The organism is Streptomyces sp. NBC_00354, assembly GCF_036106915.1.
In the GTDB taxonomy this organism is placed as follows: Bacteria; Actinomycetota; Actinomycetes; order Streptomycetales; family Streptomycetaceae; genus Streptomyces.
In genome coordinates this window covers 7,157,627-7,213,788 of sequence record NZ_CP107983.1, presented here as the reverse complement: position 1 = coordinate 7,213,788, position 56,162 = coordinate 7,157,627, and the positions used below count along the sequence as shown (strand labels likewise).

Annotated in this window: 52 protein-coding genes and 3 pseudogenes (2 of these 55 running past the window's edge); 23 read left to right on the top strand and 32 right to left on the bottom strand. The window is 72.8% G+C overall.

Annotated elements, in window-relative coordinates:
• Positions 1-348, top strand: the 3' portion of a protein-coding gene (locus tag OHT74_RS33120; protein ID WP_266669633.1) for a TetR/AcrR family transcriptional regulator. The gene continues 282 nt to the left of window position 1, outside the view; only the last 348 of its 630 coding nucleotides appear in the window; its start codon lies beyond the left edge, outside the window; the stop codon is at positions 346-348.
• 12 nt (positions 349-360) lie between these two features.
• Here OHT74_RS33120 and OHT74_RS33115 read toward each other — a convergent pair whose 3' ends face one another.
• A complete protein-coding gene (locus OHT74_RS33115) occupies positions 361-1,866 on the bottom strand; it encodes an LVIVD repeat-containing protein (RefSeq protein WP_266669632.1) in 1,506 nt (501 codons plus the stop codon).
• Between the two features lie 78 nt (positions 1,867-1,944).
• Here OHT74_RS33115 and OHT74_RS33110 point away from each other — a divergent pair, with 78 nt between their 5' ends.
• Together OHT74_RS33110 and OHT74_RS33105 are read left to right on the top strand one after the other, a co-directional pair.
• Positions 1,945-2,598, top strand: coding sequence for a DUF305 domain-containing protein (locus tag OHT74_RS33110; RefSeq protein ID WP_328622216.1), 654 nt, complete (start codon positions 1,945-1,947; stop codon positions 2,596-2,598).
• A gap of 52 nt (positions 2,599-2,650) precedes the next feature.
• Positions 2,651-4,012, top strand: coding sequence for an FAD-dependent oxidoreductase (locus tag OHT74_RS33105; RefSeq protein WP_328622215.1), 1,362 nt, complete (start codon positions 2,651-2,653; stop codon positions 4,010-4,012).
• A gap of 20 nt (positions 4,013-4,032) precedes the next feature.
• Here the strand turns inward: OHT74_RS33105 and OHT74_RS33100 are convergent, their stop codons facing one another.
• The 6 genes and pseudogenes from OHT74_RS33100 to OHT74_RS33075 all read right to left on the bottom strand — a co-directional run bounded on the left by OHT74_RS33100 (position 4,033) and on the right by OHT74_RS33075 (position 8,119).
• Complete coding sequence (locus tag OHT74_RS33100; protein WP_328622214.1) at positions 4,033-4,386, bottom strand: ArsR/SmtB family transcription factor; 354 nt, start codon at positions 4,384-4,386, stop codon at positions 4,033-4,035.
• An 88-nt stretch (positions 4,387-4,474) separates the two neighbouring features.
• Positions 4,475-5,248, bottom strand: a pseudogene (locus OHT74_RS33095) (oxidoreductase); the annotation flags it as partial.
• A 170-nt stretch (positions 5,249-5,418) separates the two neighbouring features.
• Positions 5,419-5,706, bottom strand: a complete 288-nt coding sequence (locus OHT74_RS33090) for a hypothetical protein (protein WP_328622213.1) — start codon at positions 5,704-5,706, stop codon at positions 5,419-5,421.
• Positions 5,707-5,811: 105 nt separating this feature from the next.
• Entirely contained in the window at positions 5,812-6,114 is a 303-nt protein-coding gene (locus OHT74_RS33085; protein ID WP_328622212.1) for a hypothetical protein, read from the bottom strand.
• 182 nt (positions 6,115-6,296) lie between these two features.
• Positions 6,297-6,674 (bottom strand): annotated as a pseudogene (locus OHT74_RS33080) (oxidoreductase); the annotation flags it as partial.
• A gap of 80 nt (positions 6,675-6,754) precedes the next feature.
• Positions 6,755-8,119: a wax ester/triacylglycerol synthase family O-acyltransferase gene (locus OHT74_RS33075; protein ID WP_328622211.1), complete on the bottom strand. Its 1,365-nt coding sequence runs from the start codon at positions 8,117-8,119 to the stop codon at positions 6,755-6,757.
• A gap of 214 nt (positions 8,120-8,333) precedes the next feature.
• Here OHT74_RS33075 and OHT74_RS33070 point away from each other — a divergent pair, with 214 nt between their 5' ends.
• From OHT74_RS33070 to OHT74_RS33060, 3 genes are all read left to right on the top strand, one after another.
• Complete coding sequence (locus tag OHT74_RS33070) at positions 8,334-9,425, top strand: WD40/YVTN/BNR-like repeat-containing protein (protein ID WP_328622210.1); 1,092 nt, start codon at positions 8,334-8,336, stop codon at positions 9,423-9,425.
• Between the two features lie 23 nt (positions 9,426-9,448).
• Entirely contained in the window at positions 9,449-10,135 is a 687-nt protein-coding gene (locus OHT74_RS33065; RefSeq protein WP_266669618.1) for a uracil-DNA glycosylase, read from the top strand.
• A 109-nt stretch (positions 10,136-10,244) separates the two neighbouring features.
• Positions 10,245-11,165, top strand: coding sequence for a hypothetical protein (locus OHT74_RS33060; RefSeq protein WP_266669616.1), 921 nt, complete (start codon positions 10,245-10,247; stop codon positions 11,163-11,165).
• Positions 11,166-11,255: 90 nt separating this feature from the next.
• Here OHT74_RS33060 and OHT74_RS33055 read toward each other — a convergent pair whose 3' ends face one another.
• The 6 genes from OHT74_RS33055 to OHT74_RS33030 form a co-directional block, all read right to left on the bottom strand.
• On the bottom strand, positions 11,256-12,341 hold the full coding sequence (locus OHT74_RS33055; RefSeq protein WP_328622209.1) for a lactonase family protein: 1,086 nt from the start codon (positions 12,339-12,341) through the stop codon (positions 11,256-11,258).
• Positions 12,342-12,400: 59 nt separating this feature from the next.
• Positions 12,401-13,537: a nitric oxide synthase oxygenase gene (locus OHT74_RS33050; protein WP_328622208.1), complete on the bottom strand. Its 1,137-nt coding sequence runs from the start codon at positions 13,535-13,537 to the stop codon at positions 12,401-12,403.
• A gap of 256 nt (positions 13,538-13,793) precedes the next feature.
• A complete protein-coding gene (locus OHT74_RS33045) occupies positions 13,794-15,287 on the bottom strand; it encodes an FUSC family protein (RefSeq protein WP_266673247.1) in 1,494 nt (497 codons plus the stop codon).
• A 274-nt stretch (positions 15,288-15,561) separates the two neighbouring features.
• Positions 15,562-16,218, bottom strand: coding sequence for a class I SAM-dependent methyltransferase (locus OHT74_RS33040; RefSeq protein ID WP_328622207.1), 657 nt, complete (start codon positions 16,216-16,218; stop codon positions 15,562-15,564).
• Between the two features lie 109 nt (positions 16,219-16,327).
• The gene (locus tag OHT74_RS33035) at positions 16,328-18,496 is read right to left on the bottom strand and encodes an FUSC family protein (RefSeq protein WP_328622206.1); all 2,169 of its coding nucleotides are present in this window, start codon (positions 18,494-18,496) and stop codon (positions 16,328-16,330) included.
• A gap of 63 nt (positions 18,497-18,559) precedes the next feature.
• The gene (locus OHT74_RS33030) at positions 18,560-19,153 is read right to left on the bottom strand and encodes a histidine phosphatase family protein (protein ID WP_328622205.1); all 594 of its coding nucleotides are present in this window, start codon (positions 19,151-19,153) and stop codon (positions 18,560-18,562) included.
• A gap of 132 nt (positions 19,154-19,285) precedes the next feature.
• Between OHT74_RS33030 and OHT74_RS33025 the strand changes: the two genes are divergently transcribed.
• On the top strand, positions 19,286-19,876 hold the full coding sequence (locus OHT74_RS33025) for an RNA polymerase sigma factor (RefSeq protein WP_328622204.1): 591 nt from the start codon (positions 19,286-19,288) through the stop codon (positions 19,874-19,876).
• Here the strand turns inward: OHT74_RS33025 and OHT74_RS33020 are convergent.
• Genes OHT74_RS33020 through OHT74_RS33010 form a run of 3 tightly spaced genes read right to left on the bottom strand, consistent with a single transcriptional unit; the run spans position 19,803 to position 23,945 of the window.
• Complete coding sequence (locus OHT74_RS33020; protein ID WP_328622203.1) at positions 19,803-20,831, bottom strand: MerR family transcriptional regulator; 1,029 nt, start codon at positions 20,829-20,831, stop codon at positions 19,803-19,805. The genes OHT74_RS33025 and OHT74_RS33020 overlap by 74 nt on opposite strands.
• Positions 20,832-20,868: 37 nt before the next feature.
• Positions 20,869-22,245 carry a cryptochrome/photolyase family protein gene (locus OHT74_RS33015; protein ID WP_328622202.1) on the bottom strand — a complete coding sequence of 459 codons (1,377 nt, stop codon included), beginning with the start codon at positions 22,243-22,245 and terminating at the stop codon, positions 20,869-20,871.
• Positions 22,242-23,945 (bottom strand): SDR family oxidoreductase, encoded by a 1,704-nt coding sequence (locus OHT74_RS33010; RefSeq protein ID WP_328622201.1) that lies wholly within the window; start codon positions 23,943-23,945, stop codon positions 22,242-22,244. Before OHT74_RS33010 ends, OHT74_RS33015 begins: the two co-directional genes overlap by 4 nt.
• A 121-nt stretch (positions 23,946-24,066) precedes the next feature.
• Between OHT74_RS33010 and OHT74_RS33005 the strand changes: the two genes are divergently transcribed.
• Positions 24,067-24,546 (top strand): Lrp/AsnC family transcriptional regulator, encoded by a 480-nt coding sequence (locus tag OHT74_RS33005; protein WP_266669596.1) that lies wholly within the window; start codon positions 24,067-24,069, stop codon positions 24,544-24,546.
• 46 nt (positions 24,547-24,592) lie between these two features.
• Positions 24,593-25,270, top strand: coding sequence for an HAD family hydrolase (locus tag OHT74_RS33000; protein ID WP_328622200.1), 678 nt, complete (start codon positions 24,593-24,595; stop codon positions 25,268-25,270).
• Between the two features lie 48 nt (positions 25,271-25,318).
• Here OHT74_RS33000 and OHT74_RS32995 read toward each other — a convergent pair whose 3' ends face one another.
• From OHT74_RS32995 to OHT74_RS42195, 5 genes are all read right to left on the bottom strand, one after another.
• The gene (locus OHT74_RS32995) at positions 25,319-25,621 is read right to left on the bottom strand and encodes a hypothetical protein (RefSeq protein WP_328622199.1); all 303 of its coding nucleotides are present in this window, start codon (positions 25,619-25,621) and stop codon (positions 25,319-25,321) included.
• A 23-nt stretch (positions 25,622-25,644) separates the two neighbouring features.
• Positions 25,645-26,361 carry a hypothetical protein gene (locus OHT74_RS32990; RefSeq protein WP_328622198.1) on the bottom strand — a complete coding sequence of 239 codons (717 nt, stop codon included), beginning with the start codon at positions 26,359-26,361 and terminating at the stop codon, positions 25,645-25,647.
• A 103-nt stretch (positions 26,362-26,464) separates the two neighbouring features.
• The gene (locus tag OHT74_RS32985) at positions 26,465-27,391 is read right to left on the bottom strand and encodes an ABC transporter ATP-binding protein (protein WP_328622197.1); all 927 of its coding nucleotides are present in this window, start codon (positions 27,389-27,391) and stop codon (positions 26,465-26,467) included.
• A 40-nt stretch (positions 27,392-27,431) separates the two neighbouring features.
• The gene (locus OHT74_RS32980; protein WP_328622196.1) at positions 27,432-28,391 is read right to left on the bottom strand and encodes a sporulation-delaying protein SdpB family protein; all 960 of its coding nucleotides are present in this window, start codon (positions 28,389-28,391) and stop codon (positions 27,432-27,434) included.
• A complete protein-coding gene (locus OHT74_RS42195) occupies positions 28,382-28,864 on the bottom strand; it encodes an SdpA family antimicrobial peptide system protein (RefSeq protein WP_443047605.1) in 483 nt (160 codons plus the stop codon). The genes OHT74_RS32980 and OHT74_RS42195 overlap by 10 nt, the downstream gene beginning before the upstream one ends.
• A gap of 327 nt (positions 28,865-29,191) precedes the next feature.
• On the opposite strand from OHT74_RS42195, the gene OHT74_RS32975 reads away from it, so the two are divergent.
• The 3 genes from OHT74_RS32975 to OHT74_RS32965 all read left to right on the top strand — a co-directional run bounded on the left by OHT74_RS32975 (position 29,192) and on the right by OHT74_RS32965 (position 31,209).
• Entirely contained in the window at positions 29,192-29,656 is a 465-nt protein-coding gene (locus OHT74_RS32975; RefSeq protein WP_328622195.1) for a cytochrome P450, read from the top strand.
• A gap of 239 nt (positions 29,657-29,895) precedes the next feature.
• The gene (locus OHT74_RS32970; protein WP_266669578.1) at positions 29,896-30,057 is read left to right on the top strand and encodes a hypothetical protein; all 162 of its coding nucleotides are present in this window, start codon (positions 29,896-29,898) and stop codon (positions 30,055-30,057) included.
• 42 nt (positions 30,058-30,099) lie between these two features.
• Positions 30,100-31,209 (top strand): FAD-dependent oxidoreductase, encoded by a 1,110-nt coding sequence (locus OHT74_RS32965; protein ID WP_328622194.1) that lies wholly within the window; start codon positions 30,100-30,102, stop codon positions 31,207-31,209.
• Here OHT74_RS32965 and mltG read toward each other — a convergent pair.
• A pseudogene (gene mltG / locus OHT74_RS32960) lies at positions 31,206-32,026 on the bottom strand (endolytic transglycosylase MltG). The gene OHT74_RS32965 and the pseudogene mltG overlap by 4 nt on opposite strands.
• 138 nt (positions 32,027-32,164) lie before the next feature.
• Entirely contained in the window at positions 32,165-34,099 is a 1,935-nt protein-coding gene (locus OHT74_RS32955) for an ABC transporter ATP-binding protein (RefSeq protein ID WP_328622193.1), read from the bottom strand.
• 86 nt (positions 34,100-34,185) lie between these two features.
• Here OHT74_RS32955 and OHT74_RS32950 point away from each other — a divergent pair, with 86 nt between their 5' ends.
• From OHT74_RS32950 to OHT74_RS32935, 4 genes are all read left to right on the top strand, one after another.
• A complete protein-coding gene (locus OHT74_RS32950) occupies positions 34,186-34,647 on the top strand; it encodes a MarR family winged helix-turn-helix transcriptional regulator (protein WP_328622192.1) in 462 nt (153 codons plus the stop codon).
• A gap of 68 nt (positions 34,648-34,715) precedes the next feature.
• Positions 34,716-37,652, top strand: a complete 2,937-nt coding sequence (locus OHT74_RS32945; RefSeq protein ID WP_328622191.1) for an FAD-binding and (Fe-S)-binding domain-containing protein — start codon at positions 34,716-34,718, stop codon at positions 37,650-37,652.
• 145 nt (positions 37,653-37,797) lie between these two features.
• Complete coding sequence (locus OHT74_RS32940; protein ID WP_328622190.1) at positions 37,798-39,651, top strand: ABC transporter ATP-binding protein; 1,854 nt, start codon at positions 37,798-37,800, stop codon at positions 39,649-39,651.
• On the top strand, positions 39,648-41,429 hold the full coding sequence (locus OHT74_RS32935) for an ABC transporter ATP-binding protein (RefSeq protein ID WP_266669570.1): 1,782 nt from the start codon (positions 39,648-39,650) through the stop codon (positions 41,427-41,429). The genes OHT74_RS32940 and OHT74_RS32935 overlap by 4 nt, the downstream gene beginning before the upstream one ends.
• Positions 41,430-41,510: 81 nt before the next feature.
• Here the strand turns inward: OHT74_RS32935 and OHT74_RS32930 are convergent, their stop codons facing one another.
• Entirely contained in the window at positions 41,511-42,302 is a 792-nt protein-coding gene (locus OHT74_RS32930) for a metal-dependent hydrolase (RefSeq protein ID WP_133898761.1), read from the bottom strand.
• A 145-nt stretch (positions 42,303-42,447) separates the two neighbouring features.
• Between OHT74_RS32930 and OHT74_RS32925 the strand changes: the two genes are divergently transcribed.
• The 3 genes from OHT74_RS32925 (at position 42,448) to OHT74_RS32915 (ending at position 46,412) form a co-directional block, all read left to right on the top strand.
• Positions 42,448-44,970: a DEAD/DEAH box helicase gene (locus OHT74_RS32925; RefSeq protein ID WP_266669567.1), complete on the top strand. Its 2,523-nt coding sequence runs from the start codon at positions 42,448-42,450 to the stop codon at positions 44,968-44,970.
• Positions 44,971-45,076: 106 nt separating this feature from the next.
• Positions 45,077-45,979 carry an acyl-CoA thioesterase gene (locus tag OHT74_RS32920; RefSeq protein ID WP_267001070.1) on the top strand — a complete coding sequence of 301 codons (903 nt, stop codon included), beginning with the start codon at positions 45,077-45,079 and terminating at the stop codon, positions 45,977-45,979.
• Between the two features lie 31 nt (positions 45,980-46,010).
• Positions 46,011-46,412: a YchJ family protein gene (locus OHT74_RS32915; protein ID WP_328622189.1), complete on the top strand. Its 402-nt coding sequence runs from the start codon at positions 46,011-46,013 to the stop codon at positions 46,410-46,412.
• Here the strand turns inward: OHT74_RS32915 and OHT74_RS32910 are convergent.
• Both OHT74_RS32910 and OHT74_RS32905 read right to left on the bottom strand, forming a co-directional pair.
• Entirely contained in the window at positions 46,376-47,251 is an 876-nt protein-coding gene (locus tag OHT74_RS32910) for a DUF6397 family protein (RefSeq protein ID WP_266669563.1), read from the bottom strand. The genes OHT74_RS32915 and OHT74_RS32910 overlap by 37 nt on opposite strands.
• A 101-nt stretch (positions 47,252-47,352) precedes the next feature.
• On the bottom strand, positions 47,353-47,751 hold the full coding sequence (locus OHT74_RS32905) for a roadblock/LC7 domain-containing protein (RefSeq protein WP_030296771.1): 399 nt from the start codon (positions 47,749-47,751) through the stop codon (positions 47,353-47,355).
• Positions 47,752-47,859: 108 nt separating this feature from the next.
• On the opposite strand from OHT74_RS32905, the gene OHT74_RS32900 reads away from it, so the two are divergent.
• Positions 47,860-48,288: a PPOX class F420-dependent oxidoreductase gene (locus OHT74_RS32900; RefSeq protein ID WP_328622188.1), complete on the top strand. Its 429-nt coding sequence runs from the start codon at positions 47,860-47,862 to the stop codon at positions 48,286-48,288.
• Positions 48,289-48,320: 32 nt separating this feature from the next.
• Here the strand turns inward: OHT74_RS32900 and OHT74_RS32895 are convergent, their stop codons facing one another.
• From OHT74_RS32895 to OHT74_RS32875, 5 genes are all read right to left on the bottom strand, one after another.
• On the bottom strand, positions 48,321-48,986 hold the full coding sequence (locus tag OHT74_RS32895) for a GTP-binding protein (RefSeq protein ID WP_328622187.1): 666 nt from the start codon (positions 48,984-48,986) through the stop codon (positions 48,321-48,323).
• Positions 48,986-49,375, bottom strand: a complete 390-nt coding sequence (locus tag OHT74_RS32890; RefSeq protein ID WP_053790779.1) for a DUF742 domain-containing protein — start codon at positions 49,373-49,375, stop codon at positions 48,986-48,988. The genes OHT74_RS32895 and OHT74_RS32890 overlap by 1 nt, the downstream gene beginning before the upstream one ends.
• 12 nt (positions 49,376-49,387) lie before the next feature.
• The gene (locus OHT74_RS32885) at positions 49,388-49,831 is read right to left on the bottom strand and encodes a roadblock/LC7 domain-containing protein (protein ID WP_266631662.1); all 444 of its coding nucleotides are present in this window, start codon (positions 49,829-49,831) and stop codon (positions 49,388-49,390) included.
• Positions 49,831-52,497, bottom strand: coding sequence for a sensor histidine kinase (locus tag OHT74_RS32880; RefSeq protein ID WP_328622186.1), 2,667 nt, complete (start codon positions 52,495-52,497; stop codon positions 49,831-49,833). The genes OHT74_RS32885 and OHT74_RS32880 overlap by 1 nt, the downstream gene beginning before the upstream one ends.
• Before the next feature lie 91 nt (positions 52,498-52,588).
• A complete protein-coding gene (locus OHT74_RS32875; protein ID WP_328622185.1) occupies positions 52,589-53,401 on the bottom strand; it encodes an MHYT domain-containing protein in 813 nt (270 codons plus the stop codon).
• A gap of 214 nt (positions 53,402-53,615) precedes the next feature.
• Here OHT74_RS32875 and OHT74_RS32870 point away from each other — a divergent pair, with 214 nt between their 5' ends.
• Positions 53,616-54,215: a class I SAM-dependent methyltransferase gene (locus tag OHT74_RS32870; RefSeq protein WP_267001054.1), complete on the top strand. Its 600-nt coding sequence runs from the start codon at positions 53,616-53,618 to the stop codon at positions 54,213-54,215.
• 66 nt (positions 54,216-54,281) lie between these two features.
• Here OHT74_RS32870 and OHT74_RS32865 read toward each other — a convergent pair whose 3' ends face one another.
• On the bottom strand, positions 54,282-55,196 hold the full coding sequence (locus OHT74_RS32865) for an oxygenase MpaB family protein (protein WP_328622184.1): 915 nt from the start codon (positions 55,194-55,196) through the stop codon (positions 54,282-54,284).
• Positions 55,197-55,330: 134 nt separating this feature from the next.
• Here OHT74_RS32865 and OHT74_RS32860 point away from each other — a divergent pair, with 134 nt between their 5' ends.
• Together OHT74_RS32860 and OHT74_RS32855 are read left to right on the top strand one after the other, a co-directional pair.
• Positions 55,331-56,125, top strand: coding sequence for a hypothetical protein (locus OHT74_RS32860; protein ID WP_328622183.1), 795 nt, complete (start codon positions 55,331-55,333; stop codon positions 56,123-56,125).
• 22 nt (positions 56,126-56,147) lie between these two features.
• Positions 56,148-56,162: the start of an SAM-dependent methyltransferase gene (locus OHT74_RS32855; RefSeq protein WP_328623440.1), read on the top strand. Its footprint extends 441 nt past the window's final position; the window shows 15 of its 456 coding nt (coding positions 1-15); its start codon is at positions 56,148-56,150; its stop codon lies beyond the right edge, outside the window.

Below are 56,162 nucleotides of genomic sequence, written 5' to 3'. Positions count from 1 at the left end.
GCCGTCGACGCGATCCTCGGGCTCGCCCGGGACCAGCCGCTGCTGATGCGGACCCACATGGCGGGCATCCTCCAGGCCGAGGGGTTCGTGCAGTGCCCGGAGCAGCAGCGGCTGGCGGAGCTGCTCCGGGACACGGTCACGCGCTACGGCTCGGCGGACGTGGACACCGACTACCCGCTGCTGCGGGCGCTGCTGATGGGCGCGGTGGTCGCGGTCCTGCTGCCGGGGGCGCCGATGCCGCTGGCGCGGCTGCGGGCGGAGCTGTTCCAGCGGTACGGGCTGGACTGGGAGCTCGGCGTCCCGCCGGACGGCGGACCGCCCGGCGGAACGTTTCCCTCAAAAGGCTGACACCGCCGGCCGTCAGTGGTAGACGGGCTGGCTCTGCACGTTGAGGCGGTCCATCCGCACCCACTTCGCGCCCTCGGTGCGCCAGTCGTCGATCCGCAGCACGTCGAGGCCCTTGGCGATGTCGTTCGAGTAGATGTGGCCGTTGTAGTAGTACGCCGACCAGGACCCGCCGAGGCCGAGCTGGTCGGTGGTGAGCGGGCCGCGCTCGAAGTAGCCGATCTCCTTGGGCCGGGCGGAGTCGGTGAAGTCCCAGACCGAGACGCCGCCCTGGTACCAGGCCTGGACCATGATGTCGCGGCCGCCGCCGACCGGGATCAGCGAGCCGTTGTGGGCCACGCAGTTCTCGGTGTCGGCCTGCAGGCGCGGGATCTTGAAGTAGCTGCGGAAGACGAGCTTGCGCTGGTCGCCGCGGCCGGTGATGTCGTAGATGCCGTCGGCGCCGCGGTTCGGGCCGGTGGCCTCGTTGCAGGTGGGGCCGCCACCGCCGCCCAGCTCATCGGTGAACACCACCTTGTCGGCTTTTTCGTTGAAGGTCGCCGAGTGCCAGAAAGCGAAGTTCACGTTGTCCTGCACCCGGTCGATGACCCGCGGCTGCTCGGGCTTGCTGATGTCGAAGAGGATGCCGTCGCCCATGCAGGCGCCGGCGGCCAGCTTCTTCGACGGCAGCACGGTGATGTCGTGGCAGCCGGTGGTCTTGGTGACACCGGGGTTGGCGGGCCCGCCCGGGTTGCCGCCGTCCGGGAAGAGGACGGGGAAGGCGACGACGGCGGCCTGCGTCGGGTTCTTCTTCGGGACCTTGATCACGGAGATGCCGTCGTGCGGAGGCTGGCAGTCCGGGAACGCTTCGTTCGGGGAGTAGGAGGCCACGTAGAGGTAGATGTCGCGCTCGCCCGGCACCAGCGTGTGGGTGTGGGAGCCGCAGTTGGTCTCGACGGACTTGATGTACTTCGGGTTCTTCTTGTCCTTGATGTCGAAGATCTTGATGCCCTCCCACGAGGACTTCTCCGTCGCGGGCTGCGAGACGCTGTTGCAGGAGTCGTCGCTGCGCGAGGAGTCGGTGGAGAGGAAGAGCAGGTCCCCCTGGACGGAGACGTCGTTCTGGCCGCCGGGGCACAGCACCTGGCTGACGGCCTTCGGGGCCTTGGGGTTGGCGATGTCGTAGATCGTGAAGCCGTTGTAGTTGCCGGCGTAGGCGTACTTGCCCTGGAATGCCAGGTCGGTGTTGATGACGCCCGGGTAGGTGCTCGGGATGTTGGCCAGGTGCCTGACGTTCGCGCTGTGCACGATCTCGTCCTGGCCGGGGATCTCGCCGGGGGCGAGTTCGCGGCCCGCGGCCGGGTCCGCACCCTGCGCGGACGAGGCGCTGCCTGCACTGCCTGCGCCGCCGGGCGATAAGTCCCCCGGATCGGGGGTGGCGGCCGCGGGACCGGCCGCGAACAGCGTGGCGAGCAGCCCGGCCGCGGCCACGGCCGCCCCCAGACTCCTGTGCCGCACTCTGGTGGTGTGCTTCGAGGTCACTGTGCCCTCCCATGGGAGTCCGATCGATTCCGCTCGTGGTGGGAACGGAACCAGGACCCCGGCAGTATGTTCCTTACCATGGACATGGCAAAGGGCTTACTCGGTCGAACCACCGGGGCGGTCGTGGCCGCGGGCCTCCTGCTCGCCCTGGCCGGCTGCCGGAGCGGCGACGGCCACGACGCGGCGGAGCACGACGGAGCGCAGGTCATCGCCCCCGGCAGACCGGGCGAGAAGGCCCACACCCTCTCCCCCGGGGAAGCTGCCAAGCGGCAGCCCGACGACAAACCCAACGCGGCGGACCGGGCCTACGTGCAGCACATGGTCGAACACCACCGCCAGGCGCTCACCATGAGCGCGCTGGCCCCGGAGCGAGCCTCGGCGGACGGGGTCAAGCGGCTGGCCGAGCGCATCTCGGCCGCCCAGCAGCCCGAGATCCGCGCCATGGAGAGCTGGTCGGCCCGCTACCCGGCCCCCTCCGGAGCTCCGGCCGGCCACGACCACGGCGCGATGCCGGGCATGGCGACCGAGCAGCAGCTGAAACAGCTCACCGAGGCGAAGGGCGCCGACTTCGACCGGCTCTTCCTCACCCTGATGACCGCCCACCACGAGGGCGCGGTGAAGATGGCGGGCGAGTCGCTGGCGGCCGGAAACAACGGGGCGGTGGAGGAAATGGCCAACGAGGTGGTGGCCACGCAGACCGCCGAGATCCACCGGATGCGCGCGATGGGCTGACGGCCGCCGGGCCCGGTGGCATGCTGGGAGCACCTGCGGGAGGAGCTCCGCCGTGCTTCGTGTCGCCGTCGTCGGTTCGGGCCCCAGCGGGGTCTACGCCGCTCAGACACTCGTACAGCAACGTGAGGTGCCGGGCATCCGCGTCGACGTACTGGACCGGCTGCCCGCGCCGTACGGGCTGGTGCGCTACGGGGTGGCCCCCGACCACGAGAAGATCAAATCGCTGCAGGGCAGCCTGCGCACCGTGCTGGAGGGCGAGCGGATCCGCTTCCTCGGCAACGTCGAGGTCGGCGGGCCGCAGCTGACCACCGAACGGCTGCTGGAGCTGTACCACGCGGTGGTGTACTGCGTGGGCGCCGCCCGCGACCGGATGCTCGGGATCCCCGGCGAGGAGCTGGCCGGGGTGCATTCCGCGACGGCCTTCGTCGCCTGGTACAGCGGGCACCCGGACGCCGAGGGCGAGGCCTTCGACCTGCCCGGGGTGGGCTCGGCGGTGGTCGTCGGGGCGGGCAACGTCGCGGTGGACGTGACGCGGATGCTGGCCCGGGGCGAGCCGGAGCTGGCCCCGACCGACATGCCGCAGCCGGCCCTCGGCGCACTCGCGGACAGCGGGGTGAAGTCGGTGTCGATGGTGGCCCGACGCGGGCCCTCGCAGGGCAAGTTCACCACCAAGGAGCTCCGGGAGCTGGGCACACTGCCCGGCGTGGCCGCGGTGGTGGACCCCGCCGAGCTCGCGCTCGACCCTGCGTACACGGACCAGGGCACGGCCGCCGCGCTGCCCGCGGTGGCCCGGCGCAACCTCGAGGCGCTGCGCGGCTGGGCCGAGCAGGACCCGGGCGACGCCCGGCGCCGGATCGCCCTGCGGTTCTACCTGCGCCCGGTGGAGGTGCTGGGCGGCCCCGACGGCCGGGTCGCCGGGATGCGTTTCGAGCGGACCGCCCCGGACGGGCGCGGCGGGGTCGCCGGGACGGGCGTGTACGAGGACATCGAGGCGCAGTTGGTGCTGCGCTCGGTGGGGTACCAGGGCGTTCCGCTGCCCGGCCTGCCGTTCGACCCCGCGAAGGCCACGGTCCCGCACGCCGCGGGCCGGGTGATGCGCGCGGGCCGGGCCTCGGTCGGCGAGTACGTGGCGGGCTGGATCAAGCGCGGCCCGACCGGGGTGATCGGCACCAACCGGCCCTGCGCCAAGGAGACGGCCTCCTCGCTGCTCCAGGACGCGGGGGCGCTGGCCCGGCGGGAGCTGCCGGGCGACCCGCTGGACGCGCTGCGGGCGGCGGGACTGCACCCGGTGCAGTGGCCGGGCTGGCTCGCGATCGAGGCGGCGGAGGCCGACCTCGGGCGCTCGCTGGGCCGCCACTCGGTGAAGATCCCGGACTGGACGGGCCTGCTGGGCGCGGCGGCCGCGGGCGCCTGAGCCGGGGCCGGGGCAGATGCCTAGGGGGTGTCCGCCCGGCGTGCCTCCTCCGCGGCGGCCGCGGTGAGCACGCTGTCGAGCAGCCCCGGGAACAGGCCCTCCAGCTCCGCACGGCGCAGGCCGTTCATCTTCGCCGTCCCGCGGTAGGCCTGGCGGATCACACCCGCCTCCCGCAGGACGCGGAAGTGGTGCGTGGTCGTCGACTTGGTGACCGGGAGGACGAAGTACGAGCACGCCAGCTCGTCCGGGGTGACCGCGAGGTCCCGCACGATCGACAGCCGCATCGGGTCCGACAGCGCGTGCAGCACCGCCTCGAGCCGGATCTCCGCAGGCTCGGGATGGGCGAGCGTACGGGTGGTGGCCGTATCCGTCACGTCTGCTGCTCCGTTCGCCCCCGCTCCGGTGTGTTGTACGAGAAACACCGTAGTACACCGACCGACCGCACCGCCCGGCCGAGTTGCCCTACCAGGCGCGGTGGTACGGCGTGGGCACCCGGACACCGGCGCCGAATTCGGCGGCCGCGCGGCGGGCCCCGTACGGGTCGCGCAGCAGCTCGCGGCCCAGCAGGACCGCGTCCGCCTGCCCGTCGGCCAGGATCTTCCCGGCCTGCTCCGGCTCGGTGATCAGCCCGACGGCGGCCACCGGGAGGCCGGTCCGGGCCCTGACCTCCGCCGCGAACGGCACCTGGTAGCCCGGGCCCACGGGGATGCTCGCCTTCGGGGCCATCCCGCCGGTGGACACGTCCAGCAGGTCCACCCCGTGCACCCGGAGCAGCCCGGCCAGCCGGACCGTGTCCTCGGGGGTCCAGCCGGACTCTTCCAGCCAGTCGGTGGCGGAGACCCGGAAGAACAGCGGCAGCTCCTCGGGCCACACCGCCCGTACGGCGTCGACGACTTCGAGGGCGAAGCGGGCCCGGTTCTCGAAGGAGCCGCCGTACGCGTCGGTGCGCCGGTTGCTCTCGCCGGAGAGGAACTGGCCGATGAGGTAGCCGTGGGCGCCGTGGATCTCGACGACCTCGTAGCCGGCGGCCAGCGCACGGCGCGCGGCGGCCGCGAACTGGCCGGTGATCTCGCGGATCTCGGCGGTCGTCAGCTCGTGCGGCACCGGGTCGCCCTCGGCGAACGGCGCCGGGCTCGGGGCGCTCGGCAGCCAGCCGTCGGCCTCGGGTCCGACGTAGCCGCCGCCCTCCCAGGGGCGGCCGGTCGAAGCCTTGCGTCCGGCATGCGCAAGATGAACCGAGTGTCAGGTGACACATTGGCTGCCTGACCAGGCCCGGAGCGCACGAATGCCCTCACCAGGGGTGGTGAGGGCATCACTCACGCTCGGCGGGACGGGCACGGACGGGAACGTGCAACCGCTCTGTCGCCCGTGCCACCGACTCAAGACGCGCGAGGATTTTGGGGCCGCTAGTGCTCCGGTCGAGTCCTGAAATCGTTGATCGCCTTGTTGACGATCTTGGCGATCCTGCCCTTGAAGTTGTTCACGGTGGACTTGATCAAGGGCTTAGCGATCACCTTGTACTGATCCGGGATCGGGAGTTCGGGCTTCCAGTTGACAGAGCCAATGGGGTCATCTTTCACGTCCGTGACGAACCCACTGCGTTCGGGCTGGTCGGCCGCATGCACTGTTCCGGTCATCGTCAGCGCGGCCCCCGCGAGGGCAACAGCGGCAAGTACACGCTTGGCGTTGTTCACACGCTGCCAACGATCTTGAGCCGTCCGGGTTACGCCCAGCTCACAAACACCGCCCCGGTACAGGCTCTGACACGTCCGTACCGGGGCGTGCGTGGCGTTGCGCAACTAGGGACGCGGCACAGCATCAAACACGACGGTCATGTCTGCGGTGTAGAGACCGTTCTGGGTGTCCAAAACGCGCGACGTCATAACCGGGAGCGGACCTGCCGTGTATGTCGCTACAGGAGTGCCGGACGGGTCCACGATCGTAAGTGCAGCTGGGGCGAACCTGCCGCCGCTGATGACGAGCTGGGGTACGCCGTCCACGTATCGCAGGCTCAGCGTGCCCACGTCTTCAGGCTTGACCTCCGAGGCCGGGACCGGGGTCACATCGATGATCTGGAGCGCTGGGGGTTGCTCGTCAGACATGGTGCTGCCTCCTCCTGGTCGGCCCATTGCCGACCGACCCCGATCCTTCCATGACGAGCCGTCACAACGTCATCACTATCGGTAGATCGGAGGTGCCCCCGTGCCTAGACCTTGCTCGGTAACCGGATGCCCCGAGCCGGCGGACGCTGCGTGAAGCTCTGCCCGTCAACGGGCTACGGAGGCGCCTGGGCGATCTGGATGCCGGGGACTGCGCCCTGGGCCTTGATGAACGAGGTGATCGGGCGCAGCGCCTCGACCTGGGTGTCGTTCCAGATGCCGAGGTCGTACGGGGAGATCCGGCCCTCCGGGGAGACGGCCGTGGCCTCCTGGAGGATCAGGCCTGCGCCGCCCACCGCGCGGGCGGCGTAGTGCGCGAAGTGCCATGCGTGGGCCACGCCCGCTTCCGGGCCGGAGGCCTCGGCGACGTGCTGGCACATCGGCGCCATCCACACCCGGTTCGGGACGGTGACCGAGCGCAGGGTGAGGGGTGCGAAGAGGGCGGCGAAGGCGGCGGGAACGCCGGCGGCAGGGGTCGCGGGGGCGAGCGGGGCAGCACTCATGAAGGACTCTCCGGATGTGGCCGGGCGCGCCGAAGACAGGCGGCTTGTACGAGAGTCACCGTACTACGAAACTTCTCGTACTACGAGATCTCTCGTACAAGCTCGTCGAGCTCGGCGTGCAGCGCCTCGGCGAGGGCGGCCAGGTCCGGCACCGCCGCCGCATCGGCGACCAGGCCGTAGTGGACCGTGCCCTTGTACGTGGAGACCGCGACCGCCAGTGAGTGGCCGCGGGCGAGCGGGGCGAGCGGATAGACCTCCCGGACCCGGCTGCCGCCGAGGGAGAAGGTGAAACTGGGCAGCGGGACGCTGGTGACCAGGATGTCGAAGAGCAGCCGGGCCGCCTGCGCGACCAGCGGGCCGCCGAGCCGGTGGCCGAGCGGGTGGACGTGGTCGGCCAGCAGCGCGACGGCCCCGGCGCCGCGGGCGGGTCCGGCCTCCTTGTTGCGGTCCATGCCGATCCGCACCCGGTGCAGGCGCAGCAGCGGGTCCGGCTCGGCGAGGGGCAGCCGGAGCAGGTAGCCGGAGAGCCGGTTGCCGTACTGCGCGCCGCCCGGCCGGCGACGGGAGACCGGTATCAGGGCGCGCGGCCCGGGACCCTCCGGCTCGGGGTCGCCGCGACCCACCAGCCAGCGCCGCAGCGCACCCGCGACCATGGCGATGAGGACGTCGTTGACGGTGCCTCCGGCGACCTTCCGGATGCGATTGACGTCGTCGAGGTCGAGCGCGAGGCCCGCGACCGCGCGGGTGCCGGTCCGCGCCGGGACGGCGGTCAGGGCGGCCGGGACGCCGAGGGGCAGTCCGGCGCGGGCGACGGACGCGCCGATCTCCAGGGCCTGGCCGACGTCCTGGACCCGGGCGGCCAGGATCCCGGGAAGGCTGCGCAGGGCGGAGCCGCCGGGCTGCGGTACGGGGGCCGGCCGCGCGGGACCCCGTACGGGCGGGCCCTCGTCGAAGAGCATGGCCGCCAGCGCGAGGGCGCCGAGCCCGTCGGCGAGGGCGTGGTGGAACTTGAAGAGCACCGCGAAGGAGCCCGGGTCGGGACCGGCCAGGACGTGCGCCTCCCAGGGCGGCCGGCTCCGGTCCAGCGGCCGCGCCATGAGGGGCCCGGCGGCGGCCTGCGGGTCGCCGGTGCGGACGAGGAACACGTGCCGGGCCGGATCGAAGTCCGCGTCGGGCGACCAGGCGGCCGCGCCGATCGGCAGCAGCACGTCGTGGATGCGGCGGCGCAGCCCGGGGACGGCGGCGCAGCGGTCGGTGAGCAGTGCGGCGGCGCGGACCGCGGCGTCGGGGCCGGCTTTGCCGGGGCCGGGGCCGTGGCCGGAACCAGGGCCGGGGTCCTGCGGGGCGGCTTCGAAGACCGCGAGGGCGCCGAGGTGCATGGGGTGGGCGGCGGATTCGATCCGCCAGAAGGCGAGGTCGAGCGGTGAAAGGTGCTCGGTGACCACGTAGTGCCTCTCGTGCGATGGCAGAGGTGGAAGTCAACCCCTTTCGGCCTCCTACGATCAAGTAGCCACCCTTTGGATACGCCTGTTGATCGATGGCGACCGGCTGGTCAGCGCAGCGGAGCGGCTGCCCGGCCACTGTCGGCGGGCGGGTGCAGACTGGCCGGAAAGAAGTTCAGCACGACGACCGTGACGGTGAAGTCCGGAGGTGTCGACCATGTCCGAGGTGCTCCTGCTCGCGGGAACCCGCAAGGGCCTCTTCATCGGCCGCAGGCGCGGCGGCGGCCCCTGGGAGCTCGACGGGCCCCATTTCAACGCCCAGGCCGTCTACGCCGTCGCGGTCGACCGGCGAGGGCCGGTACCCCGGCTGCTCGTCGGCGGGGACAGCTCGCACTGGGGGCCGTCCGTGTTCAGCTCCGACGACCTGGGGGCGAGCTGGCAGGAGCCCGCGGAGCCCGCCGTGAGGTTCCCGAAGGACACCGGCGCCTCGCTGGAGCGGGTCTGGCAGCTGCATCCGGCCGGCCCCGAGGCGCCGGACGTGGTCTACGCGGGGACGGAGCCGGCCGCCCTGTTCCGCTCGACGGACCGTGGGAGGTCCTTCGAGCTGGTCCGCCCGCTGTGGGAGCACCCGAGCCGCAGGAGCTGGGTGCCGGGCGGCGGCGGAGAGGGCCTGCACACGGTGCTGACGGACCCGGCCGACCCCGACGCGGTGACGGTGGCGGTCTCCACCGCCGGTGTGTTCCGCACCCTGGACGGCGGCGCCGCATGGGCCCCCTCGAACGAAGGGGTCTCGGCGGTGTTCCTGCCGGATCCGCATCCGGAGTTCGGCCAGTGCGTGCACAAGATCGCCCAGGACGCCGGGAACCGGAAGCGGCTGTACCTGCAGAACCACTGGGGCGTCTACCGCAGCGACGACGCCGGGGCCCGGTGGACCGACATCGGCGGCGGCCTGCCCTCCGACTTCGGCTTCGCGGTGGCCGCGCACCCGCACCGGCCGGACACCGCGTACGTCTTCCCGCTCAACGCCGACTCCGACCGGGTCCCGGCGGAGCACCGGTGCCGGGTCTTCCGTACCCAGGACGCGGGCGCCGGATGGGAGCCGCTCACGCACGGGCTGCCGGCCGGGGACCACTACGGGACGGTGCTGCGGGACGCCCTGTGCACGGACGACGCGGATCCGGCGGGAGTCTACTTCGGCAACCGCAACGGCGAGCTCTACGCCAGCCACGACGACGGGGACAGCTGGCAGCTGTTGGCCGGGCACCTGCCCGATGTCCTGTGCGTACGGGCGGCGGTGCTGGCTCACTGAATCGGCCAGTAGAGTGACTCACTGTGGCAGCACGACCGTTGAACGAGATCGTCGAGCCGGGCTGGGCCCGGGCTCTGGAGCCGGTGGCGGCGCAGATCGCCGTGATGGGCGACTTCCTGCGCGCCGAGATCGCGGCGGGGAGGACGTACCTGCCGGCCGGGGCGAACGTGCTGCGCGCCTTCCAGCAGCCCTTCGACGAGGTGAAGGTGCTGATCGTCGGCCAGGACCCGTACCCCACCCCGGGGCACGCGATGGGCCTGTCGTTCTCGGTCGCGCCCGACGTGAGCCCGTGGCCGCCCAGCCTGGACAACATCTTCCGCGAGCTGTACGCGGACCTCGGGGTGCCCCGGCCGGCGAACGGGGACCTGACCCCGTGGACCCGGCAGGGGGTACTGCTGCTGAACCGTGCGCTGACCACCGCCCCGCGCAAGACCGGGGGCCATCGCGGCAAGGGCTGGGAGGCCGTCACCGAGCAGGCCATCCGGGCGCTGGCCGCGCGCGGGAAGCCCCTCGTGTCGGTGCTGTGGGGCCGGGACGCCCGCAATCTGCGGCCGCTGCTGGGCGAGTTGCCGGCCGTGGAGTCCGTCCACCCCTCCCCCATGTCCGCGGCGAACGGGTTCTTCGGCTCCAGGCCGTTCAGCCGGACCAACGACCTGCTGGTCCGTCAGGGAGCGCAGCCGGTGGACTGGCGACTCCCCTCAGCCAGTTGATCATTCGGTTGAACGGTATACGACATTCAACGGATAAATACGGACAGAAGCCGCCCGATAAGGCCCTGCCCGAACACTACGTTCCGATAAGCCAGTAGCATGCGGCGCCATGAGCTCCCCCACTGGGCCCGCAAATGGCCTGCCCGTACGAATGCCGCGACCCCGCCCTGCCGGACGGCACCGCCGACCCGAGCCCGCGGTGGCGCCCGAGGGCGCGCCCGCGCTGGTGCTCGCCGTGCCCGGTGCCCCTTCGGCCGCCTCGCGGGGGCTGGCGGAAGAGATCATCAGCATCGGCCGCTCAGAGCTGCCGGGCCTGGACGCCCGCATCGGCTTCCTCGAGGGCGATGACGCCGAGGGCTCCGAGTTCCCGGCCCTCGCCGCCGTGCTGACCGCTGTCGCGGCCGAGCGCGTCGCGCGCGCGGAGTTCGCCCGCGCCGCCGGCCACGAGGTACCCGCGCCGACCGGCCCGGACGCCGTGGTCGTGCCGCTGCTGGCCGGCCCCGACGCCGACCTGCTGCGCCGGATGCGCCAGGCCGTCATGGACTCCTCGGCCGCCGCCGAGCTGGCCGAGGTGCTCGGCCCGCACCCGCTGCTCGCCGAGGGCCTGCACGTACGGCTCTCCGAGGCGGGCCTGGCCCGCGCCGACCGCGCCCGGCTGTTCACCGTCACCACCGCCGCCGACGGCATCATCGTGGCCACCACCGGCGGCGCGGAGGCCGTCCAGGTCGCCGGGGTCACCGGCATGCTGCTGGCCGCCCGCCTCGCGGTGCCCGTCAAGGCCGCCGCGCTCGACCAGGAGGGCTCGGTGGCCGCGGTCGCCGAGCAGCTGCGCAGCGAGGGCTCCACGCAGCTCGCGCTGGCCCCGTACCTGATCGGCCCGGAGGCTGCCGAGGGGCTGCTGGACACGGCCTGCAAGGAGGCCGACTGCGCGGCCGCCGAGGTGCTCGGCGCCTACTCGGCGCTCGGCAAGCTCGTCGTCACCCAGTACTCCGCGGCGCTCGGCCTCTCCCAGGGTGCCGCCGCCCACTGATCCTTCCCAGGACCGCTCGCACGAGGGCCCGCGCCCCGGGATTCTTCCCCGGGGCGCGGGCCCTCGGCCGTGCGCACACGCGTGGCCGTGTCAGCCGAAGACCACGCAGGTGGCGGCAGGCACCGCCACCGAACCGGCCCGGCGCGGCTGCCCGGTCAGCGGGTCGACGTCGAACCAGGTGACGTCCCCGGAGCGCTCGTTGGCCGCGTACAGCCGGCGCCCCGAGGGATCGGCGGCGATGTCCCGCGGCCAGCTGCCGCCGCAGTCCACGCTGCCCGTGAGCCGCGGTTTCCCGGCCCCGCCGGCGAGCGAGAGCGTGGCGATGGCGTCGGCGCCGCGGACGGCGGCCCATACGAACCGGCCGCCGGGTGACGCCACCACGGCCGAGGGATAGGCCCGTACGCCCCCTGGAGCGCCCGCAGAGGCGACCGGAACCTCGTCGACCGGTTCCAGTTGCCCGGAGCCCGGATTCCAGCGGCAGACGGTCAGCTGCGGCTCCAGCTCGTGCAGGACGTAGACCACCTCGCCGTCCGGGTGGAAGACGAGGTGGCGCGGGCCCGTCCCGGCGCGCAGCGCGGTCTCGCCGTGCAGGCGCAGCGCCCCGGTGGCCGGGTCCGGCGCGCAGACCCGGACCGAATCGGTGCCGAGGTCCACGCTGAGCACCCAGCGGCCGCTCGGATCGGGCAGCACCTGGTGGGCGTGCGGCCGCTCCTGGCGGCTCGCGTCGGGGCCGGAACCCTGGTGGGCGAGGACCGAGGCGGGTCCGGACAGGGCGCCGTCCGTGGTGAGCGGGAGGCTGCTGACACTGCCGGAGGTGTAGTTGGCGGTCAGCAGCCGGCGCCCGGCCACGCTGAGGTGGGTCGGTCCGGAGCCGCCGACGCGGACGGCGGGGCCGTGGGCGGCGAGGCCCTCGGGGGTCGGCCGGAAGGCGGCGGCCGCACCCTGCTCGGTCTCGCTCACGGCGTAGAGCACGCCGGTGGCCCGGTCGACGGCGAGGTACGACGGGTCCGCGACGGCATCGGTGGCGGAGAGCAGGGTCAGTGCACCGGTCGCCGGGTCCACGGCCGCGGTGGTGATCCCGCGGCCGCCTCCCGAGGTGAACGAGCCGATGTGGACCCGGTGTCCGCCGCTCCGGGCGCTTTCGTACGTGCCCTCCGTACCGTCCGCGTCGCCCACGGGATGCCCCTCTCCACCGTTCCGGATCGATCCGTGCGGAGCCGACGGTAACAGAAGGTCTAGACCAGATCGCGCCCTTGGGCGCGTTCCTGTGCGCCGGGGTGGTGGACGTACGCCGTCGAGCTCGGCCGGTCGTCGTACGTGCGGTGGAAGACCGGGGTCGCCGAGCCCGAGATCGGCGGCACGATCCAGGACCAGTCGGCGCCCACCTCGCGCCCCTTGTGCTCCTCCCGCTCTATGTGGCTGAGGAAGCGCCGCGACTCGGTGTGGTGGTCCGCGATGGTGACCCCGGCCCGGTCGAAGGAGTGCAGCACGGCCCGGTTCAGCTCGACGAGCGCACGGTCCTTCCAGAGCGAACGGTCGCTGGAGGTGTCCAGGCCCAGGCGCCGGGCGACGGCGGGGAGGAGGTTGTACCGGTCGGTGTCCGCGAGGTTGCGGGCGCCGATCTCGGTTCCCATGTACCAGCCGTTGAAGGGCGCGGCCGGGTAGTGGATGCCGCCGATCTCCAGGCACATGTTGGAGATGGCGGGTACGGCGTGCCAGCGCAGCCCCCAGTCGGCCCAGCCCGCGTCGTCGGGGTGCCCGATCGGGACCTCCAGCACGGCGTCCGCGGGGGTGTCGAACCAGCGGGGCTTGTCGTCGACGCCCTGGACCACCAGCGGCAGCAGGTCGAAGGGGGTGCCCGCGCCCCCGGCCCAGCCGAGGCCGAGCAGCGCACTGGTGAGGGGCGCGTTGCGGGCATCGCCCACGGTGACGGAGTGGTGGTCGCCGTAGCCGGCGTACCGGACGAGCTGCTCGCTCCAGATCAGCGGGCCGGGGCGGGCAGGGGTGTCCGGGGCGAAGACGGTGATGGTGGGTCTGACCCGGCCCCCGTTGGTCGCGTTGCGCAGGTGCTCGAAGCACTCGGCGGCGATGTCGTCGGCGGCGGTGAGCTCGCGGCGGTCGCGCACGCGCAGCGAGTTCCAGTACAGCCTGCCTATGCAGCGGTTACTGTTGCGCCAGGCGACACGGGCCCCGTGGACGAGCTCCTGCGGGGTGTGCCGGTAGCTGCCGGTGTCCGCGAGCTCGGCCCGCACGGCTGCGAGCCGGGCCCGCGGATCACCCGCCTGCGGGTTCTCCCGGTGGAAGAGTCGGATGAACTCCTCGGCTGCTTCCCACACTTGGGCCGTGGTCGAGCGCTGTTGAAGTATTTCCATCCCGGGCGGTTACCCCCTGTCCGACCAGATCCACCCTGTACGTGCCGGATGAATGTGCAATCAACAATCACCCGTTGTACATGCCGCAGGTCAGCGGCATACGGCACGCGTGTCCGGAACACTCCACCGAGTGATCTTCGGGCCATTGCCCTGCGGGGCAGGGCCGACAGGGCGTAGGATCCGCCGTCATCAGGTCTCTGACCTGGGGAATCATGCGGGCCCGGCCCTACGGCGGCCGGGCCGTCCTGCGGCCGGATCAGGCGCTGATGACGAGGGGCGAGCGCGGGTCGGTGCGCAGCGGGGCGTGGAGGGCCACGAGGGCGTGCTCCAGGCCGTGCAGGTGCGCGAGGGCCGGTTCCGCGGCGGCGGGCCGGGGTTGGCTGGGAACGGCGGGTTCCGCCGTGGTCCGCGGGGTGGTCAGCGCCTCCACGGCCGCCTCCACCCGCCAGCAGGCCGCGGCCAGTCGGGCGTCGTGCGAGGCCTGCGGATCGGCGGCGACGGCCACCAGCCCGCGCACCTCCCGGGCGCAGTCGTCGAGCAGCCCGAGGACCTGCCGGGCCCGGGCCTTGCGGGCGCGCAGCGGGCTGAGCGGGTGGACGAGGGGCGCGAGGGCCATCCGTACGCGGCCCAGCAGCAGTTCGAGTTCGGCCGCGTACGGGGCGGGATCGGCGTCGGGGTTCCCGGCGAGGCGGTCGAGGGAGGCCGCGGTGGAGGCCCGCACGCAGTGCAGGGCGCGCTGGATCCAGGCGTCGTTGGCGCCGTGGGTGGTCACCGGGAGGACGAGCACCACGGCGAGGGCGGCGCCCAGCGCGCCGATCGCGGTCTCCTGGAAGCGCAGGACCAGCAGTCCGGGGTGCAGGACGCCGAGGAGTCCGTAGAGCAGCCCGGCCATGACGGTGACGAAGAACATCATCCAGGAGTACGAGGGGGCCGCCGTGTAGAAGATCCCGAAGACGCATACGGCGACCAGTGCGGCGGTGGGTGCGGGCGCGCCGTGCAGCGGTACGGCGATCAGCAGCCCGGCGGCGATGCCGACGACCGTGCCGAGGACCCGGCGGAATCCGCGGACGAGGGTCTCGCCCCGGGAGGCGGTGTTGACGAAGATCCACCAGGCGGTGCCGACGGCCCAGTACCAGCGGTCGTCGGAGAGCGCCTGGCCGATGCCGAGCGCGAAGGCGCAGGCCGCGGTGGCCTGGAAGGCCTGCCGCGTGGTCGGCCGGGCCAGGCCGGTGCCGGGCAGGCCGGGCGGGGCGGCGGGCGGCGGGGTGCGCCGCTCGATGGGCCACAGCAGGAACCGCACCGCGCCGGCGGAGAGCAGCGCCAGCCCGACGGCGGCGTACAGCTCGGGCAGCTGGCCGGGGACGGCGTGCAGGAACTGGGTGACGAAGAACATCATGAAGCCGAAGATCCCGAGGGCGTGCCCGCGCGGCCCCCAGCGGCGGGCGTAGACCCCGGCGAACACGACGGCGAGGAAGGCGGCATCGCGGGCGAGCGGCACCCCGTGCAGGGTGGTGGCAAGCGCGAGGACGGGGAAACCGGCGACGGGGAGCAGGGCGCTGGTCACGCGCTGGGCCCGCACGGTCGGGTCGAGCACGGTGAACAGGGTGAGCAGGGCCGCGAGTCCCCCGGTGATGGAGGCGGTGAGGGAGAGGCCGCACAGCTCGGCCACCGCGACGGCGAGCCCGACGCCGAGCACGGCCCGCAGCGAGTTCCTCAGTCTCAGGCGCCCCGGATCCGGAGCCACGAACATTCTCTTCACGGCGGTGTGCCGCCCCCCTCGAGATGGTGCGCGCCGAGCCGGCAGCCGCCCGGGGGTGGTGGGCGGCAGGCGGGCACGACGAAGGCACCGCGCTCCGGACCGGCCTCGTTGCCGCCCGGCGCTGCGCGGCGCCGTAAGTACATGGATACAGCACAGATAAGCATCCGAGGGCCCACTGGCTCAACACGGCACCGGATCACTGGGCCATTGGCCCAGTGCCGAGGCCTTCGGTCCGGCCACCCTCGGCCAACGGACCAGCACACGCTCAGGCGGGGCGGCGGGCGTAGCAGAAGAGGTGCTCCTCGGGCTCGACCGCCTCGGCGGCTCCGGCGGCCCCTGCGTGCCCGGCCTCGGGCCGGAACAGCGCGGTGTGGTGCTCCAGCACCTCCAGCCCGGCCGCGCCCAGCAGCCGCAGGTGCTCCGCCGTGGACAGGCTGCTGACGGTGACCTCGTGCCCCATCCACACGATGTCGAGACCGCTGATGTCGCCCGGCACGGTGGCCATCACGAAGTACCCGCCGGGCGCCACCCACGAAGCCATCCGCTCCAGCGCCGCCGCCACATCCTGCTGGGACATCACCAGCAGCGGGAAGAAGGAGCACACCGCGTCGAAGCCGCCGGCCGCGGCCGCGTACGTCCGGACGTCGGCCTGCTCGAACCGGGCCTGCGGCACCCGGGAACGCGCGAGGTCGACCATGTGCCCCGAGACGTCGATGCCGGTCACCGCGCAGCCCGCCCGCGTGAGCGCCTCGGCGGTCGGGCGGCCCGTACCGCTGCCCACGTCCAGTACGCGGGCGCCGGGGGCGAGCCGGCCGGTGAGCCAGTCCAGCGCGGCGAGCTGCCCGGGAACCCGCCCGAACACCTCCTCATACCGTGCGCCGACCTCGTCGAACACCTCCGCCGCGGACTTGCCACCACTCATCGGCGCCCCTCGCCCTCGTCCTCGGTTCGTGCTTCCCGCCGCCCGTTCGGTCCCGGACGCCGTGGGGTTTCTGCCCGGGCGCACGGCCGGGAAACGGCGGACCCGGGGATCACACCGGGCCGGCGGGTGCCGCCGCGGCGCGGCCCGACTCGATGGTCCGGAGGTCCGCCGTCAGCGAGTCGAGCCAGGCCGTCGTGGCGAAGTAGACGGGCCCCGCGTCGGGCGGCGCCGCCTCGGCGGACCCGGGCATGGCCGGCACACCGGACCCCGCGGCCCCCGGACCGCCCGGCGTGCCGGTCCCGCCCGAACGGGTCCTGTCACGCGTCTTGTGCGGGACGTCGGCCACCACCGCCGCCCGGCGCAGTCCGGCCGCCACGCGGGCGGCGTAGTCCCCGAGCTGCGCCGCCTCGCTGCGCGCGAGCGGCGTCCCGTCCGCGCTGCCAAGGACGCGTCCGGCGCCCCAGAGCACGTGGTGCCCGGTCATCACCGTGGCCTGCCAGTCCGGGCCCGGCCCGGCCGGGCGCTGCGTCTCGCTCTGGTACTGGGCGTACGCCGACTCGGCCATGACCAGGGTGATCCGGACCCGGTGCTCCGAGTTGTCCGGGGCCTGCGCGAGCCCCCGCGGCGCCGTGGCGATGGCTGTGGTCGACTCGACGTCGTCGGCGCAGGCGCGCAGCAGCCCGGCCACCGCCCGGCCGAGTTCGTCGTGGGCCCCGCGCGGCCAGGCCAGGATCCCGCACACGATCCCGATCGCGCTGCCGATGGTCACATCGAGGAAGCGGACCTCGGCCAGCTGCCAGGTGACCGCGGACAGCTGGGCGAAGACGACGGCGACGACCAGCGTGAAAAGCGCCTGCGCCCAGCCCACGCCCCGCACGGGCCCGATGGTGAACGTGAACAGCATCAGCGGCGCGAGCACGATCGCGTAGATGGTGGTGTCCTCGCCGGCCAGGGCGAGCACCGTACCGGCGGCGAGCGCGCCCAGGGAGGTGCCGATCAGCGCGGTGCGCACGGTTCCGCGGGTCTGCACGGCGGTGGTCCGGGTGAGGCTGATGACCGCGAGCATCGCCCAGAAACCGTGCGGGAGGGAGTCGAGTCCGGCCACGGTACGGGCCACCGCGAGGGCCAGCGCGATCCGTACGGCGTTCTGGAAGTGCACGGACCGCGGCCCAGTGTGTGCGGCGATCCGGTGCCACCACAGCTGCACGGTGTTCTGCCGGACGTACCAGAACCGGTCCGCCGCGTCCCCTTCCGGGTGCGTGCCGCGCCCCTCCACGGCGATCTCCGCCGCCGTGCGCAGCGCCACCGCGGCGTCCGCGACCTCCAGCAGAGCGGCTTGCCGGCGGCGGGACTCGGGCAGCTCGGCGGGGGTGCGCGAGTTCCGGGCGCGCAGGCGGAGCAGTTCCGTCGAGTCCGCGACGGGCCGCCGTCCGTCGCGCAGCAGTGTGGAACTTGCGGTCGCCGATGCGCGGACCGCGCCCAGCAGGTCGAGTCCGGCCTGTCTCGGCTCCCGTCCGGCCGGCGGTGGAGGCAGGTTGCGGAGCCGGGAGAGCAGGGTGCGTGCGGTCAGCCCGGTGTGGGCCAGCGCCCGCTCGCGCAGGCCCGGCCCGGCGGGGCGTTCCGCCTCCGGGACCCGGGAGGACCGCAGCGCCTCGGCGGCCGCCCGGGCCCGTTCGGAAGCGGAATCGGTCAGGACGTAGGGCGGCCGCTCCAGGGCGGCGGCGCAGCGGGCCGCCTCGGCCGTGGAACCCGCGGCCCGCTCGGCGTACGTCGCCACCCGCGGGTCGGGCAGCACCCACGCCTCGGCCAGGATCAGCAGCAGGAGGCCGGCGAGGGCGCCGCCGAGCCGCTCGTCGAGGGTGTCCGGGGCGTACGGCGGGAAGCTCGGCAGGATGTACAGCAGTTGCAGTCCGGCCGCGGCGCCCGCCGGCCGGGGTCCGGCCGCCGCCGAGAAGGCCACGCAGAAGCCGATGACGGCCATGCCGAGGACGGCGCTCCAGGTCCGGACGGCGAGGAAGGTACCCAGGGTCACCAGGACACAGGCCACCGGAAGCAGCCTGACCATCACCGCGGCCCGCTGCCGTCCCGTGCCCGGGATTCGGGAGAGGCCGGCCAGGGAGACGGCGCCGAAGAGGGCGTAGGTGGCGCTGACGGGCTGGCCGAGTCCGTACAGGAACACGTAGAAGCCGGTGCAGGCGGCGAGCGTGGTCCGGACGGCCCGGCGTGCGGCCGCCGGCAGGGCGCCGGTGCCCGTACGGAGTTCCCCAAGGACTCGCACGGTTTCAGAATCCCACGGGATGCGGCGGGGCGATCGGCGGGGACGTCCGCGGGCCCCCGGACCTCAGGGGTGGGTGTTCCAGCCCGCGATCACCGGGAGGCCGTGTTCGGTGGACAGGACGCTGACCGTGCCGGTGCGCAGCAGGAAGAGCCGGCCGTCCTGCGGGGGCAGGCCCAGGTAGCGGGCGGTCAGAACGCGCAGGAAGTGGCCGTGGGCGACGATCACGGCATCGCCGCCGTCCTCGGCGAGGACCGCGGCGGCCCGGGCCAGGGCGCGGTCCGCGCGGGCGCCGACCTGGGCGGCGTCCTCGCCGGGGTGCGCGGCGTCGCCGGGAGGGACGCCGTCGGTCCACAGGGACCAGTGCGGCCGGGTCCGCTGGATCTCGGCCGTGGTGATGCCCTCGTAGCCGCCGTAGTCCCATTCGTACAGGTCGGGGTCGGTGACACCGCCGCTCAGTCCGGCGAGCTCGGCCGTGGCGACGGCGCGGCGCAGCGGGCTGGTCAGCACCAGGGCGAAGTGCCGGTCGCGGAAGTAGGGGGCCAGCGAGATGGCCTCCTCGACGCCGACGGCGGTCAGGGGTACATCGGTCCGCCCGGTGTGCCGCCCCGTGGCGCTCCATTCCGTCTCGCCGTGCCTCACCAGCAGCAGGTCGCTCATTCTTCGGACCATAAGCCCTGCGGCTTGTCGGCGCCGGGGGATCCGGGCGGAATGTCACCCGCCATCTCGACCGAATCGATGCGCAAACGCTGCGAGTGGCTCGCCCGGGTGCGGGGTGGCGAGGCTCGGGCCATGGACGAAACGGCGGATCGGGCGGCGGGTCTCGCGGCGGGTTTTGCGGCGGGTTTTGCAGCCGGCGACGAGCGCTGCATGGAGGCGGTCTACCGGCGCTGGCGGCCACTGGTCCACTCTCTCGCCCACCGGCGCCTCGCCGACGAGCGGGAGGCCGAGGACGTCACGCAGCAGGTGTTCCTCGCCGCCTGGCACGGCCGGCGCCGTTACCGGCCCGGGCCCGGCGGGTTCGGGGCCTGGATCACCGGCATCACCCGCCACAAGGTGGCCGACGCCTTGGAGGCACGGACCCGGCGGGCCCGGGCGATCGCGGCGGCCGCCCGCGTCGCCCCCGGTGCGGCCGGTGGTTCCGGCAGCCTGCCGCGGCAGGAGTCGGAGCAGGTCCTGGACCGGCTGCTGGTCCTCGGGGAGCTGGCCAGGCTGCCGTCCGAGCAGCAGCGGGTGCTGCGCCTCGCCTTCTACGCGGACCTGACGCAGACGCAGATCGCGGACCGCACCGGGCTGCCGCTGGGCACCGTCAAGAGCCATATGCGAAGGGCTCTGCACCGGCTGCGCCGGTCACTGCCCGCGGCGGCGCGAGCGACTCGATGACCGCGAGGCCCGAGCGCAGCCCGTACAGCCGCTCGGTGCGCGGGGCTTGCGCGTCCGGGCTCCAGCCGGGTCCGGCGAGCAGCAGCGCCGGGCGGCTGCGGGCACCCCGCAGGCCCCACTCGATGCCGGCCACCGACCGGGCCAGGGCCGGGTCGGCGGTCGTACGGGACTGCGCCCACAGGACGACGGCCCGCGGGCCGGTGCGCCGCACGGCGTCGTGCAGGGCCTCGGCGGGCAGGGCGGCTCCGAACATCCGGGCGGGCAGGCCCCGTTGGCCGAGGACCGCGGTCAGGGCCTCGATGGGCAGGCTGTGCTGCTCGCCGGGGACGCAGGCGAGGAGTACGGGCGGGGTCCGGGGCGGCTCGGGCGCGGGCCGGATCCGGTGCAGCGCCGAGGAGATCTGCCAGGACAGGAGGTGTTCGACCTCCACGTAACGCTCCCCGGCGGCGGCCCATTTGCGGCCCACGGCGTGCAGGGTCGGCGCGATGACCTCCTCCCAGGCGGTGACCAGGCCGTGCTCGGCCAGGGCCGCCTCCAGCAGCGCCGCCACGGTCGGCGCGTCCAGGCGTACGGCGGCCCGCGAGAGCCCCCGGCACTCCGGGCGGACCGCCCCGAGCGGGAGGGCGCCCGTCCCGCCGGGGGTCGGCGCCGGCGCCGGCGCCGCTGCCCCGGCACGGCGCTCGCCGGCGGCAATGCCGAGGGCTGCCCGGGCCGCTTCGGCCGGCGGTACCCCGTCGGCGGTGAGCCGGCACATCAGCTCCAGCCGGGCGATGTCCGCCGGGGTCCAGCGGCGGTGCCGGCCGGCCTCGCGGCGGGCCGGGCCGATCGCGTACCGGCGCTCCCAGGAGCGCAGCGTGGTCGGCGAGACCCCGAGGCGGCGGGCGACCGCGCCGGTGCTCAGCGCGGCGGCGGGCCGGGGCCGGGGCTGCGGTGGTGTCTGGGGCACGCGGTCCACCCGCTCACGATAGGGCTCGGGTGCCGGGGCCGGGCGCTCACGCGGCTCCGCGTCCGCGCCGGAACCGGTCGAGCCCGTCGGCGAGTTCCACGATCCGGTCCGGGTAGGCGTAGCGGGCCCGCTCCGGCGCGGGCAGCCGCCAGGGCTCGTGCACCTGCGGGGCGTCCAGCCCGGCGAGCTCCGGCACCCAGCGGTGCACGTAGCGGCCCGCCGGGTCGTAACGCAGGCCCTGGCGGACCGGGTTGAGGACCCGGTTGGGCCGGGTGTCGGTGCCCGTCCCGGCCGCCCACTGCCAGTTGAGCTGGTTGTTGGCGAGGTCCCCGTCCACGAGGAGGTCCAGGAAGTACCGGGCCCCGATCCGCCAGTCCACGTACAGGGTCTTGGTGAGGAAGCTGGCGGTGAGCAGCCGGCCCCGGTTGTGCATCCAGCCCTCGTGGCGCAGTTGGCGCATGGCCGCGTCGACCACCGGGTAGCCGGTGCGGCCCTCCTTCCAGGCCTCGGTCTCCTCCTCGGCGGCGGCCCCGGTGCGCCAGTGGTCCCGGCGGTCGCGGTAGTCCCGTACGGCGGTCTCGGGGCGGGCGGCGAGCACCTGGTGGTGGAAGTCGCGCCAGCAGATCTGCCGGACGAAGGCCTCTGCGCCGGGGCCGACGGCGGCGGCGCGGGCACGGTGGACGGCCTCGGCGGGCGAGAGGGTGCCGAAGTGGAGGTGCGGGGAGAGCCGGGAGGTGGCGTCGCCGGCCAGGTCGTCGTGGGCGTCCTCGTAGCGGGAGAGGCCCGCGCGCAGCCAGCGCCTGAGGAGGTCGCGGGCCGCGCGCTCGCCGCCGCGGGCGAGGCCCGGGGAGACGCCGGTGACGGCCGCGCGCCGGGGCAGCGGGTCGGAGCCGATGCCGTCGGGCAAGCGGACGGAGCGCGGGGCGGGGGCGACGGCGCGGGGCGGCAGTTCGGTCCAGCGGCGGAAGTACGGGGTGAAGACGGCGAAGTGGTCGGAGCCGGCGGGGAGCACGGCCCCGGGGGCGACGGCCGTGATCACCGCCTCGTGCACGTAGAGCCGGACGCCCTCGGCTTCGAGGGCGGCGCGGAGCCGTTCCTCGCGGGCGTGGGCGTAGCCGCTGACCCCGGCCGCCATGTGGACCTCGTCGGCGTCGCACTCGTGGACGAGGGCGCAGACCTCGGCGACGGCGTCGCCGGAGCGCAGCACGAGTCGGCCGCCGCGCTCGCGCAGTCCGGCGTCCAGGTCGGCCAGGCAGTCGGCGAGGAAGGCGAGCCGGTTGGGAGCGGCGAAGCCGGCCGCGTCGACGGCCCGGTCGCGGACGAAGAGCGGCACCACCCGGTCGCAGGAGGAGAGGGCCGCGCGCAGCGGCGGATGGTCGTGCAGGCGCAGGTCGGAGGTGTACAGGACCACCGCGACGTTCATGGGTTCTCTCGCTCCGCGTCGGGGCCGGGGGGACGGCTGTCGTCCGGTGCTTCGGCGGACAGGGGCCGGTCGGATGCGGATGCGGTGTCCCGGGATGCCGTGTCCGTGGATGCCGTGTCCGTGGATGCGGTGTCCCGGGATGCGGTGTCCGCGCGTCCGCGGTCCCGGGTCGCGGCGGCCTCTTCGTCCAGGCGGCGCGCGGCGCGGGCGATGTTGCGGGCCATGCCGCCGAAGACGACGGCATGGAAGGGCGACACGCTCCACCAGTAGAGGTGACCGAGCAGCCCGTGCGGATGGAACAGGGCCCGCTGCCGGTAGCGGGCGCCCCGGACCGCACCGCCCTGGTCCCGGTCCGGCGGTGAGGCGGTCGCGTCCGCGTACATCTCCAGCCAGGCCAGCCCCGGCAGCCGCATCTCCGCGCGCAGCCTCAGCAGCCGTCCCGGTTCGATCTCCTCCACCCGCCAGAAGTCCAGGGAGTCCCCCACTCGCAGCCGGGCCGCGTCGCGCCGGCCGCGCCGGATGCCGACCCCGCCGACGAGCCGGTCCAGCCAGCCCCGTACGGCCCAGGCCAGCGGGAACGAGTACCAGCCGTTCTCGCCGCCGATGCCCTCCACCACCCGCCACAATGCAGCGGGCGAGGCGTCGACCGCGCGTTCGCGCCGGTCGGTGTAGAGGCTGCCGCCCGCCCAGTCGGGGTCGGTGGGAAGCGGGTCGCTGGGCGCACCGGGCAGGGAGGCGGAGGACCAGCGGGTGGTCACGTTCGCCTCGCGCACCCGCTGCAGGGCCAGGGACACGGCCCGGTCGAAGCCGATCGGGGCGCCGGGCGGGTCGGGGACGTACCGCGCGATGTCGTGTTCCGCGCACACGACCTCGTGGCGCAGGGATTCGGCGAGCGGCCGGGCCAGCGCCCGGGGCACGGGCGTGACCAGGCCGATCCAGTGGCTGGACAGCCGCGGGGTCAGCATCGGGACGCGCAGGATGAGCCGGTGGGGCAGGGCGGCGACGGCGGCATAGCGGCGCATCATCTCCTCGTACGTGAGCACGTCGGGGCCGCCGATGTCGAAGGCACGGCTCACCTCGGGCGGCATGGCGGCACTGCCGACGAGGTAGCGCAGGACGTCGCGGACGGCGACGGGCTGGACGCGGGTGCCGACCCAGCTGGGGGTGACCATGACGGGGAGCCGTTCGGTCAGGTAGCGCAGCATTTCGAAGGAGGCCGAGCCGGAGCCGATGATGACGGCGGCGCGCAGGACAGTGCCCGGCACCCCGGAGCGGAGGAGGATCTCACCGACCTCGGCGCGGGAGCGCAGGTGCGGGGACAGGTCGCCGACCGGGATCCCCGCCGGGGTGAGCCCGCCGAGGTAGACGATGCGCCGGACGCCGGCCGCACGGGCCTGTTCGGCGAAGATGCGGGCAGCGGTGCGGTCGCGGTCCTCGAATCCGGATCCGGCGCCGAGGGCGTGGACGAGGTAGTAGGCGACGTCGATGCCGTGCAGGGCCGCTGCGACGGACTCGGGGTCGGCGACATCGCCGCGGACGACCTCGGTGCGCCCGGCCCACGGGTGGTCGCGCAGCTTCTCGGGGGACCGGGCCAGGCACCGGACGCGGTGTCCGGCCTCCAGGAGCTCGGGCACCAGGCGGCCTCCGATGTAACCGGTGGCTCCGGTGACCAGGCAGTGCAGACCGGTGGTGGCCTTCATCGCTCTCTCCTCTCCTCCGACGTGTCCGCCCGGCAGTTCCGTAAGGGATTCGGGCGGACCGGCGCCTGCGGATGCACCGCGACGGGAAGCCGCCGCACTGGGCCATTGGTACAGTCCTGTCATGGCGGTGGACGAGCTCGACACCCGGATCCTGCGCCTGCTGATCGAGCAGCCGCGCACCAGCGTCCGCGAGTACGCCCGGCTCCTCGGAGTCGCGCGCGGCACCCTGCAGGCCCGGCTTGACCGGCTGGAGCGCACCGGGGTGATCACCGGGGCCGGTCCCGTGCTCTCCCCCGCGGCGCTCGGGCATCCCGTACTGGCCTTCGTGCACATCGAGGTCACCCAGGGCCATCTGGACGAGGTCGGCGATGCACTGGCCGCCGTACCCGAGATCATCGAGGCCTTTTCGATCACCGGCGGCGGGGACCTGCTGACCCGGGTGGCGGCCCGGGACAACGCGCACCTGGAGGACGTGATCCAGCAGCTGATCCGGCTCCCGGGTGTGGTCCGCACCCGTACGGAGGTGGCGCTGCGCGAGCGCGTCGCGCACCGGCTGCTGCCGCTGGTGGAATCCGTGGGACGGGCAGCCCGCAAACCCTGACAGGATGGCCGGGACAGGTACATGACCGCCAGGACGGGCAGAGCGGATGATTTCCGTCATATTCGATCTCGACGGCACCCTCGTGGACAGTGAGCCGAACTACTACGAGTCCGGGCGGCGCACCCTGGCCCGGCACGGCGTCCCCGATTTCACCTGGGAGCAGCACTCCCGCTTCATCGGCATCGGCACCCTGGAGACGCTGGAGATCCTCAAGGACCGGTACGGGATCCGGGCCTCGGTGGAACAGCTGCCGGCCGAGCAGAACGCCGCCTACCTGGAGCTGGCCCGGACCGGGACCGAGGTCTTCCCCGAGATGCGGAAGTTCGTGGAGCGGCTGTCCGCGGAGGGTGTCCCGATGGCGGTGGCCTCCGGGTCCTCGCGCGAGGCGATCGACGCCGTGCTGGCCGGGACGGGCCTGGACGCGCTGCTGACCACGGTGGTCTCCGCCGAGGAGGTGGCGCACGGGAAGCCCGCTCCCGACGTGTTCCTCGAGGCGGCCCGCCGCCTCGGCGCCGACCCGGCCGACTGCGTGGTCCTCGAGGACGCGGCGCCGGGCGCGCAGGCCGCCCACGCGGCCGGCATGGACTGCGTGGGCGTCCCGTACGTGACCGCCACCGCCGACGACCCGGCCTTCGCGACGGCCGGCCTCCTCTTCCGCTCCGGCCAGCCGGAGTTCAGCGCGGACGCGGCCCGCAGCTGGCTCTCGTCGCGAAGGGCCGCCTAAGACCCTCCCGGCCCATGCCGCCACCGGGTGGGTGACGGCCCGCGCCCGTCAGCCGATGACCACGTGGAAGCCGCTCCCGTTGCGCGGGCCTAGCCGAGCGGTCACTCGGAGTTCGGGCATCGAGCCGTCCACGGCAAACTCCTCGTGTCCCACACCCAACCGGGCCGATCGCTGACCGCGGTAGCGGAAGTACACCGCCAAGTGGTGGGTCCCGGCCTCAACGGGGATTTCCGTCGTCCCCCACGCCGCTTCCCGCTCGACGCCGTCGATGTCCACCAGCGGTCTGGTGAAGGCGCGATGGAACGGCAGCGCGATCAGCGAAGGTTGGATGTGGATCAGCAGTTTCGTCATCAGTAGGTCCCCAGTAGATCGATTCAGGAGGAGCCGAGCACCGATTCGGGACGGAATCCGCGCGCGGCACCGACCAGGGCGCATGCCGTGATCAGGGCGGTGATGCCGCCTGCGCTGATCAATAGCCGGATCGGTCCGAGTTCGGTCAGACCGAGCGCCAGCGCCAGCAGGGCTCCGAAGCCGGGTGACATGGCGACGATGCTGACCAGTGCACCGCCATTGCCCGCAAGGCCCGTCTGCCCCGGTTGGGCCAGGCGCGGGAAGGACAGGCTGAGCATGAGGGCCAGCGCGGCACCTGCCCAGGCCGCCAGCAGGGGCAGGCCAAGGGCCAGTGCCAGGTAACCACCGTCCGGCGAAAGGCTGTCGTGGTGGAGCCAGTTGGAGACGGCCAGGGCCAGTGCTCCGAGCGCTGTCATCACCGCCCACTGGCTGGTGGTGACGACGAGGGCGTAACCGAGCAGCCCGCCGGCGATGCTGGCCGGGGTGTACGGAGCCGCGAGCATCGCCTCCAGTGCGCCGACTCCGGCTTCGGCGCCGATGGCATTCCGTACGGCCAGCCCGGCACCGAGAGTGCCGTGTACGGCCACCACGCCGGGAATCAGCGTCAGCAGGAGGCCGGCGGCGATCGCATCGCCCGTGGCCCCGTACTGGAGGCCGAGCGCGGCACTGCTGTCAGCGCCGTTCGTGCCGCTGTCATCGGAGGCCAGCGGCAGGGCGACAGCCGAGGCGAGCGACAGCACGAAGGGGAGGAAGACAGTGGCGAGACTCCGTAATCGTTCCCTTCGCACCCGCCAGAGCAGCGCCGTTGCCAGAGTCCGTGACCGCGCCAACCAGAGCACCGCGTCACTTCGTGTCACGAGCCGTACCTTCCGCCTGGAGCTGGAGGTAGACCTCTTCCAGCGGGTTGCGCACGGGCACCACCTCGTACACCCCTATGCCCTCTCCGACCAGCCCCGCCACCAGGACTTCGGCAGCCCTCTCGGAGGCCACCTCGACGACAACCGGACCCTTCCTCTGCCGCTCCCAACGATGACCCAGTCTCTCCAGGGCGGCGGGTACGTCCCCCGAGCCCCGTATCTGCAGACGGTAGGAACTACCCAGCAGGGCTGACCGAAGCGCCGCCGGCTCGCCGCGCCCGACTATCCGTCCGCCGTGCAGGACCGTTACGTCGTCGGCCAGCCGGTGCGCCTCGGTCAGAGCATGTGTGGAGGTGACAATGGTGTGGCCGTGATCGGCCAGCTCCGTCAGATGATCCGACAGCTGCTCTGCCACGGTCGGATCGAGACCGGACATGGGCTCGTCGAGCAGCAGAATCGGGGGGCGGCCGAGGAACGCTTTGGCCAGGCCGACTCGCTGGTTCTGGCCGCGGCTCAGGCTGCCGACCCTCTGATCGGCGAGTCCCTCAAGTCCCAGCAGCGTCAGGACATCGGCGATCCGTGCCTCCGAATCCCCGGATGCCAGGCCCAGGACACGGGCCCAGTAGCGCAGGTTGTCCATCACGCTCAGCCGGGGCGCCAGCGCCGACCGATGACTGGCCAGCCCGATCTCGGACTTCGCGTCCGCACGACGGTACGGGTTCTTGCCGTCGACCAGGACGGTTCCCTGTATCGGGGGCAGGATCCCGGCGAGGACCCGGAAGGCCGTCGTCTTACCGGACATATTGGGTCCGAGCAATATGTGAACTCCCGGACCATATTCAAGGTTTATATCCCGTAAGACGACGCTGCCCCGATACCCGGCGCAGACCCCCTCTGCCGTCAGTGTGGCCATGGGTCCCACCTCGCACCGCAGATGATCAGTCACCCTTCCGTCAGGACGTGCCGAGTTCGGCCGGCGATCGGGCGAGCCCGGGCTTCCCTCCGTGGAGCTCGCCCGGTTCCTCGGTATGCGGGGCAACCGACGCGGGCGTGGCGGCGACGACCGCACAACCGATCATTACCAGGGCGAAGCTCCACAGCCCCATGGTCACAATGATCATCCCATGGAGCAGGACGTCAAACACCAGGGCGACTTTGCGCCATCGGTCCGACCCGAGCAGGCACACAGCGATGATCAGCTCCACGACCAGGGCCCCCCAGGTCATGCCGACCACCACCACAGGGATCTTGGACATTTCCAGGAACAGTCCGTCCAGCGGCTCACTGATGCCGAACATGCTGTCCCGCAGAAAGTAGTACTCCGCCGTGCCGTTGGCCCAGTCGGCCACACCGAACTTGCTGATGGCGGTGTCGAGGTAGAGGTACGCGAGCTGTATGCGAATCGCCCAGAAGGCGGCGAAGGCAATCGCTCGCCCGTTCAGCCGGAGCGGTTTGTCCGGGCTGCGCCAATGCCACTTGCGGTCGTCTGCCAGGCATATCGGCAGCATGAGCAGCGACATGATCAGGGCGACCGACTCGCCGCCGTCCGGCACGGAAATGCTCACAGCGATCGAATAGACGGCCCAGAGTTGCGGAAGCACCGTCCACCGGGGTCGATACCCGCTGGCCGCGACCAACAGCACTGCAACCAGCAACCACCGGGCCCACTCGGCACCGGAGTCGCCGACCACGCAGAAGGCGGAGGCGCTCCGCACCCCGTCGCAACGCGCACCCTCGGTGATGGTCAGGACAGGGATGAGCAGTGCCTTCGCCGGCGTCAGCAATACCACCGTCAACTCCGCGAAGCAGATCAGCGAGCGCCCGACGCTGAACCAACGGGACCGGAAATCGAATCGGCCGAGGTGGCGCTGCAATCCAGCAGCCTGTTTGTCAATTATTGCAACTATGGACATGAGACATCCAGATGGGCGATTTTCGTGATCCGCCTGTCGTACTTCACGAGATCCCGGTACGACCAGGGAACGACGGACTCCTGAGTGATGAACGAATCACCACAGAGAGTCTGGACGGGGCTACGGTTCTCCAACTTGGCGGCCGGCGTTTCGGCTGCCCGCGGAAGGCAGCGTTCCAGCGTTCCAGAACATTCGATCCAGTTGGGCACCGCAGCTTCAAGATAGGCGACTTCCGGACCCTGCGCTCGCTGACTCCGTTCCAGGCCGAAAAGATTGGAATGCGGCGCGAGCGAGAACAGCGAACCGGCCGGACGGAAGCAACGACATCGCACCCAAGCACACAACCAAGAAAGAAGGCATGCAGGAACGCAGGAAATGACTCCTACCGGAACCAGCGCTCCCTCGGCCTGCCCCCGCGCCGATCGCCCCTGATGCAGGCCAGGCCGGCCACCCCGGACGTACCCGGGAAACATATACCGCGGCAATACGCCCGATCAATCAAGAAGCACAGTGAACGAGATCATGGGCGACACGACGCGGAGTACTTTGTTCCGCGGTCGTCCATGCCCATTCAGGAATCACAGCCGCTGCCCCATAGGCCCATCACGAACACGCAATGCAACAGTATCGGCCAGTGTGTCGAAAACCGATCGGCAATATGGGTGCAAGAAAACATCCGCCGCGATCGCCTACGAGTTCACCCCGAAGGCCTTCAGGACCGGTGTGCCGGTGTACCGACTCGCCCGGTACGGGGGTGCAGGGCTCTGGCGGACTGCGCGGAGCGCCGTCACCGTGCGGGCGTGACCGCCACCCTGCTGCCTTCGGGTGCCGAGCGCGGACCGCGCCGGTGGCCGCTCCTCGGGAACCTGCCGGCCTTCGCCCGTGATCCACTGGCCTTCTTCGAGGAACTGGGCTGGTCCTTCCGGCAGTTACTCGGCAACGGGGTCGTCGTCGCCACCGGTGAGGACTGGCGGCGCAAGCGGGCGCTGGTGCAGCGGGCCGTCCGGCCGCGCCAGGTGCGTGCGTACGCCGTGACAAGGGTGGAGTGCGCCGACACGCCGGCCGGCGGATGGGCGGAGGGAACGCAGATCGACGTGCACCGGGAGAGCCTCTACATCGGCGGTCACGAGACCGCCTCGACCACCTTGACCTGGGTCTGGCAGCTGCTGTCGGGCGCCCCCGAGTCGCGGGCCCGGCTGGGCGAGGAGCTGGAGCGGGTGCTCGGCGGACGGCTGCCGACGTACGAGGACTACGAGCGGCTGTAAAGCCGCAGCGACTCCCTGACCACCTGCCGGGTCCGGGTCCGGTGCATCGGCCACCGGCTGGTCCACACGCCCCGTGCCCGCCGGCACCCCTGCCCGCCGATCACGGCGCCCTCCCCGGCCACCGCCGAGATTAGCCAGGCCCCGCATCCGGTCTCGGAACACGCCTGGTTCCCCGTCGGTTGCGGGCCGCGGGCCTGCCTCTGCCTGGGCGTCCGGTTCGCCCTGATGGAGGCTGCCCTGTGGTGGCGGTCCTGGCCCAGCGCTTCCACCTGGACCCCGGACGCTTCCCGGTCCCGGTCTTCCTGGGCCTCACCCTGCAACCCGCCGCCCCGGTCCCGGCCACCCTGCGGCGAGCGGGAACGCCACTCCGACCCGCCGTCGCGCACTGCTCGCGCCCCTGACCGGGCGGGAAGATCCGGCCGGGTCCCCGAGTTGGTAGAACCGTGAACGAAATCATGCGGGGTGCGGACGTCGACGTGGTGGTTGTGGGTGCCGGGCAGGCGGGGCTGTCCAGCGCGTACCACCTGGCGCGGGCCGGGATCGACCACGTGGTGCTCGACCATGCACCGCGACCCGGCGGCGCCTGGCAGTTCCGCTGGCCCTCGCTGACGTACGGCAAGGTGCACGGGATGCACGCCCTGCCCGGCATGGAGCTCACGGACGCCGACCCGCTGCGGCCGTCCTCGGCGGTGATCCGGGAGTACTTCGGCGCGTACGAGGACCGGTTCGGGCTGCGCGTACGGCGGCCCGTGGACGTCACGGCCGTACGAGGCGGGGCCGACGGGCGGCTGCGCGTGGAGTCCTCGGCCGGGACCTGGTCCGCGCGGGCCCTGATCAACGCGACGGGGACCTGGGACCGGCCGTTCTGGCCGCGCTACCCGGGCCAGGAGACCTTCCGGGGCCGCCAGCTGCACACCGCGGACTATCCCGGTCCGCAGGGGTTCGCCGGAGCCCGGGTCGTCGTGGTGGGCGGCGGCACCTCGGCGGTGCAGCACCTGCTGGAGATCGCCGAAGTTGCGGCGGAGACCACCTGGGTGACGCGGCGGCCTCCCGTGTTCCGCGACGGGAGCTTCGGCGAGGCCGAGGGCCGGGCCGCGGTGGCACTGGTCGACGAGCGGGTGCGCCAGGGGCTGCCCCCGCAGAGCGTGGTCAGTGTGACCGGACTCCCGCTGAACGAGGCCGTCCGGGCCGGGCTGGCCTCGGGGGCGCTGGACCGGCGACCCGTGTTCGACCGGATCACGGCGACGGGCGTCGCCTGGGCGGACGGGCGGCAGGTGGAGGCCGATGTGATCCTGTGGGCCACCGGGTTCCGGGCCGCCATCGGCCACCTGGCTCCGCTGCACCTGCGCGAGCCCGGCGGCGGCATCCGGGTCGAGGGCACCCGCGCGGTCCGCGACGAGCGGATCCACCTGGTCGGCTACGGCCCGTCGGCGTCGACGATCGGCGCCAACCGCGCCGGCGGCGCCGCGGTCCGCGAGATCCGCCACCTGCTGGCCCGAGGCGCCGATGGCACCGAAGGCGCCCGCGAACCCGCCGCCGTCGGCTCCCTCTAATCGGCGCGGGAGCCCGCCTGGGCCCGCCCGGCGCCCTCACCGCTCCCCGCGCCGCTGCCGGCGCCGGCAGCGGCCCGGATCCGGTTGAACTCCGCGACGTGCTTCTTGTGCTCCTCGTACGTCGCCGTGAAGCGGGTGTCCCCCGGTTTCACGGTGACGAAGAACAGCCAGTCGCCGGGCGTGGGCGCGACGGCCGCTGCCATGGCCTCCAGGCCCGGGCTGTCGATCGGCGTCGGCGGGAGCCCTTGGCGCTCGTAGGTGTTGAAGGGGCTGTCGATCCGGGTCTCGCTCAGCGTGGTGTCCACCGTGCTGCGGCCCAGCGCGTAGTTGATGGTGGAGTCCATCTGGAGCGGCATCGACCGAGCCAGCCGGTTGTGCACCACCCGGGCGACCTTGCCCCGGTCGGTGCGGGATTCGGCTTCCGCCTCGATGATGCTGGCGAGGGTGGCCGTCTGGTACGGGGTCATCCCGTGCGCCTTGCCACCGTCGGCGACGGCCTTGGTCGCGAGCTTCCGGTTGGCCGTCTGCACCATGTAGGCGAGCAGGGCGGCCGGCGTGGACTTCGAGGTCACCGGTACGTCGCCGGGAACAGGAAACCCTCCGGATTACCCTTCGCCTCTGCGGGCAGGGCCAGTCCGGCCGTGGCGACCGCCGCTTTGGCGGAACCTGCCGGGAGCTTCAGTTCGCGATCGATAGCGGTGTACACCTGGGGTGCGCGCCAGCCCTCAGGAATGGTCAACTGGCGCGGCTTCTCGGGGGCTTCCGCGCTCCGCAGCAGCGGAAAGACAGCTGCGGCCGCACCGATGGCGAGCAGCATGCCGAGGAGGAGCGCCAGACGGCCCCGGCGGGTGAGCCGGGAACGACGCCGTGGCGGCTGGTACTCATGACGCATGCGGGCACGCTAACCCGCGAAGCGTCACATGTCGGGCATCACGCCCGTACATCTGTCATACGATCACACGTTTACCGGCGTAGGCTGCGCGGCTCCCCCGGCCGACTCCGCCGACTCCGCCGACCTGGCGCCCTTGGCCACCGACACCTCCCGGACCACTCGGGCCGCGGCCGCCTCCGGGGTGAGCGCGGCTTCCCGGTCCCGGCGGACCAGGGCCGCGTACCGGCCCTCCGCCTCCAGCAACTCCTCGTGCGTACCCCGCTCGGCGATACGGCCCTTTTCCAGGACGACGATCTGGTCGGCGTCGCGGACGGTGGAGAGCCGGTGCGCGATGGTGATCGTGGTGCGGCCCTGGGACAGGTTGTCGATGGCCCGCTGCACGGCATGCTCGGTGCGGGTGTCGAGAGCACTGGTGGCCTCGTCGAGGATCAACACCGGCGGGTCGCGCAGAATGGTGCGGGCGATGGCGAGGCGCTGCTTCTCGCCTCCGGAGAAGCGGTAGCCGCGCTCGCCGACCAGGGTGTCGTACCCGTCGGGCAGGGACTCGATGTGGTCGTGGATCTGGGCCGCGCGGGCCGCCTCGGCGATCTCCTCGTCGGTGGCGTCCGGCTTCGCGAAGCGGAGGTTGTCGGCGACCGAGGCGTGGAAGAGGTACGTCTCCTGGGAGACCACACCTATGGAGCGGGCCAGCGAGTCGAAGTCGAGGTCGCGTACGTCCACGCCGTCGAGGGCGACCCGGCCGCCGGTCACGTCGTAGAGCCGGGGCACGAGGTAGCTCAGCGTGCTCTTGCCCGAGCCGGTCGGGCCGACCACGGCGAGCGAGCCGCCGGCCGGGACCGTGATGTCGATCCCCGCCAGCGTGGGACCGTGCTTGACGTCGTACGCGAAGTGCACGTCCTCCAGCCGGACCTCGCCCCTGGCCCGGTCCAGGCGCACCGCGTCCGCGCGCTCGGTGATGTCCACCGGCAGGTCGAGGTACTCGAAGATCCGGCCGAACAGGGCGAGCGAGGTCTGGATCTGCACGCCGGTCGACAGCAGGCTCACGGCGGGCCGGAACAGGCCCTGCTGGAGCGTGACGAAGGCGACGAGGGTGCCGACCGAGAGCGAGGGGGCGCCCGACTGCAGGGCCATGCCGGCGGCCCAGTAGATGAGCGCGGGCATGGCGGCCATGACGATGCCGATCGTGGACATCCGCCAGCGCCCGGCCATGCTGGAGCGCACCTCGAGGCCGACGAGCTTCTCGGACTCGTCGGAGAAGGACCGCGTCAGCGAGTCGGCGCGGCCCATCGTGCGGCCGAGGAGGATGCCGCTCACCGACAAGGACTCGGTGACCGTTGCGGCCATGGCGGCCATCTGCTTCTGCCGCTGGAGTGTGATCCTCTTGCGCTCGCGGCCGACCCGCCGGCTGATCCACACGAACACCGGCAGCAGGAGCAGCGAGACGAGGGTGAGCCGCCAGTCGAGCGCGAGCATCGCGACGACGGAGGCGATCACTGCCGTCAGGTTGGAGACGAGCGAGGTCGCGGTGGAGGTGACGGTGGCCTGCATGCCGCCGATGTCGTTGGCTATGCGGGACTGCACCTCGCCGGTCCGGGTGCGGGTGAAGAAGGCCAGCGGCATCCGCTGGAGCTGGGCGTACACGGCGGTGCGCAGGTCGTGCATGACGCGCTGGCCGACGGTGGTGGAGATCAGGGTCTGGAGCACACCGAACACGCTGGTGACGACGGCGGTGAGGATCATGCCGAGCGCGAGCAGGCTGAGCAGCCCGGTCCGCCCTTCGGGGATGGCGACGTCCAGGATCTCCTTCAGCAGGAACGGCGAGGCCACTCCGACCAGCGAGGAGGCGCAGACGAGCAGCCCCACGACGGCGAGGCGGCCGCGGTAGGGGCGGAACAGGCCCACGATCCGGCGCAGCTCACGCGGCTGCTCCTCGGGGGCGGGGCGATCGGGGTCGAGGGCTTCTTTCGATGGGGTCCACTTCGGTTCTTCGGGGCGCATGGGCCTCCTTCTGACGAGACTCACATGAGCATAGCTCATTGTTACCTATGCTCACAATGAATCTGGTCCTGGTACTGTTTCCCAGTATGAGCACCGCTTCCGAAACCGACAGCACAGACGGCGTCCTCGCCGAACAGCTGCTGCGGCTGACCCGTCGGCTGCACCGGATCCAGAAGCGCCACCTGGAACCCCTCGGCATCACCCCCGCCCAGAGCCGGCTGCTGCGCCTCGTCTCGCACTACGACGGCGACGAGCCGCCCCGGATGGCGGACCTCGCCGCCCGTCTGGAAGTCGTGCCCCGCGCCGTGACCACGCTGGTGGACGGCCTGGAGGCCGCCGAATGCGTGCGTCGCGCGCCCGATCCGGCGAACCGGCGCGTCATAAGGATCGAGCTCACCGACACGGGCCGCGCCACGCTGCGCCGGCTGCGCAACGCGCGAACCGACGCGGCAGAGGAGATCCTGGCTCCGTTGACCGCCGGGCAGCGCGAGGTGCTCGGCGGCCTGCTGAACGCTCTGACGGACGCCCCGGTGGAGCGCCGCTGCTGAGAAGGCCGCCCCCGAGGCCGGGAAACGCTCCCCGGGACTAGGCCGAACGAGTAGGCAAGGGGTCGCGCATGCCGCTGCTGGAACCGAGGCCCGGGGCCCTGCGCCCGCGCAGCATCAGCGGCCCCGCCCCCGACCGGGTCCCGGAACACCACGCCGCCGGCACCCCGGAGCCGCTGCGCACCGAGCTGACGGAGCTGCTGGGCGCCGAGAAGGTGCTGTGCAAGGTTTCCGACCTGGTCCGCTACGCCTCCGACGCCTCGCCGTACCGGTTCGTGCCGCAGGTGGTGGTGATCGCCGAGGACATCGACGACGTCTCCGCGGTCCTCTCGTACGCCCACGGCCGCGGGCGCGAGATCGTCTTCCGCGCCGCCGGGACCTCGTTGAACGGCCAGGCCCAGGGCGAGGGCATCCTGGTCGACGTACGCCGCCACTGGGCCGGCATCGAGGTGCTGGAGGACGGCCGCCGGGCCAGGATCCGGCCCGGCACCACCGTGGCCCGGGCCAATGCCGCGCTCGCCCGGCACGGCCGCGCCCTCGGCCCCGACCCGGCGAGCGCCGTCGCCTGCACCCTCGGCGGAGTCGTCGCCAACAACGCGTCCGGCATGACGGCGGGCACCACGAGGAACTCGTACCGCACGCTCTCCTCCCTCACCTTCGTGCTGCCCGGCGGCACCGTCGTGGACACCGCCGATCCGCTGGCCGACGAGGAGCTGGCGCGCGCGGAACCGGCCCTGTGCCGCGGGCTGATGGAGATCAAGCAGGAGATCGAGGCCGATCCCGAACTCGTCGCCCGGATCCGGGCCAAGTACGAGATCAAGAACACCACCGGCTACCGCCTCGACGCGTACCTGGACGGCGCCACGCCCATCGAGATCCTGCGCGGGCTGATGGTCGGCTCGGAGGGCACGCTCGGCTTCATCGCCGAGGTCGTCTTCGACACCGTGGCGCTGGACCGCGAGCTCACCAGCGCCCTGCTCTTCTTCCCCTCGCTGCCCGCAGCGGCCGCCGCCGTACCGCTGTTCAACAAGGCGGGCGCTCTTGCCGTCGAGGTGATGGACGGCAACACGCTGCGCGCCTCGGTCAGCGTCGAGGGCGTCCCCGCCGACTGGGCCGGCCTGCCGAAGGACACCACCGCCCTGCTGGTGGAGTTCCGCGCTCCGGACGAGGCGGGGCGCGTGGAGTACGAGCGGCGCGCCGCCGAGGTCCTCGCCGGGCTGGACCTGGTCGCGCCGGTGCCCTCGGTCACCAACGCCTTCACCCGGGACACGAAGACGATCAACGGCTACTGGAAGGCCCGCAAGGCCTTCGTCACCGCCGTCGGCGGGGCCCGCGCCTCCGGCACCACTCTGATCACCGAGGACTTCGCGGTGCCGCCCTCCCGGCTGGCCGAGGCCTGCGAGTCGCTCCTCGCACTCCAGGCGGAGCACGGCTTCGATGCGGCCGTCGCGGGCCACGCGGCCCACGGCAACCTGCACTTCCTGCTCGCCTTCGACGCCGCGAAGCCCGCCGACGTGGAGCGGTACGGGGCCTTCATGGAGGCGTTCTGCCGGCTGACGGTGGAGCGGTTCGACGGCTCGCTGAAGGCCGAGCACTCCACCGGCCGGAACATGGCCCCCTTCCTGGAGCTGGAGTGGGGGCCCCGGGCCACCGAGCTGATGTGGCGGACGAAGCGGGTCGTCGACCCGGACGGACTGCTCGCGCCGCGCATCCTCCTCGACCGCGACCCGAAAGCCCATCTGCGCGGGCTGAAGACGATTCCGCAGGTGGAGGCGGTGGCCGATCCGTGCATCGAGTGCGGTTTCTGCGAACCGACCTGCCCCAGCGAGGACCTGACGACCACACCCCGGCAACGGATCGTGCTGCGCCGGGAGATGATGCGCCAGCAGCCGGGCTCCCGGGTGCTGGACGGGCTGCTCGAGGCCTACGGCTACGACGCCGTGGACACCTGCGCGGGTGATTCCACCTGCAAGCTGGCCTGCCCCGTCGGCATCGACACGGGCGCCCTGATGCGGGACTTCCGCCACCGCCGGCACAGCCCGCGCGAGGAGCGGGCCGCCGCGCTCGCCGCGACGCGGTTCAAGTCCGTGGAGGGCGCCGCCCGACTGACCGTGGCCGCCGCCGACAAGCTGGCCGACCGGGTCGGGAGCCGGCTGCTGGAGGCGGTCACCGGGGCCGCGCGCAAGGCCGTACGCCCCGACCTGGTTCCCGAGTGGCTGCCGCAGATCCCCGGCGCGGCCGCCCGGAAGCTGCCCGCGACCCGGCGGGTGGGCGCGGCGGCCGTGTACTACCCGGCCTGCGTGAACCGGATCTTCGGCGGCCCCGAGGGCCGGCCCGGCCCCTCGCTGCCCGAGGCCGTGGTGGCGGTGTCGGAGCGGGCCGGGAAGCCGGTGTGGATCCCCGGCGACGTCGCGGGCACCTGCTGCGCGACGATCTGGCACTCCAAGGGCTACGACGCGGGGAACCGGGTGATGGCCAACCGGATCGTGGAGGCCGCCTGGGGCTGGACCGCCGGGGGACGGCTGCCGCTGGTGGTCGACGCCTCCTCGTGCACGCTGGGCATCGCGCACGACGTGGTCCCGTTCCTGACGGACGACAACCGGGCGCTGCACGCGGAGCTGACGGTCGTCGACTCGGTCGTGTGGGCGGCGGACGAGCTGCTCCCGCACCTGGAGATCCGGCGCACGGTGGGCTCGGCCGTGCTCCATCCGACCTGCTCGATGCGGCACTTGGGCGACGAGGCGCAACTGCGGGCGGTGGCCGAGGCGTGTGCGACCGAGGTGGTGGTTCCGGACGATGCGGGCTGCTGTGCGTTCGCGGGCGACCGGGGCATGCTGCATCCGGAGCTGACGGCATCGGCGACGGAGCGCGAGGCGGCGGAGGTGACGTCGCGGGCGTACGACGCGCATCTGTCGGCGAACCGGATGTGCGAGGTGGGCATGGACCGGGCCACCGGCCGCAGCTACTACTCGGCTCTGCTGGAACTGGAGCGGGCCACCCGTCCTTGACGTGGCGATACGCAGCCGGTCGGGCTGCAAGAGCGCCGCACATCCCGCCGCGTAAGGCCTTGGCCAACGCAAAACCGATTGCCCGGGACCGGTCCGGAAGGCGAACCTTGCACGGTTTGAACCACTCGACCAGTCATGAGGCGTCATGCAGATCAGCGATCTTCCGTATCCGGACCCCGGGGTACCCGATGCTCGCTCCGGCCCGCGCTTCCTGGTGTGGCTGGGACGGGGCCAACTCGGCGGGCAGGCCAGGAGTCTGTGCTGGGGACTGGTGCACTTCTGCGGCATCGCCGGGCTGCCGTACGCGGTGGGCATGGGCGTCGACGCGGTCGTACGGCGCGACGGCACCGGGCTGCTGCTGGTCGGCGCGCTGCTGGTGCTGATCGGCATCGCCATCTCGGTCGGCGATGCGATGCTCCACCGGACCGCCGTCACCAACTGGATCACCGCCGCCGCGCGCGTGCAGCAGCTGCTCGCCCGCAAGACCGCCGAGCTGGGCTCCGCCCTGACCCGGCGGGTCGCGGCGGGCGAAGTGGTCGCGGTCTCCACGGGCGACGTGGAGAAGATCGGCTGGTTCGTCGAGGCGGTCTCCCGCTTCCTCGCCGCCGCCTTCTCCGTCGTCGCCATCTGCGTCGGCCTGCTGTTCTACGCGCCGTCGATCGGCGTGGTCGTCGCGATCGGCGTCCCGGTGCTCGCCCTGTCCGTGCTGCCGCTGCTGCCGCGCGCCACCCAACGCGCCGACATCCAGCGCGAGAAGGCCGGCAGGGCCACCGAACTGGCCTCCGACACCGTGGCCGGCCTGCGGGTGCTGCGCGGCATCGGCGGCGAGGAGCTGTTCCTCGGCCGCTACCGCGAGGCCTCGCAGGAGGTCCGCAAGGCGGCCGTGCGCAGCGCCCGGATGTGGGCGCTGATCTCCGCGATCCAGGTGCTTCTGCCCGGCGCGCTGCTGATCACCGTGGTCTGGTACGGCTCCGTGCTCGTGCTGGACGGCCGGCTGGCGGTCGGTGAACTCGTGGCCGCCTTCAGTGCGGTGGCCACGATGCTCTACCCGTTGCGGCACTTCGAGGAGATCGCCATGGCGTACTCCTTCTCCCGGCCCTCCGCCCAGCGGGCCGCCCGGGTGCTGTCGCTGACGCGTACGGACGCCCCGGAGCCGGCGGCGCCGGACGCCGGGATTCCGCAGGCTCCGGCCCCCGGCGGGGACCTGTACGACCCTGCGACCGGGCTGCTGGCCCCGGCCGGCCGGTTCACCGCCGTGGTGTGCGGGGACCCGGACCTGGCGGGCCGGCTCGCCGAGCGCCTCGGCGGCCATCCGGCAGACGACGGGCCGGCAGCCGACCGGGTCTCGGTGCTGCTGGGCGGAGTCGCGCTGGACGAGGTCGCGCTGGACACCGCGCGCACGCTGGTCCTCGTCCAGGACAAGGACCCGGTGCTGCTGTCCGGAACCCTGCGCGAGCTGTTCGCCGTACCGGCGTCCGGAGCGGTCGAGGCCGGGGAAGCGCTGGCCGCCGCCCAGTGCGGGGACGTCCTGGACGCGCTGCTGCAGTCGGCGCCGGACGGGGTGGACGACCCGATGGACGCGCGGATCACCGAGCGCGGCCGGTCCCTGTCCGGCGGGCAGCGCCAGCGGCTCGCGCTGGCGCGGTCCCTGGCCACCGACCCGGAGGTGCTGGTGCTGGACGAGCCGACCTCGGCGGTCGACTCGCACACCGAGGCGCGGATCGCGGACGGGATCACCGCCCTGCGCGCCGGGCGCACGACGGTGGTACTGGCCTCCTCACCGCTGCTCCTGGACCGTGCCGACCGGGTGGTCCTGATCCACGAGGGCGCGGTCGCCGCGACCGGTACGCACCGCGAACTGCTGCACGGCGAACCGCTCTACCGGGCGGTCGTCACCCGCGAGACCGAAGAGGAACGGCGGGTGGCCCGGATCGAACTGACCCGGCTGGAAGAAGCCCAGCTGAAAAAGGCACTGACAGAGATCGAGGAGTCCGCATGATCGGCCTGGCGCCGCCGCAATACGATCCGGCGGCCCCCGAATCGGCCGCCACCCTGCCGGTTGGCACGACGGCGACCGTACGGGGCTACGTGCGCGGCCTGTTCCGGCGGCACCGGCGGGCCTTCGTGGTGCTGGTGACGGTCAACGCGGTCGCGGTGATCGCCTCCATGGTCGGCCCGTACCTGCTGGGCCGGGTCGTGGACCAGTTGGCGGCGGGGGCGCGCGAGCTCCATCTGGGGCGCGTGGCCCTGCTGTTCGCGCTGGCCCTCGTGGTCCAGACGTTCTTCGTCCGGCTGGTCCGGCTGCGCGGCGCGATGCTCGGCGAGGAGATGCTGGCCGATCTGCGCGAGGACTTCCTGGTGCGGTCCGTGGGCCTGCCGCCGGGCGTGCTGGAGCGGGCCGGCACCGGTGATCTGCTGTCGCGGATCACCACCGACATCGACCGGCTGGCCAACGCGATGCGCGAGGCCGTTCCGCAGCTGGCGATCGGCGTGGTCTGGGTCGTGCTGCTCTTCGGGGCGCTCACCGTGACCGCACCGCCGCTGGCCTTGGCCGCGCTGGTGGCGCTGCCGGTGCTGGTGATCGGCTGCCGCTGGTACTTCAAGCGGGCTCCCTCGGCGTACCGCTCGGAGGCGGCCGGGTACGCGGCGGTCGCGGCGGCGCTCACCGAGACGGTGGACGCCGGGCGCACGGTCGAGGCGCACCGCCTCGGGCCGGGCCGGATCGCGTTGTCGGAGCGGCGGATCAAGGAGTGGACGGCGTGGGAGCGTTACACGCTGTTCCTGCGGACGGTCCTCTTCCCCGTCGTCAACGTCACCTTCGTGACGATCCTCGGCTCCGTGCTGATGATCGGCGGCTACTGCGTGCTGCAGGGCTGGATGTCGGTGGGGCAGCTGACCACGGGCGCACTGCTGGCCCAGATGATGGTCGACCCGATCGGCCTAATCCTGCGCTGGTACGACGAGCTGCAGGTCGCCCAGGTGTCCCTCGCCCGCCTGGTGGGCGTACGGGAGATCGAGCCGGACGCGGGCGACGCGGCCCTCTCCCCGGCCGGGCGGGACGTCCGGGCCGACGAGGTGCGCTTCGGCTACCGGGAGGGCGTGGACGTGCTGCACCAGGTGTCCATGTCCGTGCCGCCGGGCACCCGGATGGCGCTGGTCGGTCCCTCGGGGGCGGGCAAGTCCACGCTGGGCCGGCTGCTGGCGGGCATCTACGCGCCGCGGACCGGCGAGGTCACCCTCGGCGGGGCGCAGCTGTCGCGGATGCCCGCGGAGCGGGTGCGCGAGCAGGTGGCACTGGTCAATCAGGAGCACCACGTGTTCGTGGGCTCGCTGCGGGACAACCTCCGGCTGGCGCGCACCGAGGCGGCCGACGCCGAGCTGTGGGCGGCTCTGGACGCGGTGGACGCGGACGGCTGGGCCCGGGCGCTGGAGACCGGTCTGGACACGGAGGTGGGCTCGGGCGGTACGGCGCTGACCCCGGCGCAGGCGCAGCAGATCGCGCTGGCCCGGCTGGTGCTGGCGGACCCGCACACGCTGGTCCTGGACGAGGCCACCTCGCTGCTGGACCCGCGGGCCGCACGGCATCTGGAGCGTTCGCTGGCCCGGGTGCTGGACGGCCGCACGGTCATCGCGATCGCCCACCGGCTGCACACCGCGCACGACGCGGATGTGATCGCGGTGGTCGAGGGCGGCCGGATCAGCGAACTGGGCTCGCACGACGAGCTGGTCGCGGCGGACGGCGCCTACGCGGCCCTGTGGCGTTCCTGGCACGGCTGACCGCCCCGCGCCGGCTGCCGTACGAGGCCCCGCTCCCCCGCTGCGGTACGGGGGAGCAGGGTCTTTGCCGTGCCGGACGGACTAGATGAAGCCGAGGGCGGAGGCTCCGCCTATGCCGCCGAGCAGCATGAACACGGGCATGAGCACCTTGAGCTCCACCCAGCTGCCGGCCCGGAAGCGCATCCCCTTGGGCGGGCCGATGGGGTACCAGCGCTTCCCGGCGATCGGCAGGGGCCACAGGATGGGGCAGCCGGAGACGGTCAGGGCGTCGCCGATGTCGTGGACCAGGGCGCCGAGCAGGATCGGCAGGCCGAGCCAGAGGTACTCCTGGCCGGGGCCGGTGAACAGCCATCCGGCGCCGTTGCCGGGCTGGTCGAGGACGCCGGCCAGGATCCATGCGCTGGTGGCGCCGAGGAGCCAGACGAGGACGTCGCTGGACATCCGGGCGGCCCGCCACAGCAGGCCCTCGACGGCCAGGACCAGGTGGACGAAGAGCAGGACGAGCACGCCCCAGCGGTCGGTGGTGGCCGCCAGCGCGGAGGAGCCGGCGCCGATCAGGACGGCCCACAGCCACGTGTGCGTCAGGGTGCGGTGACCGCCGGTGCGGCGGGCGTCCTTCGGGGCGCGGGTGGCCTTGTAGACGGCGTAGGAGATCTTGTCGACCACCTCGCACAGGCCGCGGGAGAGCGGGCCGAAGGCGCGCGAGATCGTCGCCGACTTGTGGTCCAGGTCGGGAGCGAGGGCGGCACCGGCGCAGATGAGCGCGCCGACGACGAGGACCGGCCAGGGCATCGGGTGCCCGGCGGCCGCGGCCGCCGCTCCCACCCCCAGCCAGGCTGCCGCCCCGGACAGTGAGTGCGCCGGACCCATCATGGTCGTTCCCCGCCCCAGTCGTGTGGTGGTCGGGCCCTGTTGACGGTTTCGTTCGGGCCCGGTCGACGGCACAGCGTACCGTCGGTGATCTTCGCCGTATCCGCCGGTTCCCTCTTCCGGCGGGAAGCCAGGCAAGATGGGGGGTGTGACCCTCATTGATCAGCTCCCGCCGAACGCCGACCCCGACGCCCTCTTCGAGGCTTTCTCCTCGTGGGCGGAGGATCAGGGCATCACCCTGTACCCGGCGCAGGAGGAGGCGCTGATCGAGGTCGTCTCCGGGGCGAATGTGATCTTGTCCACCCCGACCGGCTCCGGCAAGAGCCTCGTCGCGGCGGGCGCGCACTTCACCGCCCTCGCCCAGGACAAGGTGACCTTCTACACCGCCCCGATCAAGGCGCTGGTGTCGGAGAAGTTCTTCGACCTGTGCAAGCTCTTCGGCACCGAGAACGTCGGCATGCTGACCGGCGACGCCTCCGTGAACGCGGACGCCCCGGTGATCTGCTGCACCGCCGAGGTGCTGGCCTCCATCGCCCTGCGTGACGGCAAGTACGCCGACATCGGCCAGGTCGTCATGGACGAGTTCCACTTCTATGCCGAGCCGGACCGCGGATGGGCCTGGCAGATCCCGCTGCTGGAACTCCCGCAGGCGCAGTTCGTCCTGATGTCGGCGACGCTCGGCGACATGAAGCGGTTCGAGGAGGACCTGACCCGGCGCACCGGCCGGCCGACCTCGGTGGTCCGCTCCGCGACCCGGCCCGTGCCGCTGTCGTACGAGTACGTCACGACGCCGATCACCGACACGATCACCGAACTGCTGGAGACCCGGCAGGCCCCCGTCTACATCGTGCACTTCACGCAGGCCCAGGCGGTCGAGCGGGCGCAGTCGCTGATGAGCATCAACATGTGCACCCGCGAGGAGAAGGACAAGATCGCCGACCTGATCGGCAACTTCCGCTTCACCACCAAGTTCGGCCAGAACCTCTCCCGCTACGTCCGGCACGGCATCGGCGTCCACCACGCCGGCATGCTGCCCAAGTACCGGCGCCTGGTCGAGAAGCTGGCCCAGGCTGGCCTGCTGAAGGTCATCTGCGGTACCGACACCCTGGGCGTCGGCGTCAACGTCCCCATCCGCACGGTGCTGTTCACCGCGCTCACCAAGTACGACGGCAACCGGGTCCGCACGCTGCGCGCCCGCGAGTTCCACCAGATCGCCGGCCGCGCGGGCCGGGCCGGCTTCGACACGGCGGGCTATGTGGTCGCCCAGGCGCCCGAGCACGTCATCGAGAACGAGAAGGCGCTCGCGAAGGCCGGCGACGACCCGAAGAAGCGCCGCAAGGTGGTGCGCAAGAAGGCTCCCGAGGGCTTCGTCGCCTGGTCGGACACCACCTTCGAGAAGCTCATCGCCGCCGACCCGGAGCCGCTCACCTCCCGGTTCAAGGTCACCAACATCATGCTGCTGTCGGTCATCGCCCGTCCGGGCGATGCCTTCCAGGCGATGCGCCACCTCCTCGAGGACAACCACGAGCCGCGCAAGGCCCAGCTGCGCCACATCCGCCGGGCCATCGCGATCTACCGCTCGCTGCTGGACGGCGGCGTGGTCGAGAAGCTCGACACCCCCGACGCCGAGGGCCGCACGATCCGGCTCACCGTCGACCTCCAGCAGGACTTCGCGCTCAACCAGCCGCTGTCCACCTTCGCCCTGGCCTCCTTCGACCTGCTGGACCCCGAGTCCCCCTCCTACGCGCTGGACATGGTCTCCGTCGTCGAGTCCACGCTGGACGACCCGCGGCAGATCCTGGCCGCCCAGCAGAACAAGGAGCGCGGCATCGCCGTGGGCGCGATGAAGGCCGACGGGATCGAGTACGAGGAGCGGATGGAGCGTCTCCAGGACGTCACCTATCCCAAGCCGCTCGAAGAGCTCCTCTTCCACGCCTACGACGTGTACCGCAAGAGCCACCCGTGGGTCGGCGACCACCCGGTCTCCCCGAAGTCGATCATCCGCGACATGTACGAGCGCGCGATGACGTTCACCGAGTTCACCTCCTTCTACGAGCTCGCCCGCACCGAGGGCATCGTGCTGCGCTACCTGGCGGGGGCGTACAAGGCGCTGGACCACACCATCCCCGACGACCTCAAGTCCGAGGACCTCCAGGACCTCATCGCCTGGCTGGGCGAGCTCGTCCGCCAGGTCGACTCCAGCCTGCTCGACGAGTGGGAGCAGCTGGCGAACCCGGAGGTGGAGACGGCGGAGCAGGCCCAGGAGAAGGCCGACCAGGTCAAGCCGGTCACCGCGAACGCGCGCGCCTTCCGCGTCCTGGTCCGCAACGCCATGTTCCGCCGCGTGGAGCTCGCCGCGCTGGATCACGTCGACCAGCTGGGTGAGCTGGACGGCGAGGCCGGCTGGGACGCGGACGCCTGGGGCGAGGCCATGGACGCGTACTGGGACGAGTACGACGACCTGGGCACCGGCCCCGACGCGCGCGGCCCGAAGCTGCTCCAGATCGAGGAGGACCCGGCGCACGGCCTGTGGCGCGTCCGCCAGACCTTCGCGGACCCGAACGGGGACCATGGCTGGGGCATCAGCGCCGAGGTCGACCTCGCGGCCTCCGACGAGGAGGGCCGTGCGATCATCCGGCTGACCTCGGTCGGTGAGCTCGGCGCGCTCTGACCTCCCCCTGGACTCCGTCCGGGGGGAACCCCACCCGCAAGCGACCGGCCCCGCCGGCTCCGGTTTCCCGCCGGCGGCGCCCTGACCTGACAGTGGAGAACCTCTGATGACGAACCCGGCCGAGAGACTGGTCGATCTGCTCGACCTGGAGCAGATCGAGGTCAACATCTTCCGCGGCGCCAGCCCGCAGGAGTCCCTCCAGCGGGTCTTCGGCGGGCAGGTCGCCGGCCAGGCGCTGGTGGCCGCCGGCCGCACCACCGAGAGCAACCGCCCGGTCCACTCGCTGCACGCGTACTTCCTGCGCCCCGGCATCCCTGGGGTGCCGATCGTGTACCAGGTGGAGCGGGTGCGCGACGGGCGGTCCTTCACCACGCGCCGCGTCACCGCGGTCCAGCAGGGCAAGACGATCTTCAATCTCACCGCCTCCTTCCATCATCCGGAGGAGGGCAGCATCGAGCACCAGCTGCCTCCCCGACTCGACTTCCCCCACCCGGACGCACTCCCGAAGGTCGCGGACGAGATCCGCGAGCACTTGGGCGCGCTGCCCGAGGCGCTGGAGCGGATGGCCCGCCGCCAGCCGTTCGACATCCGGTACACGGACCGGCTCCGATGGACTCCCGAGGAGCTCAAGGACGCCGATCCGCGCAGCGCGGTGTGGATGCGCGCCGTCGGCCCGCTGGGCGACGACCCGCTGGTGCACACCTGCGCCCTCACCTACGCCAGCGACATGACCCTCCTCGACGCCGTGCGCATCCCCGTGGAACCCCTGTGGGGCATGCGCGGGTTCGACATGGCCTCGCTGGACCACGCCATGTGGTTCCACCGGCCGTTCCGCGCGGACGAGTGGTTCCTGTACGACCAGGAGTCGCCGATCGCGCACGGCGGCCGGGGCCTGGCCCGTGGCCGTATCTACGACCTCGAGGGCAGGCTGCTGGTCTCCGTGGTCCAGGAAGGCCTCTTCCGCCCGTACGCCGAGAACGCGGCCAAGCCGCCCGTGTCCCCCCAGTAGTCCGCCCCTCCCCGAAGAGCTGAGCACCCCCATGCCCACCCCGGCCCTCCCCTGCCCCTGCGGGCTGCCCGCCGCCTACCCGGAGTGCTGCGGCCGCTTCCACTGCGGTGCGCAGCAGGCGCCCACCGCCGAGCTGCTGATGCGCTCCCGCTTCAGTGCGTTCGCCGTCGGCGACACCGCCTATCTGCTGCGCTCCTGGCACTCGAACACCCGGCCCGCCCGTCTCGACCTGGATCCCGACCAGCGCTGGGAGCGTCTCGAGATCCTCGCCGCCGAGCGCGGCGGGATGTTCGAGACGGAGGGCTCGGTGGAGTTCCGGGCGTACTACCGCGAGGGCCGGCACGCCGGTTCCCTGCACGAGCACAGCGCCTTCACGCGCGAGGCCGGGGCCTGGGTCTACATCGGCCCCCTCTCCCCCGTCGACTTCGGCTGACCGCGCGCCCCGGTCAGCGCGAAGTCCAGGCTGGTGCGGTACCAGTGGATCTCGTCCGGTGGCTCCGCCCGTAACAGCCGGAGCGCCACGGCCGCGGCGGCCGGGATCTGCGGGTGCCCGTACGGCGGGGGCGGGGCGAGCGCGGCGAGCACGATCCGCTCCGCCGGATCCGGCACGGCCTCCCGCAGCTCGTCCGCCGGGAGTACGGAGGCCAGGACGGCAGCCCGCTCCCAGGGGTCGGCGGTTCGTCTCAGCAGCAGCCCCACATGCCGCGCGCGCCACTTCCGCGGCCGCAGATCCGCCCCGGCCGCCATCAGCTCCCGGTCCGCCGGGGGTGCGCTCCCGCGCAGCATCCCCGCTTCCCTGGCGGCGAACTCCCGCAGCTCCGCGGCCAGATAGAGCCACACCACCACCCGGTAGCGGTTGATCCGGTAGCCGACCGGGGTGATGTGCCCGCAGCGCGCGAGCCGGGTGAACCGGCCGGGGCTGATCCCCAGCACCCCGCCCGCGGCCTCGGCTCCGGCCACGGTCTCGACCCGCCCGCGCAGCGCGCCCGGGAACCCGTCCGCCGACCGGATCCGGTCCAGCTCCGCCCGCGTGTAGCGCGCGGCCCCGCCCGGCGCCGGCGGCCCTGCGCGCACGATGCCCAGCTGGACGGCCCGGGCGAACTCGGTCCGGGTCAGCCCCAGTTCCCCGGCGGCCCGGGCACCGCCCACCGCCGCATCCGGCAGCGGGTCCGCGTCCGCCCGTACCACCGCCGGCCCGTACGCCCGTACATCCGGCAGGGCCTGCGCCCTTGCATCCGGCAGCACGCGCCCCGACTGCGTCGCGACCTTCATGACGGTCTCCCCACGAGTGATGATTACTCTGTGTGAAGACCGTAACTCAGCGCTACGACACCGGCGAGGCCTGTGGATAACTCCGGGAAGGCCGGAAGACATCAGCCCCCGGTGATCCGCCGCTCCGCCACGCCCAGGTGCTCTCCCACCCGGTTGACCAGCAGCGTCATCTCGTACGCGACCTGACCGATGTCGGCCTCGGCGGCGCTGAGCACGCACAGCGAACTCCCCGCGCCCGCCGCCATGACGAACAGGACGCCGTCGTCGTATTCGACCATCGTCTGCCGTACCTCGCCGGCCCGGAAATGCCGGCCCGACCCCTTCGCCAGGCTCTGCAGCCCCGCCGCCACCGCGGCCAGGTGCTCCGCGTCCTCCCGAGCCAGCCCCGCGCTCGCACCCGTCACCAGGCCGTCGTTGGACAGCACCACCGCATGCCTGACCTGCTGGACCCTGCGCGTCAGGTCGTCGAGCAGCCAGTCCAGCTGCTTGTCCAGTGCCATTTCGAGCCCCTCCCCGTCGACGCCGCCGGCATGGCCGCGCCCCACCCCGCGTAGTAAGTGCACGCCAGCCTTCCCCACCAGCGCCTTTCGGGCAAGGAGGATGTGCGCATGGCGAAGAAGATGACTCAAGAGGAATGGCGGGCATTCGTCTCGTACGGGGCCCGCACCGGCAAGCTGTCCACCGTCCGCGAGGACGGCAGTCCGCACATCGCACCCATCTGGTTCGTTCTCGACGGCGATTCCCTCGTGTTCAACACCGGCAAGGGCACGGTCAAGGGCCGCAACCTGCTCCGCGACGGACGGGTCGCGCTCTGCGTCGACGACGACCGTCCGCCGTTCTCCTACGTCGTCCTCCAGGGGCGCGCCGAAATCAGCGAGGACCTGGAGGAGATGCTCCCCTGGGCGACGCGGATCAGCGCCCGTTACATGGGCGAGGAGCGTGCCGAGGCCTTCGGCCGTCGCAACGCCGTCCCCGGCGAACTCCTCGTCCGCGTCACCATCGACAAGGTGATCTCCGTTGACGGCGTGACCCACTGAGGCGAGCACCGCCGCCACCACCGTAGGCCCACTCACACCGAATCGGCCTGCGGCTCCACCGATTCGAGCAGCCGGGCGGTGTGCACCCGCCCGGCGTACTCGACCAGCCTGATCAGCACCTCCTTCCCCGAATCCTTGTCCCGCGCATCGCACAGCACCACCGGCGTCCCCGACTCCAGGTCCAGTGCCCGCGAGACCTCGTGCGCCCCGTACCTCCGCGCGTCCGTGAAGCAGTTGACGGCCACCACGAACGGGATGCGCCGGTGCTCGAAGTAGTCCACCGCCGGGAAGCAGTCCTCCAGCCGGCGGGTGTCCGCGAGCACCACGGCGCCCAGGGCACCCTGCGACAGCTCGTCCCACAGGAACCAGAACCGGTCCTGCCCCGGGGTCCCGAACAGGTAGAGCGACAGCCCGGACCGGATGGTGATCCGGCCGAAGTCCATGGCCACGGTCGTCGTCGTCTTCTGGGCGACCCCGCCCGTGTCGTCGACCAGTTCGCCCGCCTCGCTGAGCAGTTCCTCCGTCCGCAGCGGCCGGATCTCGCTGACCGCGCCGACCAGCGTGGTCTTGCCGACCCCGAACCCGCCGGCCACGAGTATCTTCAGCGAGAGCGCGGCCAGGTCCCCGTCGGCCTCCGGATCCTGATCCGGGTCGGGCACCGGGGCCGGTCCGCCCCGTCCGTCGTGGTGTTGTCCCATCACAGCGCTCGCAATCCCTCGATGACTTCACGCAGAATCCGCTCGTCCGGCAGCCGGGCGGGCGGCACCGGCCGGCTGACCTTGACGTGCCCGCCCTCCAACAGGTCCCCGAGCAGCACCCGCACCACGCCCACGGGCAGGTCCGCGTCCGCGGCGAGCTCCGCCACCGACTGGGTCTCGGACCGGCAGAGCCCGAGCAGTGCCCGGTGTTCGGGGCCCAGCAGCGACTCGGCTGCCGCATCCGTGCCCGCAGCGCCCTCGTTGTCCATGACGACCAGCGCGATCAGGTCGAACCGGACCCCGTGCGGACCCGGCTTCGTACGCCCGCCGGTCATGGCGTACGGACGGACGAGCGGGCCCGCGTCGGCGTCGTACCACTGGCCGTTCATTGACCGCCGCTCTCAGCCTGCGGCCGGCGGCCGCGCCGCGAACCGGGGCGGGGTGTAAAGGTGCTCCCCGACCCGCTTCACGAGCCGGGCCATCTCGTAGGCGATCAGCCCGATGTCGGCGCTCGCCGCGCTGAGGACGGCAAGGCAGGAGCCGTCCCCGGCGGCCGCGACGAAGAGGAACCCCTCGTCCATCTCCACCATCGTCTGGCGCACGCCCCCGACGTGGAAGTGCCGGCCCGCGCCCTTCGCCAGGCTGTGGAATCCGGAGGCCACGGCGGCCAGGTGCTCCGCGTCCTCCCGGCTGAGGGCGCTGGACGCGCCCACCGCCAGTCCGTCGTTGGACAGGACCACGGCATGCCGGACCTCGCGGACCCGGACCACCAGGTCGTCCAGCAGCCAGTCCAGTTCGCCGGACCTGCGGACGCCGTCGAGGTCGAATCTCTGGTGCTCGATCATCACACTTCTCCTTCACTACCTGCGTGGGCGGAGTTCTCCTGGGCCCCGCGGACCCAGCCGGCCCGGTAGGCCGCCATCCGGTCCCGGGCCTGCTCCGGACTGCGCCCCGGCAGGTCCTCGGACGGACGCGTCCCGGCCGGGGTCTTCGGGGCGGGGGTCTCGCGCAGCTGCGGGACCAGGCTGGCCTGGCGTACGCGGCGCGGCAGTTCGGTGACCGAGGCGCCGGGCACGGAGGCGGAGCCTCCGGCGAGCCGCGGGGCGGGTGCGGGCGAAGGCACCGGAGCGGAATCCTCCGCCGACGCCGGAACCGGTGCGGCCTGAGTACGGGCGGCCGCGCCCCCGGGACCCCGCGGCCGCAGCGAGGCCACCGGGGCCGGGCGCGGCTCCTCCCGTACGGGGCTGCGGTCCGGGAGCGGGATGCCGCGCCCGTCTTCCCGTACCGCCGAGCGGCGGACGTCGTCCCGTACGACGGTCATCGAGGGCGGCTGCGGTGCCGGCTCCCCCCGTCCCGCCGGTGCCTCGGCCAGCGGGTCCCGGTCCGGGGCCGCCGCCGGCGCGGAGCCGGTCTCGATCGCGCCCTGGAGCAGGGAATTCGGCAGGAGGACCACGGCGGTGGTGCCACCGTACGGTGACGTGCGCAGGTGCACCCGCACACCGTGCCGGGCCGAGAGCCGGCTGACCACGAAGAGCCCGAGCCGGTCGCTGTCGAACAGGTCGAGGGCCTCGGACTGTTCGATGCGCCGGTTGGCCTCGTGGAGGGTCTCGCGGCCCATGCCGAGCCCCCGGTCCTCGACCTCCAGGACGTATCCGGCGCCGACGGGCTCGCCGCTGACGCGGACCTTGGTGTGGGGTGGGGAGAACTGGGTGGCGTTCTCGATGAGTTCGGCGAGCAGGTGCGTGAGGTCGGCGACGGCGCCGCCGATCACGGCGGCCTCCGCCAGCTGGCGGACCTCGACGCGCGGGTAGTCCTCGATCTCGGAGACGGCGGCCCGTACGACGTTGGCCAGCGGGACCGGCATCCGCCAGGCGCGCCCGGGGGCGGCACCCGACAGGATGATCAGGCTCTCGGCGTGCCGGCGCATCCGCGTCGTGAGGTGGTCGAGGCGGAAGAGGTCGCCGAGTTCGCCGGGGTCGTCGGCGCGCCGCTCCATCGAGTCGAGCAGGGTGAGCTGCTTGTGCACCAGGACCTGGCTGCGGCGGGCGAGGTTGACGAAGACGCCGCTCACGCCGCTGGCGAGCTCGGCGCGCTCGACGGCTGCGCTGAGGGCCGCCCGGTGGACGGTGGCGAGCGCCTCGCCGACCTGGGTGATCTCGTCGTCGGCGGGCGGTCCGGGCGGGGTCTCGGCGTCGACGTCGATGTCCTGGCCTGCCCGCAGCCGGTCCATGGCGTGCGGGAGCTTGCGGTGGGCGATCTCCAGGGCGGTGTTGCGCAGCGAGACGAGTTCCACGACGAGGGCGCGGCCGATGCGGACGGAGATGACGAGGGAGGCGGCGACCGCGGCGAGGCCCAGCAGTACGGCGGCTCCGGCGGTGCTGAGCCCGGCCTGGGCGAGGGGGTCGGTGCGGTCGGCGGCTGCGGCGTGCGCGGCGGCCTCGATCTCGCGCATGGAGGTGCTGATGCTCGTGTACGCGGCGTCCCAGCCGGCGGGCACGCCGCGGGCCGCGTCCTTGGCCGACGCGGTGGCTGACCCGGCGGCCGTGCCCGTGGCCGTCCCCGCGGCAGCGACCACCCGGTCCTCGGCAGCGGTCAGTTCGGTGTAGGCGGCGCTCTTGGCCACCGACTGCCAGGCGGCCTGCTGGGCGGCGGGCAGGTCGTCGGCGGAACTCGCGGTGAGAGCGCGGCGGGTCTCGACGATGCCGGTGAGCCGTCGAAGCGTTTCGGCGGTGCGCGGGCCGGGCGCGGCGATCAGCGCGTCCTCACGGGAGAGGAGTTCCCCGGCGCGGGCGAATTCGAGCAGGACGCGGGCATCGGGGCCGAGTTCGGCCTTCTGGCCGCCGGAGAGGGATCCGTCGACGGAGAGGGCGCTGTCCACCACGCGGGTGTACGTCTCGTACGCCGCGTCCGTGGTCGCACGCCGGTCCCCGACGTCCTTGCGGGTGGAGCCGAGTCCCTCCGCCGCGGCCACGAAGGCCCCGACCCGGACGACGACCTCGGTGCGGTAGTCGCCGGATTCGGCGACGGTGTGCCGGTCGCCGAGCCGCAGCCGCGCGACCGCGGCGTCGGTGCGCCGCGACTGCTGTTCCAGGGCGGCGCCCTGGTCGGCGGTGGGGTCGGCCAGGTAGCGGACGGCGGCGCGCCGTTCGGCCTGCAGCTCGTTGACGGCGGCCGCGACGGGGGTGCGTATCTGCTCGTCGACCCGCTGGACGCGCGTGAGCCGGGCGATGTCCTGGGCGGTGCTGACGGTCGCGAAGCCCCAGAGGGCGAGTAGCGAGACGACCGGGACCATCAGGAGCGACACGATCTTCGCGCGGACGGTGGCGGGGCGCAGCCGCAGCCGGCGGGACCTGCGATCGGCGTCAGCCGCCGGGGCGGGACGGCCGGACTGCCGGTCCTGCCGCGCCGCCGGCTCCTCGGCGGGCGGTCCGGCGTGCGCCCGGCGGCCGCGCGCCGGGGGCGCGGGCAGCTGCGGCGCCGCTGCTTCCGGTGGTCTGCGGGGTGTGCGCATGGGCTCCTCGTTCGGGGTGCGGTCCAGCGGGGTCGAGTCGGGGAGTCGGGCAGGGTCGGGCCGGCGGGCCGATCAGGCTGAGGTCAGCGGTTCAGCGGGCCGGCGCGGCCGGCGCGGCGGGCGCAGCGGAGGGTGCCTGCTCGCCCAGGTGCCGGGCGGCCGAGGCGGAGGCGGCACGCTCGTCCGCGGTCGGGGACAGCGCGACGAACGCGGAGGTGATGAAGAGGTACGAGCCGAGCCCGACGGCGAGCGGGAAGATGAACTGCATCGCGGTGGCGCCCGGCAGGGCATGGTCCGAGGGGACGACGCGGACGGCGACCGCCATCATCCCGGTGTAGTGCATGCTGCTGACGGCGGCGCCCATGACGAGCGAGGCGACGGCCACGGCGGCCGGCGCCTTGATGTTGAGCGCGGCCCACAGTGCGGCGGTGGCCGCGACGACGGCGATGGCGACCGAGAGCCCGACCGTGAGCGGGTCGTACGAGATGCTGCCGTGCAGGCGCAGGGCGGCCATGCCGAGGTAGTGCATGCTGGCGACGCCGAGGCCGGTGGTGAGCCCGCCGAGGACCAGGGCGCGGCCGCGCTCCCTGCCGTAGCCGACGGCGAAGACGCCGGCGCCGACGACGATCATGGCGACGAGCAGGCTGAGGATGGTCAGCGGCACGTTGTAGTGGATCTCGGTGCCGGTGACGTTGAAGCCGAGCATCGCGACGAAGTGCATCGTCCAAATGCCGGTGCCGATGGCGGAGGCCGCGGTGAGGAGCCAGTTGCGGCGGGAGGATCCGGTCGTCGCGGCGAGTGCGCGGACGGTGCAGCGCAGCCCGAGGGCGGCGCCGATGGATGCCATCACATATGACAGTACGGGTGTCAGCCAGCCATAGGCCGCGTGGTCGAGGTGTCCCATGGCCCCGGGACGCTAGTCCGGGTGAGGGCACGAACAAGGGGCGCATTTCGAAAGCAGCTGGAACTGCTGGAATATGACAGAGCTACGTTCAACTTCGATCACGCCACGTGCCACCTTGCGCACCCACCGCACGCACTGCACGCACTGCACGCACTGCACACGCAGCTCGGACCGCTGACACCCCGGGCACAAGGCCGTGGGGGATCATGTCCACATGAGCGAAGACCACACGCACGTGCAGGAGTTCTTCGGGGCACGCGCCGCCGACTGGGACCGGAAGTTCCCGGATGACGGGCCCGCGTTCACGACCGCCGTGGCCGAGTTCGGCCTGCGTCCCGGGGACCGCGTGCTCGACGCGGGCTGCGGAACCGGCCGGGCGCTGCCGGCGCTGCGCGCCGCCGTCGGCCCGGCCGGCACGGTGCTCGGCGCGGACCTCACCCCGCAGATGCTGGCCGCCGCGCGGCAGGCCGGGCGGGGCGCGCAGGGCACGCTGCTGCTCGCGGACGTGGCCCGGCTGCCGCTGCGCGACGGGGTGCTCGACGCCGTCTTCGCCGCAGGGCTGATCGCGCACCTGCCCGACCCGGAGGCGAACCTGCGGGAGCTCGCCCGCGTCGTGCGCCCCGGCGGCGGGCTCGCCCTGTTCCACCCGATCGGGCGAGCGGCCCTCGCGGCACGGCAGGGACGCGAGCTGACGCCCGACGACCGGCGGGCCGAACACAACCTCGGCCCGCTGCTGGCCGGTTCGGGCTGGGACATGACCTCGTACGCCGACGAGGACGCCCGCTTCCTGGCGCTCGCGGTGCGCCGCGCCTGACCCGCACACCCTTCACGCACTTTTGTACGTCGGCACCTCGCCCGGGGTCCGCGGAGGCGCCCCGGATCACGCCGGAGGCTGGGCCTCGGCCCCGGCCGGCCGGCGGGGATGCGGCACGGGGCATCCCCCCGAGCCGGGCATGGGAAACGTGCCGAGCTCGCCCACGTCGTAGCCGTGGGGGTAGCCCTTGATCTCCGGGTTCTGCCGGGCGTAGTGCGGGGCCTTGCGCGGCGGCAGCAGCCGGACGGCGCGGCCGCGCAGCTTCAGGGCACCCCGGAACAGCGCCTTGACCTGGGGGCGGGGGCTCTCGTAGCGGAAGGCGGACAGCAGCGGCTCGTCGAGGAGGGAGAGGCTCAGTGCGCGCACCGCGGGGGCGAGCGGAGCCGGGTACCAGGAAGCCATCAGGCCGATGGTGGAGTCGGCGACCTTGCGGCCGCCCTCGTCCCAGCCGAAGTGGGCGTCCTCGTAGGCGTTCAGGGTCTCCTCGAACTCCTCGTAGGAGCCCGGGATGTCCGTGATGCCCAGGTGCCGACCGAGTTCGGCGTAGTAGTTCGCGCTGGCCCGGCGCTCGTGGTGGGTCATCGGGCGCCAGCCGTAGGCGTCCAGCCAGCGCACCGGAATCACCACGAAAGTGCACAGGACGTAGCGCATGTCCTCGTTGCCGATGTCGTAGGCGCGGTGCATCTGGTTGACGCGGCGGATCGCGGTGCGCGCGGTCTCGCTCTCGAATCCGTGCTCCACGACGGCGTCGAGGAGCAGCGCGGTGTCGTCGTAGCGTTTCTGCGGGCGGTCGGTGAACTCGGCGGTCTCGGCCAGCAGGCGGCCGATGCCGGGTACCGCGTAGGTGCGGAAGAGGGCGAGCTCCAGCGCACGGGTGAAGTCCCAGGGGAACTCGTAGGTGGCGGTGAGCCGGTAGATGGTGAGGAAGTCCTTGTCGGGGTCGAGACGGAGGATCTCCCTCAGCCGGTCGTAACGCTGCACCGGTGTCCCTTTCTGTGGCGGGGACCCAACTCTACGTGCAGGTAGCGGGCTTGGAAATCGTCGCCCGCAGGCTCTCGACGCGGGGGTTACCCGCTGGTTAGGGTGCGCCGACGAGAGAGCGACCGGGAGGCCACGTGTCCGACGAGGAGGAGGGCGGTTCGCTCTATGTGCTGACCGCCGTGCTGCTGACCCCTGCGCAGTTCCCGAGCATCCTGGGCGACGATTTCCCGGAGGCCTGCGCACTGCTGGGTGTGAAGCCGGTGGCGCGGGGGTACGGGCTGGTGCTCGGCCAGGACGAGGAGGGTGCGCGCTGGACCGTCGTCGTGGACGACGTCTCGCTCGTGGCCATGGCGATCGCCTCCTGGGACTGCGGCATGGAGTACGACCTGTCGCCGGACGAACGGACGATCGTGGTCTCGCTGGCGGGCTGGCCGCTGGACCTGTCGGTGGCGACGCCGGGGGTCCCGGATCCGCACGATCCGGAGCAGGGTGCCGACGGCACCGGGCGGGTGCCGCTGGCGCCGCCCTCCGCCGAGGCGTGGGGGCCGGTGCAGCGGCGCATGGGCGCGGACCAGATCGCCCGGGAGTGGCCCGACTGGCGCGAGCGCGTCGCGACGGACGGCGGGGCGGCGGCCGCGGCGCACCCCGGGCTCGCGCGGGCGCTCGAGGAGGCCGTGGAGTACACGCAGACCCCGCCGCCGCCCGGCCGGGTGCGGTCGTCCTTCGCGGGCGAGGGGGCGCGGACCCTGCGGGTGGACGGCCCCGGGTGGTCGCTGGTGGCCCGCACCGACGAAGCGGCCTTCGTACTGCTGGACGAGGAGGCGGGCGAGGTGCTCGCGGTCCCCCGCGACGGGGATCCCGATCTCGGTCTGCCGAAACTGCCGGAGCTGCTGGCGGAGCTGGACCGCATCGCCGTACGCCCGGTCTGAACCCGAGGGAGACGCTGTGCTGGTGGAGTCGGAGCCG

Coding starts and splice junctions, on each gene's coding strand:
- OHT74_RS33110 (WP_328622216.1), top strand. CDS start 1,945: ATGGACATGGCAAAGGGCTTACTCGGTCGAACCACCGGGGCGGTCGTG.
- OHT74_RS33085 (WP_328622212.1), bottom strand. CDS start 6,114: ATGTCTGACGAGCAACCCCCAGCGCTCCAGATCATCGATGTGACCCCG.
- OHT74_RS33070 (WP_328622210.1), top strand. CDS start 8,334: ATGTCCGAGGTGCTCCTGCTCGCGGGAACCCGCAAGGGCCTCTTCATC.
- OHT74_RS33060 (WP_266669616.1), top strand. CDS start 10,245: ATGAGCTCCCCCACTGGGCCCGCAAATGGCCTGCCCGTACGAATGCCG.
- OHT74_RS33050 (WP_328622208.1), bottom strand. CDS start 13,537: ATGGAAATACTTCAACAGCGCTCGACCACGGCCCAAGTGTGGGAAGCA.
- OHT74_RS33045 (WP_266673247.1), bottom strand. CDS start 15,287: ATGTTCGTGGCTCCGGATCCGGGGCGCCTGAGACTGAGGAACTCGCTG.
- OHT74_RS33040 (WP_328622207.1), bottom strand. CDS start 16,218: ATGAGTGGTGGCAAGTCCGCGGCGGAGGTGTTCGACGAGGTCGGCGCA.
- OHT74_RS33030 (WP_328622205.1), bottom strand. CDS start 19,153: ATGAGCGACCTGCTGCTGGTGAGGCACGGCGAGACGGAATGGAGCGCC.
- OHT74_RS33025 (WP_328622204.1), top strand. CDS start 19,286: ATGGACGAAACGGCGGATCGGGCGGCGGGTCTCGCGGCGGGTTTTGCG.
- OHT74_RS33015 (WP_328622202.1), bottom strand. CDS start 22,245: ATGAACGTCGCGGTGGTCCTGTACACCTCCGACCTGCGCCTGCACGAC.
- OHT74_RS33010 (WP_328622201.1), bottom strand. CDS start 23,945: ATGAAGGCCACCACCGGTCTGCACTGCCTGGTCACCGGAGCCACCGGT.
- OHT74_RS33005 (WP_266669596.1), top strand. CDS start 24,067: ATGGCGGTGGACGAGCTCGACACCCGGATCCTGCGCCTGCTGATCGAG.
- OHT74_RS33000 (WP_328622200.1), top strand. CDS start 24,593: ATGATTTCCGTCATATTCGATCTCGACGGCACCCTCGTGGACAGTGAG.
- OHT74_RS32995 (WP_328622199.1), bottom strand. CDS start 25,621: ATGACGAAACTGCTGATCCACATCCAACCTTCGCTGATCGCGCTGCCG.
- OHT74_RS32985 (WP_328622197.1), bottom strand. CDS start 27,391: ATGGCCACACTGACGGCAGAGGGGGTCTGCGCCGGGTATCGGGGCAGC.
- OHT74_RS32980 (WP_328622196.1), bottom strand. CDS start 28,391: ATGTCCATAGTTGCAATAATTGACAAACAGGCTGCTGGATTGCAGCGC.
- OHT74_RS42195 (WP_443047605.1), bottom strand. CDS start 28,864: ATGTTTCCCGGGTACGTCCGGGGTGGCCGGCCTGGCCTGCATCAGGGG.
- OHT74_RS32955 (WP_328622193.1), bottom strand. CDS start 34,099: ATGCGCCCCGAAGAACCGAAGTGGACCCCATCGAAAGAAGCCCTCGAC.
- OHT74_RS32950 (WP_328622192.1), top strand. CDS start 34,186: ATGAGCACCGCTTCCGAAACCGACAGCACAGACGGCGTCCTCGCCGAA.
- OHT74_RS32945 (WP_328622191.1), top strand. CDS start 34,716: ATGCCGCTGCTGGAACCGAGGCCCGGGGCCCTGCGCCCGCGCAGCATC.
- OHT74_RS32940 (WP_328622190.1), top strand. CDS start 37,798: ATGCAGATCAGCGATCTTCCGTATCCGGACCCCGGGGTACCCGATGCT.
- OHT74_RS32935 (WP_266669570.1), top strand. CDS start 39,648: ATGATCGGCCTGGCGCCGCCGCAATACGATCCGGCGGCCCCCGAATCG.
- OHT74_RS32930 (WP_133898761.1), bottom strand. CDS start 42,302: ATGATGGGTCCGGCGCACTCACTGTCCGGGGCGGCAGCCTGGCTGGGG.
- OHT74_RS32920 (WP_267001070.1), top strand. CDS start 45,077: ATGACGAACCCGGCCGAGAGACTGGTCGATCTGCTCGACCTGGAGCAG.
- OHT74_RS32915 (WP_328622189.1), top strand. CDS start 46,011: ATGCCCACCCCGGCCCTCCCCTGCCCCTGCGGGCTGCCCGCCGCCTAC.
- OHT74_RS32910 (WP_266669563.1), bottom strand. CDS start 47,251: ATGAAGGTCGCGACGCAGTCGGGGCGCGTGCTGCCGGATGCAAGGGCG.
- OHT74_RS32905 (WP_030296771.1), bottom strand. CDS start 47,751: ATGGCACTGGACAAGCAGCTGGACTGGCTGCTCGACGACCTGACGCGC.
- OHT74_RS32900 (WP_328622188.1), top strand. CDS start 47,860: ATGGCGAAGAAGATGACTCAAGAGGAATGGCGGGCATTCGTCTCGTAC.
- OHT74_RS32895 (WP_328622187.1), bottom strand. CDS start 48,986: ATGGGACAACACCACGACGGACGGGGCGGACCGGCCCCGGTGCCCGAC.
- OHT74_RS32890 (WP_053790779.1), bottom strand. CDS start 49,375: ATGAACGGCCAGTGGTACGACGCCGACGCGGGCCCGCTCGTCCGTCCG.
- OHT74_RS32885 (WP_266631662.1), bottom strand. CDS start 49,831: ATGATCGAGCACCAGAGATTCGACCTCGACGGCGTCCGCAGGTCCGGC.
- OHT74_RS32880 (WP_328622186.1), bottom strand. CDS start 52,497: ATGCGCACACCCCGCAGACCACCGGAAGCAGCGGCGCCGCAGCTGCCC.
- OHT74_RS32875 (WP_328622185.1), bottom strand. CDS start 53,401: ATGGGACACCTCGACCACGCGGCCTATGGCTGGCTGACACCCGTACTG.
- OHT74_RS32870 (WP_267001054.1), top strand. CDS start 53,616: ATGAGCGAAGACCACACGCACGTGCAGGAGTTCTTCGGGGCACGCGCC.